Here is a 48167-nt window from a genome sequence, read left to right as displayed (position 1 = left end):
TGCGAAGGCGGCCGAGTACGGCGCGGCGAAGGTCTACGTGGCCGACGGCGCCGAGTTCACCGACCAGCTGGTCGTCCCGAAGGTGGACGCGCTGACCCAGATCGCGAAGGCGAGCGAGGCCGCCGCGGTGCTGGTCACCTCCTCCGGCGAGGGCAAGGAGGTCGCCGCCCGCGTTGCCCTGCGCCTCGGCTCCGGCATCATCACCGACGCCGTCGACCTGGAGGCCGGCGCCGACGGTCCGGTCGCCACCCAGTCGGTGTTCGCCGCGTCGTTCCAGGTGAAGTCCAGGGTGTCGCAGGGCGCCCCGGTCATCACCGTCAAGCCGAACGCCGTAGCGCCGGAGGCCGCCGCGGCCGCGGGCACCGTCGAGGACGTCACCGTCGCGTTCACCGGCAACGCCGCCAAGGTCGTCTCGCGCACCCCGCGCGTCTCCACCGGCCGCCCCGAGCTGACCGAGGCCGCCATCGTCGTCTCCGGCGGCCGCGGCGTCGGTGCCGCCGAGGGCTTCGGCGTCGTCGAGGAGCTGGCGGACGCGCTGGGCGCGGCCGTCGGTGCCTCGCGCGCCGCCGTCGACGCCGGCTGGTACCCGCACAGCAACCAGGTCGGCCAGACCGGCAAGCAGGTCTCGCCCCAGCTGTACATCGCGGCGGGCATCTCCGGCGCCATCCAGCACCGGGCCGGCATGCAGACCTCGAAGACCATCGTGGCCGTCAACAAGGACCCCGAGGCCCCGATCTTCGAGCTGGTCGACTACGGCGTGGTCGGCGACCTCTTCGCGGTGCTGCCGCAGCTCACCGCCGAGGTGCAGTCCCGCAAGGGCTGAGCCGTCGCCGCAGGGGCGCGTCCGGGACCTCCCGGACGCGCCCCTGCGCGTTGTCCGGGACTTCCCGCACGGCACGTGGTCCCCGGACCGGGGGAGCGGCGACGGGCCCGTAGAGTCGGCGGCACGAGCGCCGGCGACCGCCGGCGGCGGGGCGGCCGATCGCGAACAGGGGCGAAGGCGGACACATGACACTCTTGACGGCACTTCAGGGCGGCTTCGGGGACTCGGGCGACGCGCTGCGGATCGACGGGCGGACACTCTCCCGGGAACAGCTGCTCGGCGCGGCCACCGCCGTCGCCGACCGGGTGGCCGGCGCCCCCGCGCTCGCGGTCCTCGCCCGGCCCACCGCCGAGACCGTGGCCGCCGTGGTCGGCGGGCTGCTCGCCGGCGTGCCGGTCGTCCCGCTGCCGCCCGACTCCGGGCCCAAGGAACGCGCCCACATCCTGCGCGACTCCGGCGCGGTCCTGCTCGCGCACGCCGCCGGGGACGATCCCCGGGAGGACGGCCCGGCCGCCGGACCGCCGGTCACGGCGCTGCCCGTCGACCTGGCCGAGCGCTCGGCCACCACGTACGCCGAGCCCGGCCCGGGGGCGACCGCCTTCGTGCTCTACACCTCCGGCACCACGGGTGCGCCCAAGGGCGCGGTGATCCACCGGTCCGCCGTCGCCGCCGACCTCGACGCCCTCGGCGGGGCCTGGCAGTGGACCGCCGAGGACACCCTGGTGCACGGTCTGCCGCTCTTCCACGTGCACGGCCTGGTGCTCGGCGTGCTCGGCGCACTGCGCAGCGGCAGCCGGCTGGTGCACACCGGGCGGCCCACCCCCGCCGCCTACGCGGCCGCCGGGGGGAGCCTCTACTTCGGTGTGCCGACGGTCTGGTCCCGGCTGGCCGCCGACGAGGAGGCGGCCGGGCAGCTGGCCCGGGCCCGCCTACTGGTCTCCGGCAGCGCCCCGCTGCCCGTCCCGGTGTTCGAACGCCTGGCGGCGCTGACCGGCCACGCCCCGATCGAGCGGTACGGGATGACCGAGTCGCTCATCACCGTCTCGACGAGGGCCGACGGCGAGCGCCGCCCCGGCAGCGTCGGCCTGCCGCTGGCGGGTGTGCGGACCAGGCTGGTCGGCGAGGACGGCGGCCCGGTCGCGCACGACGGCGAGAGCGTCGGCGAGCTGCAGGTCGCCGGGCCGACCCTGTTCGGCGGGTACCTCAACCGGCCGGACGCCGACGCCGAGGCCTGGACGGCGGACGGCTGGTTCCGCACCGGGGACGTCGCGGTGATCGGCCCGGACGGCTTCCACCGGATCGTCGGCCGCGCCTCCGTCGACCTGATCAAGAGCGGCGGGTACCGGATCGGCGCGGGCGAGGTCGAGGCGGCCCTGCGCGACCACCCGGCGGTGGCGGACGCGGCCGTGGTCGGCGCTCCGGACGAGGACCTCGGCCAGGCGGTCGTCGCGTACGTCATCCCGGCCGGTCCCGTGACGGGGGAACAGCTGACGGCCTTTGTGGCGGAGCGGCTCTCGGTGCACAAGCGGCCCCGACGGGTGGTCCTGGTGCCCGAACTGCCCAGGAACGCCATGGGAAAGGTGCTGAAGAAGCAGTTGCTCGCGGACTCGGCACACGGGTGACGGGCGGTCACCCGGCGGGTGCCGGGTGACGCCCGCTCACCTTCCGTGAGCCCTTCCTTTGGCGCACTCCACTGCGCGCTGTGAGCGGACGCGTGCCTAACGTGACACGCAGGCAGAACTGAATCCCCGGGCTCCACGCCGCAGCTTCCGGCCGCACGGCCGGAAGCCGCGGCATGTCGGCCGCGGATCCGTTCCGGCCTTCGTCCAGCGTTCCGCGATCCGCGTTCCGCGTTCAGTGCTCAGCAAAGGAAGACAGCAGGATGACGACCGTCAACACCGGCGCACCGGGTGCCGCCGACGAGCCGACCGGGCAGCACGCCGCCGCCACCGCCTCCCAGCCGGCGGAGGGTGCCCGTACCTTCCGTCCCTCCCGTGCGGCGCGGGTCCGCCGGGGGATAGGCATGGTGGCCGTGATCGTGGCGGGTACGGGCGTGCTCGGCCTCGGTACCGGGGTGGGCAGCGCCGCCGCCGAGCCGGCGCCCGCCCCCGCGGGGTGGGACGGGTCGCGGTACTGGTTCAAGAACAGCCAGGGCCAGTGGCGCTGGACGACCCACTACGACGTGTACCTGGCGCGGACCGGGGCGTCGGCCGGAACCGCCACCGCCACCGCCTCCCCGTCCGCGACGACGGCGACCACGTCCGGGGGGATCACCCAGGGGTGGGACGGGTCGCGGTACTGGTTCAAGAACAGCCAGGGCCAGTGGCGCTGGACGACCCACTACGACGTCTACCTGGCGCGGACCGGAGGGTCGTCGGACGCGGCGCCCTCGGCCTCCGGCGCGTCGTCCTCGCCCCAGTCCTCCGCCGATTCCGCGGTGCCGGCGGCCGACGGTGACGTCGAGACGGCCGTGTCGTTCGCGCTCGCCCAGCTCGGCAAGCCGTTCAAGACGGCGGGGAACGGGCCGGACGGCTACGACTGCTCGGGCCTCGTCCAGCAGTCCTTCCGGCGCGGGGGCATCGAACTGCCGCGCGTCGCCAACGACCAGTACGCGGCCACCACCCCGGTGAAGGCGAGCCAGCTGCTGCGCGGCGACCTGCTCTTCTGGTCGGACGACGGCACCGCGCGGGGCATCCACCACGTGGCGATCTACCTGGGCAACAACCAGTACGTGGAGGCTGCGCGACCCGGCACCCTGATCCGTGTCTCCCGGATCAGCAGCGGCTACTACCCGACCCACATGGGCCGGCCCTGAGCCGGTCCTGCGGACGGACGACGCCCGGGCCGGACGGTCCGGGCGTCGTCGTGGGCGGCGGTGCGGGCGGTGCCGCCGAGGGGGGCTGCGGGGGTGCCGGGGTGGTGCCCGGCGGCGGTGTCCGGGCAGGTCAGGGGCGACCGGTGCCGGGGGCGAGACCGAGATCGGCCGGCCGGGGGAGGGCTCCGCGCGCGCCCGGGGCGGTAACGGCGAAGGCACCGGCCGCGGCGGCGGTGGCGGCTGCCGCCGGGAGGGACGCGCCGTCGGCGAGTCGCGCCGCCAGGGCGCCGCAGAAGACGTCGCCGGCGCCGGTGGTGTCGACGACGGTGGCCTCGGGGGCGGGGACGTGGTGGACCGCGCCGTCGGTGGCGACCAGTGCGCCGGCCGCGCCGAGGGTGATCACGGCGCCCTCGCCGAGGGCGGCCAGGGCGGTGGCGGCCGGGGCCGCGTCGGCGGCCTTTCCACGGGTCTCGCCGTGGGTCTCGTCGTGGACCTCGTCGTGGGGCCGGCCCGGGGCGCGGGCGCCCGCGAGCTGAGCGGCCTCGACGGCGTTGGCGACGATCAGCGGTCCCCGACCGGCAGGGCCCGGCCGGTCGGGGAGCCCGCCGGCCGGGGCGGCGTTGTGGATCCAGCGGGGGCCGCTGTCGCGAAGGACGGCCGCGGTGGCCAGGATGCACTCCTCGGGGACCTCGCCGCTGGTGAGGACGACGTCGGCCGGGGTGAGGGCGAGCGAGGCGAGCGCCTCGGTCACCTCGGCGCCGGTGAGCCGGGCGTTGGCACCGGGGACCACCAGGATGCTGTTCTCGCCGGACGGGTCGACCATGACGACGGCCTGTCCGGTGGGGGCGTCCGTGTCGACGAGCACGGCGCCGATGTCGACGCCCGCCCCGCGCAGGTCGGCCAGGGCGGCGCGGCCGTCGGCGTCCGCACCGACCTTGGCGACCAGATGGGTGGGTGCGCCCATGGCGGCGGCGGCCACGGCCTGGTTGGCGCCCTTGCCCCCGAAGCCCGGGGCCGAGTCGGTCACCAGGACGGTCTCGCCGGGCGCGGGCAGGGCGGGGCAGCGGAGGATCCGGTCGACGTTGACGGAACCGACGGCCACGACGCGGCCGGGTCCGGTGGGTGCGGTCACCGTTCATCTCTATGCGGTCGGGCCGCGGGAGGCAACCGACGGGCGGGGAACCGGTGCGGCTTTCCCGTGCGTCTGTGGCAGGGCGCGCGGGGTGCGGAGGGGGCGCGTGGAAGGATGTCGGACGCCGGTGGTCCGGGGTGCGCACTCCGGCGTGTCGCGGGTTGTACGGGCGTCGCGGCCAGGCCGCTGGCCTGGGCACATGCCTCTGTCATCCGGTGCGGCCGGCGGCCGCGAGCAGGGCGGTCGGGGAGGCATGGGGACCGGCGCGGCGGGGGTACCACCTCGGGTGGCGCTGGTTCGGCTGACGGGGGCGCCGCCCGGTGCGAACGGCGCCGGGGGAGGTCGAGGGGCAGGGGACGTTTGTGATCGTCTGGGTCAATGGCACGTTCGGGGCGGGCAAGTCGAGTGCCTGCCGCGAGTTGGTGGAACTGCTGCCCGGCAGCACGCTGTTCGATCCCGAGCTGATCGGGTTCGGGCTGCGCGCGATGCTGCCGGCCGACCGGATGGCGGCGGTGTCCGACTTCCAGGACCTGCCGGCCTGGCGCCGGCTGGTGCCCGAGACGGCCGCCGCACTGCTCGGCGAGGTGGCCGGGCCGCTGGTGGTCCCGATGACGTTGCTCCGGGAGGACTACCGGGACGAGATCTTCGGTTCGCTGGCCTCGAACGGCATCACGGTGCACCATCTCGTTCTCGATCCTGAAGAAACGATCCTGCGCGAACGCATAGCGCAGCGTGAGGAGTGCCCGGACGATCCGGAGCGCAGCGCGCGGATCCGGCAGTGGTGCCTGGACCATCTGCCCCGCTACCGCGCCGCCCGCCGCTGGCTCGGCCGGGACGCGCGGCTCGTGGACACCGCGGGCCTCACCCCGCGCGAGACCGCCGTCCGGCTCGCCCAGCTGGTCCGGGACGGGTCCGCCCGCTGCCCGATCGTCCAGAGTCCCGACCCCACCGGGGACACCGTCGCGGCCGCGGTCCTGCTCTTCGACGAACAGGACCGGGTACTGCTGGTCGATCCGGTGTACAAGCCGGACTGGGAGTTTCCCGGCGGAGTGGTCGAACGCGGCGAGGCGCCGACCGACGCCGCCCTCCGGGAGACGGCCGAGGAGCTCGGCCTGCGGCTCGACCCGTCGGTGCTGCGGCTGCTGGCCGTCGACTGGGAGCCGCGGACCGGGCCGCGCCGGGGCGGGCTGCGCCTGGTCTACGACGGCGGGCTGCTGGACGCCGCCGGCCGGCAGGGGCTGCTGCTCCCGCAGGAGGAACTGCGCGGCTGGCGGTTCGTCAGCCTGGAGGAGGCCGCCGGGCTGCTGCCGCCGGGGCGCTACCGGCGGCTGGCCGCCGCGCTGGACGCCAGGCGGTGCGGGGAACTGCGGTACCTGGAGGCCGGGCGCCGGGCCGGGGTGGGGCTGGCCAGGACGGCCGACGCGGCGTAGGCCGTCCGTCGTCGGTCGGTCGTCCACCGCAGGCGGCTGAGCGGTTGGGCCGCGGCGTGCCGGCGGGCGGTTTCTGCGCGTGGGGCGGGCGAGGCCGGTGCGGCGTGTGCCGATGACGGCACGACGGCGGTCGGGCGGCGGCAGGATGAGGGCATGCCCTTCACACTGAGTCACCCGGCCGCCGTGCTGCCCCTGCTGCGGGCGGCGGGGGAGCGCGGGCCGCTGGTCGCGTCGGCCCTGGTCGCCGGGTCGCTGGCGCCGGACGTGCCGTTCTTCGCCGAGTCGCTGCTGCCGGGGGTGTACCGGCACGGCCGGCTGACCCACCGCTGGTGGGCGGTACCGACCGTGGACGTCGCGGTCGCGGCCGTGCTGGTGGCCGGCTGGCACGGGCTGCTGCGCGGGCCGCTCGTCGGGCTGCTCCCGGAGCGGTGGGCGGGCCCGGCCGAGGCGCTGACGGTCCGCCGGAGTCGGCGGGCGGACCGGGCACCCCGGGTCGTGAGCGGGGCGGACGCCGCCTGGTTCGCGGCCTCGGCGGCGCTCGGCGCGGCCAGTCACGTGGGGTGGGACGCCTTCACCCACGGGGGCCGGCTCGGTGCCCGGCTGGTACCGGCGCTGGAGCGGCCGGTCGCCGGTGGGCCGCCTCTGTACACGGTGCTGCAGTACGGCACGTCGGTCCCGGCGCTGGCAGCGGTGGCGGGGTACGCGGTGCGTGCGGCCCGGGCGGTGGAGCCGGTCGCGCCGGCGGTCGTGCTGACGGACCGGGTGCGGCGCTCCGCCGTCGTGGGGCTCGGCGCGGCGACGGCGGCCGGGGTGGTGCACCGGCTCGTGCCGCTGCGGCGTCGGGTGATCCCGGAGGTGTGCTTCGGGGCGGGCGCCGGGCTGGCGGTCGGTGCGGTGGGGTACGCGCTGGTCCGGGCCGCGGTGGCCGGGGTCCGGACGGCGCGCGGGTAGTGCCGGGGCGGCGTGTGAGCCGGGGCGGGGGAGCGTGGGCCCGGCGTGCACGGCGGCACCCGAGGTGTTCGTCCGGCGTGGGACGGACGGGCCGCGCCGTCGTGGTGGACGGCGCGGCCCGGTAGTGCACCGGTGGTGACCCGGGCGCTGCCCGGCGGTGGCTCCTCGTCAGACGGATCGCAGCTCGGCGTAGCGGCGCAGGAAGAGCGCCTCGGTGAGCGCCATCCGCTCCAGCTCCAGCGGGTCGACGCTCTCGTTGACCGCGTGGATCTGGGTGGTGGGCTCCTCGACGCCGATCAGCACGATCTCCGCCTGCGGGTAGAGCGTGCGCAGGGTGTTGCAGAGCGGGATCGAGCCGCCCTCGCCGGAGGTGACCATCGGGGTCCCGAAGGCCTCGGCCATCGCCTCGCCCATCGCCTCGTACGCCGGGCCGGAGGTGTCGGCGCTGAACGGCGCGCCGTTGCCCTGGCGCTCGACGGTGACCCGGGCGCCGAACGGCACCTGGGCCTCCAGGTGGGCGACCAGCGCCTCCTGGGCGGCGGCCGTGTCGGTGCCCGGCGGGACGCGCAGGCTGACGGACGCCTTGGCGGAGGCCTGGACGGAGGAGGTGGCGCCGATCACCGGCGGGGCGTCGATGCCGAGGACGGTGACCGCCGGGCGGGCCCAGAGCCGGTCGGCGACGGTGCCGGTACCGGTGAGCGCGACGCCGTCCAGCACCTTGGCGTCCGCGCGGAACTGCTCGTCCGGGTACTGCACGCCGCTCCAGGTCTGGCCGCCGGTCAGGCCGGCGACCGCCACGTCGCCGTGCTCGTCGTGCAGCGAGGCGAGCACCTTGACCAGGGCCTGCAGCGCGTCCGGGGCGGCGCCGCCGAACGCGCCGGAGTGCAGGTTGCCGGCCAGGGTGCGGACGGAGACGTCCACCACGGTCATGCCGCGCAGCGAGGCGGTGACGGTGGGCAGTCCGGCGGCGAAGTTGCCGGTGTCGCCGATGACGACGACATCGGCGGCGAGCAGTTCGGGGTGCGCCTCGGCGTAGCGCTCCAGACCGCCGGTGCCCTGCTCCTCCGAGCCCTCGACGATGATCTTCAGCCCGACGGGGTACCCGCCGTCCACCTGGCGCAGCGCCCGAAGGGCCGTCAGGTGCATCAGGATGTTGCCCTTGCAGTCGGCCGCGCCGCGTCCGTACCAGCGGCCGTCACGCTCGGTCAGCTCGAACGCCGGGCTGATCCAGGCGTCCTCGTCGAGCGGCGGCTGGACGTCGTAGTGCGAGTAGAGCAGGACGGTCGGCGCGCCGGCCGGGCCGGGAAGCTCGGCGTAGACGGACCGGGTCCCGTCGGGGGTGTCCAGCAGCCGGACGCCGGTCAGGCCCTCGGCCGCGAACGCCTCGGCGACCCAGCGGGCGGCCTTGTCGCACTCCTCGACCGGGAACTGACGGGGGTCGGCGACGGACGGGAAGGCGACCAGGTCGGCGAGGTCGGTCCGGGCGCGGTCCATCAGGGACCGGACGGCGTCGGCCAGGCGCTGCTGCTGCGGCATCGTGATGCTCCGGGTAGGGCTGGTCCGTCCGAGGGATGGTGCGGGCGAACGTCGTTGACGGGGGGTAGCGCCGATCATAGGCGGACACGAACGGTCGACCGGCCGGAGGCGGCCGGCGGCGGCACCGGGCATGGCACCGGCCGGGGACGGGGTCCGGCGGGCACGGGGCGGCACGGGCGGCGTCGAGCGGTGCGGCGGGGGGATTCGGCCGCGCGTTCGGGGCGGTGCGGCCGACACCGGGGAGGTCGGCCGCACTAGGATTGCTGTCCGTGACTGACTCCGGAAGCCCTGATTCTCGTAGCCCGCACAATGCCAGTAGCCCGCACGACACCAGTGGCCCGCAGGCCGAGCGAGGCCCGCTCGACGCCGAGGCGCCGGCCGAGGCCGCGATCGAGGCCGTGATCGAGGCCGAGGCCGACGCCGTGGTCGGCGCCGAGGCCGACGGGCCCGGCCGGCTGGACGGCGTCTGGGACGTCGTCGTCGTCGGTGCCGGGCCGGCCGGTTCCTCGGCCGCGTACGCCGCCGCGGCCCAGGGCCGGCGGGTGCTGCTGCTCGACAAGGCCGAGCACCCCCGGTACAAGACCTGCGGCGGTGGCATCATCGGCCCCTCCCGGGACAGCCTCCCGCCGGACTTCGAGCTCCCGCTCCAGGACCGGGTGCACGCCGTCACCTTCGCGTACCGCGGCCGGTTCGCCCGCACCCGGCGTTCGAAGCGGATGCTGTTCGGGCTCGTCAACCGGGACGAGTTCGACCTGCGCCTGGTCCAGGCGGCCAAGCAGGCGGGCGCCGTGCTGGTCACCGGAGTGACCGTCACCGGGGTGGAGCAGCGCGGCGGCGAGCACCGGACGGCGCTGGTCACCGCCGCCGACGGGCGCACCTTCGAGGCCCGCGCCGTGGTCGGGGCGGACGGCAGCGCGAGCCGGATCGGCCGGCACGTGGGCGTCTCCTTCGACCAGATCGACCTCGGGCTGGAGGCGGAGATCCCCGTCCCGCCGGAGGTCGCGGCCGACTGGGCGGGCCGGATCCACCTCGACTGGGGCCCGCTGCCGGGAAGCTACGGCTGGGTGTTCCCGAAGACCGAGTCGGGCAGCCTGACCGTCGGGGTGATCTCGGCACGCGGTGACGGCGAGCGGACCAAGCAGTACCTCGCCGCCTACATCCGCCGGCTGGGGCTGGCGGGCTTCCCGCCGAGCGTGGAGTCCGGCCACCTGACCCGCTGCCGGGCCGAGGACTCGCCGCTCTCGCGCGGCCGGGTCCTGGTGGCCGGTGACGCGGCCGGGCTGCTGGAGCCGTGGACCCGCGAGGGCATCTCGTACGCGCTGCGTTCGGGCCGGCTGGCCGGGGAGTGGGCGGTGAAGGTGGCCGAGGCGGGCAACGCGGGCGAGGTACGGCGCGAGGCGCTGAACTACGCGTTCGCGATCAAGGCGGGCCTGGGCGTGGAGATGCGGGCGGGGAAGCAGATGCTGAACGCATTCGAGCACCGGCCGTACCTGTTCCACGCGGCGGTCTGCCTGGTCGACCCGGCCTGGCGGGCCTTCGCCCGGACCACGCAGGGGCACACCACGTTCGCCCAGGTGCTCCGGGACTACCGGGCGGCCCGGCGACTGGCGGCACTGGCCTCGCGCTGAGGACCGGCGGTGACGCTCCGCCGGGGAGGGGTTCCCCGGCGGAGCGTCGGCCGTGCCGTGGTGCTACTTGAGCCCGTTGTCGATCGCCGTGATGAGGGTGCCGCCCGGAGTGTCACCGGTCATTTCCCAGATCATCGCGCCGAGCAGGCCCTTCGATTTCAGGTAGGCCGTCTTCTTGGCGATCGACCAGGTGTCGTCGAAGGTCCACCACTGCCCGCCCGCACCCGTGTACCCGTAGGTCGAGACGGACTGTTCGTCGTGGTAGACGGACAGGTTGGGGAAGGTGGTGATGAGGTTGTTGTACCCGCGGGTCCCGGCCTCCTCGGCGAACTGGCCGGGGGCTGCGCCGGTCGCGCTCTGCCATTCGCCCTTGACGCCCCCGTCGGCGACGCCCTGCCAGCCGCGGCCGTAGAAGGCGAGGCCGATGGTGAGCTTGCGCGGGTTGACGCCGGCGTCCAGGTAGGGCTTCAGCGCCGCGTCCACGCTGAAGTGGTTCGGGTACGGGTCCTGGGCGTCCGGGTAGAGGTTGCCCTGGTGGCCGGTCCGGTTGGGCTCCCACGAGTTGTCGCTGCCGGCGCCGTGGAAGTCGTAGCCCTGGACGTTGGCGATGTCCAGGTAGTTGAAGATCTTCGAGAGGTCCCAGCCCTGGTCGATCTTGACCGGGTCCGCCGGGGTGAAGGCGGTCAGCAGCTTGTGCGAGCCGCCGAGCGCGTCGAGCTGCTTGCGGAACTCGGCGAGCAGCAGGGTCAGGTTGCCCTTGTCGTTGGCGTTGTAGTGGTTGCCGGCGTGGCCGTCGGGCGAGCCGGGCCATTCCCAGTCGAGGTCGATGCCGTCGAAGATGCCCGCCGCGACGCCGTCACCGCCGGCGCCGTTGTAGAGCGGCAGGTTGCCCTTGATCCACACGTCGACGCAGGACTTGACGAACTTCTGCCGCGAGGCGTCGGTCGCCGCCGCGTCCGAGAAGTACTTGGAGTAGGTCCAGCCGCCCAGCGAGACGACGATCTTCAGGTGGGGGTACTTGGCCTTCAGCTTCTTCAGCTGGTTGAAGTTGCCGCGCAGCTTGCCCCAGCCGTCGTCGGCCACGCCGTCCACCGACTGGGCGGCGCTCATCGGGCGGCCGTAGTCGGCGTCGGCGTCGCCCGCGCCGGTGCCCTGGTCGGGGTCCTGCGGGTTGGCGGTGGTGCCCCTGGTGACACCGGCCATGCAGGTCAGGTTGACCGGATCGATGTTCTCGAAGGCGTAGTTGATGACGTCGAGCTTGGCCGCGCTGCCCGAGGTGTCGAGGTTCTTGACGAAGTACTGGCGGCCGTAGATGCCCCACTGGGTGAAGTAGCCGACGCGGGCGTACTTGCCGGCGCCCACCAGGTCGGAGGTGGTGACGGAGAGCGGGGCCGAGGCCGGCGAGGCGTTGTCCGCGCCGTCCCGGGCCTTCACCGTGAAGGTGTAGTTCGTCGACGGCGAGAGGCTGCTGACGGTGGCGGTCAGCGTGGAGCCGGTCACCGTGCGGACCAGGGTGGCGCCCTGGTAGACGTCGTACGCGGCGACCCGGAGGTTGTCGGTGGCGGCGTTCCAGGCGAGCGTCACCTCGCTCGAACCCACCGCGGTGGTGCGGAGGTTGGTCGGAGCGGTGGGCGGGGTCGGGTCGGTGGCCGGGTCGAAGGTGGTGGCGGTGACGGGCGCGCTGAGCGGGCCGGTGTTGCCACGGGTGTCCTTGGCCCGGACGGTCAGGGTGTAACTGGTGGCCGGGGTCAATCCGGTGACCAGTGCGTCGGCGGTGGCGCTGGTGGCGAGCACGGTCGCCCCGCTCAGCACCTCGTAGGAGGCGACCTGGAAGTCCCCGCCGGTGGCGGCCGGCCACTTCAGGGCGAGGCTGCGCGCGGTCGAGTCGGTGACCACCGGGGTGCCGGGCGCGGACGGCAGGACGTCCGAACTGCCGTCGCACTTGTCGCCGTTGATCCGGCAGCCGGTCGGTGTGCCGACCGGCCCGTTGGCGACGAACCAGAAGCTGTACGGCTCGGTGGTGCCGCGGGCGGGCACGTTGGCGTTGTAGAACGCGTTGGTGGCGGTGATGTGGCGGCCGTTGGCCGTCGCGGTGCCGTTGTAGCTGTTCTGGATGGTCACGCCGGCCGGCAGGTCGAACTCCAGGGTCCAGCCGGAGACGGCGGCGGCGTTGTCGTTGCGGACGATGTAGGTGCCCTTCCACCAGGACCCGTTGTTCTCGGTGGTGAAGGTGGCGGTGAGCTTCCCGGCGGCGTTGGCCGGTGTGGCCAGCGCGGTGATCGCGGCCAGCGGGAGGAGCAGGACGGACAGCAGCGCCAGCAGTCTGTGGCGCACGCGCGGGCGGTGTGCCCGGGGTCGAGCGGACATGGTTCTCCCTGTGACTGTGGGGGTTGGACAGGGTGACGTAGAACCGTACGGATGGTGCGGGTGGTGCCTGGTGGGGCGGGGTGGTGCCGGATCGGACCGTGGCGCTGGGGTGGTGCGTGGCCGATCGGTGCCCGCGTTTGTGGGGAGACGGGGCATGGGAACTGTAGGAGGACTGGACCAATGCGTCAACAGGTCTGTACCAGTGGGGAGTTGACGGGCCAGGTCGGGGCGGGGCCGGCGCACGGTTCGAACGCGCCCCGGGCGGGGTCCGCCCGCGCCTCGCGCAGGACTAGGGCCGGCGGCGCGGGTCGCCGGCCAGCTCGTCGCCGAGCGGGCTGCGGGCGTACAGCACCGATCGGCCGTGCCGGGCCCGGGTCACCAGGCCGGTCGCGTGCAGCACGGCCAGGTGCTGGCTGACCGCGCCCGCGGTCACGCCGAGCCGGTAGGCGAGATCGGTGGTGGTGGCCGGCTCCGCGAGCAGCGTCAGAAGGCGCGACTTCGGCGCGCCGAGCAGCTGTTCCAGCGCGCGCGGAGTGGCCGGCGGTCGGGGGTCGGCCATGCCGGCCTGGCCGCGTGCCGGGTAACTGATCTGCGGTGCACGGTCGTTGCTGATCATCGTGATCGCGCCCCGGGCGAAGAACGTCGGCACCAGGACCAGGCCGCGCCCGTCCACGGTGATCTCGCCGTCCCCGTCCGACCAGTGCCGGTTGATCGACAGCAGGCCGTCCGCCCAGTGCAGCCGCCGGTCCAGGTCGGCGAACAGCGCCGCGGCCCCCTGCTGGGCCAGCACCCGTGCCCGGTAGACCAGGTCGGCCTCCAGCACGGCGCGGGCCTGTGGCCACCAGCCCGGCGCCAGGCAGCACTCCCAGTACTCCTCCAGCGCGTCGGTGATCCGGGCCAGCAGCCGGGCCGGATCGGCCAGTCCGTCCGCCAGGACGGCGGGCATCGGCCGGCGGTCCAGCTGGAAGGTCAGTTCCAGCTCCGGGCGCAGTTGCTCGGGCGGCAGTGCCCGGACGGTGGCCAGCTCGGTGCGGAAGTCGGGCGAGGGGGTGACCGGGCGCGGGGTCAGGAAGTCCGGGACCCAGCGGTTGGGCGAGACCAGGGAGAGCAGCAGCGTGGAGTCCAGCCGCTCGAAGGCGGGCCGGAGGCGCTCGAAGGCGGGCGACTGGAAGGCGTAGACGCCGGGATGGGTCCACATCCGCAGGCTGAGCGACGCCTCCTGGATCGGCGAGCAGGCGAACCAGGTGGTGGCCAGGTCGGCCAGGCCGAGCTTGAACCGGTGCACGCGGCCCCCTCGCCGGCTGCTTTTAGGCCCAGCCTAAATCAGTACTGCGGACGGGCCGTCTCGGGGTGTGATCGTGGGCATGACCACCTCACCGGCGGCGACCGCCGCACCCACCTCCGGCCTGCCCGGAAACGGCCAGGACGGCGAAAGCGACGGAATCGGCGCGATCGGCGCGACCGGCGGGACCGGGGGGATCGGCCGAAGCGGTACGACCGGCGCGACCGGCGGACCGCCGGGGCCGCCCGCGAAGCCCGGGCCCCGGCCGTCCCGGGCCGCCCGGCTGCTGCACCCCGACCCGATGGTCCGGCGGCTCGCCGGGATCACCCTGCTCAACACCGTCGGCAGCGGGCTCTCGCTCTCCGTCGGCGTGCTGTTCTTCACCGGTGTCCTCGGCCTGAGCGCCGCCCAGCTCGGTCTCGCGCTCACCGCCGCCGGGCTCTGCGGGGTCGTCGCGAGCGTCCCCGCCGGGCGGGCCGCCGACCGCTGGGGGGCGAAGCGGATCCTGGTGGTGCTGGTCGCGCTCACCGGTCTGGGCACCGCCGGCTACACGCTGGTGGACGGCTATCCGGCGTTCGTCGCCCTGGCCTGCCTGGTGGCCGCCGCCGACCGGGGCGGATCGGCCGTCCGCAATGCCCTGTACGCCCAGGTGCTGCCCGCCGACAAGCGGGTCGCGGGCCGCGCCTACCTGCGGGTGGTGACCAACGTCGGCATCTGCCTCGGCACCGGCGTGGGCGCCGTCGCCCTCCACCTGGACTCGCGGCCCGCCTATCTGACGGCGATCCTGGCCGACGCCGCCACCTACCTGGTGGTGTCGGTGCTGTTCCTGCGGCTGGCCGTGCCCGGGCAGGGCGGTGCTGGGTGGGGCGGCGCGGGGCGCGAGCGGCCGGCGGAGGAGGGGCTCCGGACGCCGGAGGGGGCGCGGACGCGCAGCCGGAACCCGGCACTGCGGGACGGACCGTTCCTGGTGGTGACCGCACTCAGCTCGGTGCTCGGCCTGCAGTTCGCGATGCTGGAGGTGGGCGTGCCGCTCTGGATCGTCCAGCAGACCGACGCGCCGCGGATCACCGTGGCCGGCACCCTGATCGTCAACACCGTGCTGGTGATCGCCTTCCAGGTGCGGGCCACCAGGGGCACCGAGGACCCGGCTGCCGCCGCCCGGGTCTGCGGCCGGGCCGGGCTGATCCTGGCCGCCTCGTGCCTGGTGCTCGCACTCGCCCACGGCGCGCCGGCCCCGATCGCCGCCGTGGTGCTGCTGGTGGGCGTGGCGCTCCAGGCGATCGGCGAGGTGCTGAGCCAGGCCGGCAGTTGGGCGCTCAGCTACGACCTGGCCAGCGAGCGGGCGCACGGTGCCTACCAGGGTGTCTACAACGCGGGGAACTCTGCCGCGCTGATGATCGGACCGGCGGTGGTCTCGACCGTCGTCATCGGGTACGGCCTGGCAGGCTGGGCCGCCCTCGGCGCACTGCTCGCCGCCGCGGGCCTGGCCATGGGGCCCGCCGTCCGGTGGGCCTCGGGCGGCGGCCGGGCGCGGTGACCCGAGCCGGCGCGTGCGGCGCGTGCGCCCCCGCGCCGTACCGCCCGCGCAGCGCCGCCGTGTCCGGTGCCGGAGGTCTCTCCGGCGCCGGACACGGCGGCCGTGCCGGGAACTACTCCGGCACCACCGCGAGTGCCTCGATCTCGATCAGCACCTCGGGCATGAACAGCGCCGAGACCTGCATCGCCGAGCTGGTGGGGAGCGGGATGTCACCGAAGAACTCGTCCCGGGCCTCGCGGACGGCGGGCAGGTGCCCGATGTCGGTGAGGAAGTAGGTGAGCTTGACGAGGTCGGAGAAGTCCGCCCCGGCGGCGGCCAGGCAGCGGCGGATGTTCTCGAAGATCTGCCGCGCCTGCGCCTTCGGGTCGCCGGTGCCGACCAGCCGCCGCTCCTCGTCGAAGGCGACCTGGCCGGAGACGGCCACCAGCCGGCCGGTACCGGTGACGACCTGGGTGTAGCCGGTGCCCGGGGCCACGCCGGGAGGCTCGGCGATGTGCGTGAGGTGGGCGGTCTTCCGCCCGGGTTCGGTGGTCATGGGCTCATCGTGGCCGACGGGTGATCACCGCACCAGTGCCTTTCCGGATCGGGCCCGGGCGCCCGGGCGCGACTCCACCGCGGAGGGCGGGCGGACCGCCACCGGATTTCCCGCGCCGGGCACGGGTGGCTCTGGTCGAGCGGAGGGTGGGCGTGCCAGAGTCGTCCGGGCGCCGCCCCACCGGACGGCGGGCGCCCCTCCGACCCACCCTCAGCCGGAAAGCAGGACCGCACCGATGACCCGCGAAGTGCCTCTCGTCCACGTCACCACCGAGGACGCCGTCACCACCCTCACCCTCGACTCGCCCCACAACCGCAACGCGCTCTCCACGCGGCTGATGGCCGAGCTCACCGCCGGCCTCGCCGCCGCGGCGGCCGACCCGCAGGTGCGCGCGGTCGTGCTGACCCACGTCGGCAAGGTGTTCTGCGCCGGTGCGGACCTCTCCGAGGCGACGGGGGCCGACCCGACCGTCGGGCCACGCGGTCTGGTCGACCTCCAGCGGGCGATCGTGGACTGCGCCAAGCCGGTCATCGCCGTCATCGACGGTCACGTCCGGGCCGGCGGCCTCGGGCTGGTCGGCTCGGCCGACCTGGCGGTGGCCGGTCCGGCCGCCACCTTCGCGTTCACGGAGGTCCGGCTCGGCCTGGCCCCCGCCGTCATCTCGCTGCCGCTGCGCCCCAAGCTGGACCCGCGCGCGGCCTCCCGCTACTACCTGACCGGCGAGGTCTTCGACGCCGCCGAGGCGGCCCGGATCGGGCTGATCACGCAGGCGGCCGACTCGGGAGAGGCCGTCGCCCTCGCGCTGAAGGGGCTGCTGGACGCCCTGCGGCTCGGTTCGCCGCAGGGGCTCGCCCAGTCCAAGCGGCTGGCCAACGCCGAGGTGGTGCGGTCCTTCGAGCGGGACGCCGACGAACTGGTCGAGCTGTCGGCGCGGTTGTTCGGCTCGGACGAGGCACAGCAGGGGATGCGCGCGTTCCTGGAGAAGCGACCGGCACCCTGGGCCCGTTGACGTTGACGTTGACGTTGACGTGCGGCGTGCGGCGTGCGGCGTCGTGTGGCGGGCCCGGGACCGGCGACCGGTCCCGGGCCCGCCGGCCTCAGCCGATGACGGCGGTCTCGCGCCAGAGGTCGAGCAGCGACCGGTCCCCGGAACGGGCCACGCGCCCGGAAGCTCGCCGACGAGGCCCCGGCCGCCGACCTGACGCTCACCGGCCCGGCCCGTGACCTCTACCTGCTGCTCTGGAACCGGCTGCCCGCCTCGCAGTCCTGGCGGCTTTCGGACCCGGCCGCCGGGACGGTCGGCCGGATAGGGCGGTCCGCCGGCGGCTTCCGGTGGGTGCCGGGGGCCGCGACCGGGCCGCACGGGTGCACCCTCGCGGCCGTCCTGCGGTGGCCGTGTGACCTTGGCCGCCTCGACGCCGGGGGCGTCGTACGGACCGGTAACGTGAGCGCATGCCGATCACGCGTTCCCTGTACACCGCGGCCCGGGCCGTCGGCCGGCGAGCCGCGGGCCGCGCCGTCCACCGGGGCTGGCAGTGGGTCCAGCGGGCCGGCGCGGTGTCCACCGAGAGCCCCGGGCCGTACCGGTTCGGCGAGCTGGGCGCCGGGACCAAGCTGACGTTCCCGCTCGGAGCCGTGTTCAACGAGCAGTGGATCACCATCGGCCCGTTCTCGATCATCGGTGAGCGGGTCACGATCAGCGCCGGCTTCCTGCCGGGGCTCGACCTCGGACCCGAGCCGATCGTCCGGATCGGCGGCGGCTGCGTGATCGGCCGGGACAGCCACATCGTCGGCCACGAGTCGATCGTGCTCGGCGACGACGTCTGGACCGGTCCGGGCGTCTACATATCCGACCAGGCGCACGAGTACCGGTCCACCGACCTGCCGATCGGCAAGCAGTGGCCGCGCAACGAGCCGGTCGAGATCGGCTCGGGCAGCTGGATCGGCACCGGCGCGGTGATCCTCCCCGGTGCCCGGTTGGGCCGCAACGTCGTCGTCGCGGCCGGCTCGGTGGTGCGGGGCGAGGTGCCGGACCACACGGTGGTGGCGGGTGCCCCGGCGAAGGTCGTCCGCCGCTGGACGGAGGCGGAGGGGTGGGAGCCGCCGTTCCGCAGCGAGCCTCCCCGACCGCTGCCCGACGACGTGACCGCCGCGCAGCTGCGGGCGCTGGCGGGGTGGGACCTGCGGCTGCCCGGTGAGTCGGAGGGCTGAGACCCGGGGGTGGGGGAAGGCGGCGGCGGCCGGGAGCCGTGTCAGGTCGGTTCCTGGGCGGGCTCCGAGCGGCCTGAGTGATCCGAGCGACGAAGGAGGCCCGGAGGGCCCTGGCGGCCCTGGCGGCCCTGGTCGTCCTTGGGGTCCTTGGGGTCCTTGGGGTCCGGGACGCTCGGGGGGTCGCCGCGGCCCGGTAGGCCGGCCGGAACGGCGCGGTGGCCGGTGTCGCGTTCCGCGTCGCGGGCGGCGATGGCGGCGGTGATGCGCGGCAGGTGGGCGGGCCGGGCCGGGTCCAGGCCGGTGAGGACGGCGATCCTGCGCAGCCGGTAGTCGACGGTGTTCGGGTGCAGATGGAGCACCTGTGCGGTGTGACGGCGGTTCAGGCCGCCGGACAGGTGGACGCGCAGGGTGGCGAGCAGTTCCCCGCCGTCCTCCAGCGGTGCGAGCAGCGCGGCGAGTCGGCCGCGGGCGTGGCTGGGCCGGCAGAGCTGGTACTCCAGCAGGAGGTCGTCCAGCCGGTGCAGCCCGGGCGGTCGGCCGACGGCCCGGGCCACCTGGAGCACCTCGTCGGCGAGTGCCGCCGCCGCCGGCACCCCGTCAGGCCCGGCGGCCGACCCGCCGGCCCGGACGGTGACGCCCGCCGCGCGCGCGGTGCGGTCCACCGTGTCGGCGAGCCGCTGCCAGACGGCCTCCGGTACGGCGTTCGGCGCTTGCTCCAACGGGACCAGGACCACCCCGCCGGTGACGGAGAGCGCCGACAGTGCCGACTGCCGGGTGGCGTGGTCGAGTTCGGTGCGCAGCCGGCGCAGTTTGCGGTGGCCGGCCACGGCCCGGTCGACGTCGGGAGACCGCTCGTCCGGATGGTCGGCGACGGCGAGGCAGAGCACGGCGTACGCGGACGGGAGGCGGAGGCCGGCGCGTCTCGCGGCCTCCACGGCGGGCGCGCCGTCCAGCAGCGCGGTGAGCAGGGCGTGCCGGGCGGTCTGCCGTTCGTCGGGGCCGGTGCGCCGCTCGTCCAGGTAACCCGCGCCGGCCGCGGCGGTGGCCCGGCGGAGCTGGTCGAGCAGCAGCCGGTTGAGGACCAGCAGGTCGGCCGCGTCGCCGTCGCGGGCGTGCCGGGCGACCAGTTCCCAGCAGACCTCCAGGCCGAGGTGGTGGGCGAGCAGGACGGCGTCGAGCGGTACCCCCTCCTCGGCCCGCCGCGCCGCGGCCTCCCGGACGGCAGCGAACTCCGTTGCGGGGGCGGGAAGTCCGGTCCGGACGGCCTGGGCGAGTGCGCGGATCCGGCGCTCGGTGACCTGGACCAGTTCGCCGGTGACCTGCTCGCGGGGCAGCCGGCGGTAGGCCGGCACCCGGTCGAGCAGCGCGGCGACGACGGTCTCGACCAACTCCGGAACGGCGCCGAGCAGGCGCTGGTCGGCGGGGACGCCGCCGATCACGGGAATCCGCCAATCGGTGGTGCGGGCGGGTGAATTGTGACCGGTCACAGGGATCACCGTCCAGGTCTGGGGGACACCCAAGGGCCAGGTCGGAGGGGCGACCGCATGATGGAGCCACTCGGGTTACCTGTTGGTAACAAACTTCCGCCGTGGAGGCAACAGTTGAGAACCCCACTTCTCCGCTTCGCCGCAAGACCGGTACACCGCAGGATCCTCGGTCCACTCGGCTCGGCCCTGCTGGCGGGCGTGCTGCTCGCCGGCGGGACGGCCGGGGCGGCTCGGGCGGCGGACGCGACCCCCACCGCGCCCGCCGCCGTCGCCTCCGCCGACCTCACCCCGGCCGGTGAACTCCCGCCGGACGGCGACCCGGTGGCCTCGCCGCCCGGTGCCAACGACTGGAACTGCCGGCCGGGCGCGGCGCACCCGAACCCGGTCGTCCTGGTACACGGCACCTTCGCGAACCGGTACGAGAACTGGCTCGCACTCTCGCCCCTGCTGAAGAGCAAGGGGTACTGCGTCTTCGCCCTCGACTACGGGACGATCCCCGGCGTCACCTCGTCCGGCAGCGGGCTGCTGCTGCCGATCGGCGGACTCGGCCCGGTCACGGAGTCGGCGGCCCAGCTCGGTCGCTTCGTCGACCTGGTGCGCGGTGCCACCGGCGCGGCGAAGGTCGACGTCGTGGGCCACTCGCAGGGCGGCATGCTGCCGAACTACTACCTGAAGTTCCTCGGGGGCGCGGCGAAGGTCGACAAGGTGATCGGGCTGGCGCCCTCCAACCACGGGACGACGCTCTCCGGGATCGCCAACCTGGCCCCGTACCTCCCCCGGGTCGCCGAGCTGATCTACACCGTCTGCGCCGCCTGCCGGGACCAGGTGGTGGGCTCGGACTTCAACCGGACCATGGCCTCGAAGCCGGACACCGTGCCGGGTGTCCGCTACACCGTGATCGCGACCGTGTACGACGAGGTCGTCACGCCGTACCGGACCCAGTTCCTGACCGGGCCGAACGTGAACAACGTGGTTCTGCAAGACCGTTGCCCGGTCTCCCTGGCCGAGCACGTGGCGATCGCCTTCTCGCCGACGGCGCTGCACCTGGTGACCAACGCCCTCGATCCGGGGCGCGCCACACCGGTGATCTGCGGCTGAGGCCCACGGAGGAGCGGTGGCCGGCGCGGTGGCCACCGACGCTGCGCAGGACGTCGGACCGGCCGACGTCCTGCGCAGCGGTGTGTCCGGGCTAGGCGGCGGACGTCCCGGCGGTGCGGAAGGTGACCACGGCGGTCACGCCCTCGGGTCGCAGGTCGTACGGACCGGCGGATCCGAGGAGCGCGGCGTCGTAGCGGGTGAGGAGGGTGGAGCCGGAGGTCGCGGTGCCGGACAGGCAGACCAGCAGGACGGCGGCGCCGGCCGGGACGTCCACCGTGCGGGGCGCGTCCGCGAGCAGCAGGTCGGCGGTGACCCGGCCGCGCCGGGTCATCACGTTGAAGTCGACCAGCGGGCCGCCGAGCAGCCGGCAGTCGGTGGCCGCGTCGCCGGAGAAGGCGAACGGACGGAACGGGGCGTCGACGACGTGCTCGGCGCCGTCGACGGTCAGTGCCATGCCCTCGCCCTCGACGAGGGTGATCACCCGGTCGATGCCCGGGAAGGCGGAGAACGGACCGGCCGACGCGACGTCGGCGAGGCTGACCCGCCACCCGAACTCGTCCAGCCCGGAGCCTGCGGGGTACCCGGCGACCTCCCTGGTCACCCCGCCGCCGTTCCGCCACGCCGTGGCGGGGCGCTCGGCGGCGCGCAGGAGCTGGACCGGTCCGTTGCTGCTCGTCATGGCGCGATCCTCGCACGGTGGGGGAGGGGCGGGACCCCGGGGGCGGTCCGCCGGGAGGCGGGCCCGGGCGCCGTCGGCCGCGGTGTCCACGCCGTCGTCGGCTCCGGGCCGGGCCGGGTGCGGGCGGGGGCGGGGCGAGCGGGCGGGGGTGACGGGGCGGGCGGGTCAGCGGCGGCGGGCGGTGAGGGGGAGGACGGCCGCGACGGTGGCGGCGACCGCGACGCTGGTCAGAGCGACCGGGAGGCTGGTCGCGTCGGCCAGGAACCCGATGACGGGCGGGCCGACGAGCATGCCGCCGTAGCCGAGGGTGGAGGCGAACGCCACCCCCTTCGGGCCGCCCTCGGCGCCGGCCCGGGCGATGGCGAGCGGGAATATGTTGGCGAGGCCGAGCCCGACCAGGACGAAGCCGGCCAGGGCGAGCGGCGCCGCCGGGGCGAGTGCGGCCAGCAGCATCCCGGCCGCCGCCGTGAGCCCGCCGAGGAGCATCAGCCGGGTCTGGCCGAGCCGGACGGAGAGCCAGGTGCCGCCGACCCGGCCGGTCGTCATGGCGAGTGCGTAGGCCGCGTAGCCGGCTGCGGCCAGTCCCGCGCTCGCGTGGACGTCGTCGGTGAGGTGGAGGGTGGTCCAGTCGGCGACGGCGCCCTCGCCGTACGCGGTGCAGAGCGCGGTGAGGCCGAGCAGGAGGATGAGCAGCCGGGCGTGCGTCGGGTTGCCGTCGCTCCCGTTCCCGGTGCCGGCCCCGCTCCCGGTGCCGGTGGGAACGGTGAGGGGAGCTGCGGCGACGGGCGGCGCCGCGTGTGCGGCCGGGCTGCGGAGCAGCGCGGCACCCGCGACCGCGGTGACGACCAGGCCCAGCAGACCACCGAGCGCGAGCGACCAGCCGGCGGTGATCGAACCGGCGAGCAGGCCGCCGGCGCCCGCGCCGAGCAGGCCGCCGAGGCTGTACCCGGCGTGGAAGCTGGGCATGACGGGGCGGCGGAGTTCGGCGACGATCTCGACGGCGGCGCTGTTCATGGCCACGTTGGCACCGCCGTAGCCGGCACCGAAGAGCAGCAGGACGCCACCGAGCGTGGCCACCGAGTGGGTGTGGGCGGGCAGTGGGACGGCCAGGGCGAGCAGGGCGAGCGAGGCGACGGTGACCGGGCGCGAGCCGTAGCGCAGGCAGAGCCGCCCGACGATCGGCATGGTGGCGACGGCCCCGGCGGACACGCAGAGCAGGGCGAGTCCGAGGGTGCTGTGGGAGGCGTTGACCTGGCTGCGGACGTCCGGAATGCGGACGACCCAGGCGGCGAAGAGGAACCCGTCGACGGCGAAGAAGGCGGTGAGCGCGATCCGGGCGGTGCTCCAGAGGGCGCGGGCGGAGGGGTCGGCGGCGGCGGGGTTGTGGCCGGAGCTGTGGGGTTCGGACGCTTTGCTGCGAGACTGGACGGACGGCCGGTCGGTGGGGGCGGGGGGACGGATTTTGTTTCGGAGCGGCACAAAGTAACAATAGGCGCGTGCAGCTCACACCTTCAAGTCCCAGGCCCGGCTCCGGGGCCGACTCCGACGCGCAGCGCGACGCCCACCGCCGCGCGGCCCCCGACCGTGGACGGACGCTGCTCGGCCCGGCGCTCTCGCTCATCCACACCGGTCAGACCCCGACCCGCTCGGCGCTCACCCGCGCGCTGGACGTCACCCGGGCCACGGCCGGAGCGGTCACCGCCGAACTGGAGTCGCTCGGCCTGATCACGGTCGACTCCCGCCCGGCCGGCGGAGGACGGGGGCGCCCCTCGCACCGGCTCGCCATCGACCCCGCGGGCCCGGTGGTGGTCGCCGGACAGATCCACGCGGACGGGCTGAGCGTCACGCTGGCCGGACTCGGCGGGCTGCTCGACCCGCCGGTCCACCTCCCGCTGCCCGCCGCCACCGACCCGGTCCGGCTGCTGCGCGCGGTCGCCCAGGCGGGCGCCGAACTCGCCCGCGAGACCGACCGGCGCTGCCTCGGTGCCGCGCTCGCGCTGCCCAACCCGGTCACCGAACCGGATGGCACCGCGCTCGCCGCGCTGCACTTCGCCTGGCCCAGCGGCACCCCGGTCGCCGACCTGTACGACGTCGAGGTGGGCCGTGCCGACCACGGCCCGCGCGCGCTCGATCCGCTGCCCACCGCGATCGCCAACGACGCGAACCTCGCCGCCCTCGCCGAGTACCGGCACGGCGCCGGGCGGGGGGCCCGGCACCTGCTGCTGGTCACCTCCGGCCACCGGGGCGTCGGTGGCGCACTGGTCATCGACGGCCGGCTGCACACCGGCAGCGCCGGCCTCGCCCTGGAGGTCGGCCACCTCACCGTCGACCCGCAGGGGCGCCCCTGCCAGTGCGGCAACCGGGGCTGCCTCAACTCGGAGACCGACCCGGACGCGCTCTTCGCCGCCGCCGGGCTCACCCCCGACCGCGACCGCCCGCCGCTCGACCAGGCGCGCGAACTCTGCCGGCGCGCCGCCGACGACGAGCGCGCGCGGGCGGCCGTCGAGCACGTCATCGACCGGCTCGGTCTCGGGCTGGCCGGCGTCGCCAACATCCTCAACCCCGACCGGGTGGTGCTCAGCGGGCTCCACCGCGACCTCCTGGAGGCCGCGCCCGAGCGGCTGCGCGCGGTCGTCGCCGAGCGCAGCCTCTGGGGACGCAGCGGGCGGGTGCCGATCGTCGGCGCCGAGCTCGCGCACAGCGCGCTGGCGGGGGCGGCCGAGCTGGGGTGGCTGCCGTACCTGGCGGACCCGCAGTCGGTGGTCCCGGGCTGAACGGGCAGGGCCGGGTGGTCCGGACGGGTCGGAACGGGTGGGCGGGACAGGCCGGGTCGGCCGGGCCGAACGGGCCTGGCCCGTTCGGCGTGGGGCGGGTGGGGCGCCCGGGGCGATAAGCGGAAGCTGGGGCTTCACATACGGTCACTTATCGTGACTCTCGTACACTCGTAGTGAGCACTCGAAGGGGACTTCGAAGGACTCGATCCACCCGCACGAGGAGAGTGGCCATGGGTACCCAGCCGATCGTCGAACCGGATCGCGCACCGAAGGCCGAGCCGGTCGTCGGGCCGGTCGTCGAGCCGACCGTCGACGTCGACCGTTCCGACGCGGAGTACCGGTCGTGGCTCAAGGAGGCGGTGCGCAAGGTCCAGGCGGACGCCAACCGCTCCGCCGACACCCACCTCCTCCGCTTCCCGCTCCCCGCCGAGTGGGGCATCGACCTCTACCTCAAGGACGAGTCCACCCACCCCACCGGCTCGCTCAAGCACCGGCTGGCCCGCTCGCTCTTCCTCTACGGGCTCTGCAACGGGTGGATCCGGCCCGGCAAGCCGGTGATCGAGGCCTCCAGCGGTTCCACCGCCGTCTCCGAGGCGTACTTCGCGCAGCTCGTCGGGGTGCCCTTCGTCGCGGTGATGGCCAAGTCCACCAGCCAGGCCAAGATCGACCTGATCGAGTTCCACGGCGGGGAGTGTCACCTGGTCGACCGCTCGGACGAGGTCTACGAGGCCTCCGCGCGGCTCGCCGAGGAGACCGGCGGCCACTACATGGACCAGTTCACCTACGCCGAGCGGGCCACCGACTGGCGCGGCAACAACAACATCGCCGAGTCGATCTTCGCCCAGCTGCGGCTGGAACCGCACCCCGAACCGGCCTGGATCGTCGCCACCGCCGGTACCGGCGGCACGTCGGCGACCATCGCCCGGTACGTCCACTACATGCAGTTCGACACCAGGATCTGCGTGGCCGACCCGGAGAACTCCTGCTTCTTCGACGGCTGGGTCCGACACGATCCGGACGCGGTCTGCGGAAGCGGCTCGCGGATCGAGGGGATAGGGCGCCCCCGGATGGAGCCGAGCTTCGTGCCCGGGGCGATCGACCGGATGATGAAGGTCCCGGACGCCGCCTCGATCGCCGCCGTGCGGGTGCTGGACGGCGTGCTCGGCCGGAAGGCGGGCGCGTCCACCGGGACCGGGCTGTGGAGCGCGCTGAGGATCGTCGCCGAGATGCGGGCGGCGGGGGAGTGCGGCAGTGTGGTCACCCTGATCTGCGACCCGGGCGACCGCTATCTCGACAAGTACTACGCGGACGAGTGGCTGGCCGGCGAGCGCATCGACATCGCCCCGCACCGGGCCGCGTTGGAGTCGTTCCTGGCCGGCGGCGCCTGGACGGGCTGAGGGCCGCGCCCCGGACCGGGCCGCGCGCCCTGGATCGGACGGTGCGCCGGTGATCAGGCGGTGCGCCGGCGCTCGGTGAGGCACAGCGCGCCGGTCAGCGCGAACGTGCCGAGCGGCACCGGCTGACCATCCGGACCGCACGTGCCCTCGTCGAGGCCGAGGGCTGGGAGGCGGTGACGGTCCGCCGGCCCCGCTCAGGGAGGCCGTCGCGGCCCTGGCCGGCCCGGTCACGGAGGTCGCCGGCGCCCGGGACCCGGAGACCTTCACCGAAGTGGTCCGGACCGTCCTGACCGCCCGTCCGTCACCGCCCGTCCGTCACCGCCCGTCCGTCACCGCCTGGCCGTGGGCAGGTCGTCGGGGACGAGAAGCTGGAGTTCCTCCGTCGACGGGTCGGCGAGCTGGGCGACGCGCATGGCGTGGCGCTCGACCATGGTCTCGAAGACCTGGCGGGCGGTGCGGCCGTTGCCGAAGTTGGGGCCGCGTTCGATGGCCGCGAAGTGGTCGAGGAGGGCGCTCGCGGTGTCCTCCGTGAGGGCGTACTCGTGCTCGGCGCACTGCGCGCGGGCGATCTGGAGCAGCTCGTCCGCCGAGTAGTCGGGGAAGCTGACGGTCCGTGAGAAGCGGGAGGAGACGCCGGGGTTGGCGGAGAGGAAGCGTTCCATCTCGCTCGTGTAGCCGGCCACGATGACCACCACTTCGTCCCGGTGGTCCTCCATCAGCTTCACCAGGGTGTCGATCGCCTCCCGGCCGAAGTCGCGGGCGCCGTCCTCGGGGGCCAGCGCGTAGGCCTCGTCGATGAAGAGGACTCCGCCGCGGGCCCGGTCGAAGGCGGCGGCGGTGCGGATCGCGGTGGAGCCGATGTGCTCGCCGACCAGGTCGACCCGGGCCACCTCGACCAGGTGACCGCGCTGCAGCACGCCGAGCGAGGCCAGGATCTCGCCGTAGAGCCGGGCCACCGTGGTCTTGCCGGTGCCGGGGGCTCCGGTGAAGGCGAGGTGGCGGCGGAGCGAGGGCGCCTTCAGCCCGGCCTGCTGCCGTCTCCGGCCGACCGAGATCAGGTCGATCAGCGTCCGTACCTCCTGCTTGACCGTCGCCAGGCCCACCAGGCCGTCGAGTTCGGCGAGCGCCTCGTCGGCGGGGCGGCAGTCGGGGATCGGGCCGATGGCCGAGGAGGCCGGCAGGGCGGACGCCAACGGTGCTGCGGTGGCCGTCAGTTGGGCGCTCCGCGGGGCCGGTACGTCGAGGGCCGTCGTGGGCGCCGCGACCACGTCGTCCGAGGTGCAGCCGTCCACCACCGGTCCCGGTTCGGAGAATTCGAAGCCGGCGCGTTCGTTCTGCTCGGCCCGGCACCTGGTCAGCACGGTGCGGCAGCCGTCGATGATGTGGAAGCCGAACCCCTTGCCGTGCGACACCCGGCAGTCCTCGAAGGTGCCCCGGCCCTGGGCCGAGACGTAGACACCGGCGTCCGAGCCGGCCCGGACGGTGCAGTCGCGCAGCACCGGGTCGGCGCCCTTGGTGACGATCACGCCGGTCGCCACGTCGGAGATCTCGCAGCCGGTCATCAGACCCCCGCTGCCGTGGTCGCGGAACCAGAGCCCGGTGCCCGCCTCCTGGACCCGGCAGCCGGTGAGGTTGACCGTCGCACCGCCGCTGACCGAGACCGCCGAGCTGCGGATCCGGCTGAAGGAGCAGCCCTCGGCGACGGCGGCGGAGTCGCGGTCCAGCACGAAGAGCGCGTCCGGCAGGTCGTGCAGCGCGCAGTCGGTGAGCGTGAGCCGGGCACCGTCGCTCACCCAGAGGGCCGGGTACTCGCCGGTCGAACCGTGGATCTTGCACGACTCTGCGGTCGCCTCGGTGCCCTGGTCCCAGACCGAGAGCGCCCCGCGCCCGAAGTCGCGCACGGTGGAGTGCACGAGGCTCAGCCGGGCCCGGCCGCGCAGGTCGGCGCCGTTCTCGGGCAGGGTGTGCACCCGGCAGCCGGTCAGCACCAGCTCGGCCTCGCCGTCCAGGGTGAGCCCGTTGCCGGTGACCCGGTGGATGTCGCAGTCGACCAGCCGCCCGCCCGCCTGCGCCTCGGCCTGGACGCCGCTGCCCCGGATCTCGTAGATCTCGCAGCCGGTCAGCTCGGCCGCGCTCCCCGGGTCGGAGAGCAGGACGCCGGCGCCGGAGGCGTGGTGCACCCGGCACCGCTCCAGGGCGGCGGTGGCGCCGCCGAGCACGGCCAGCCCGGCCTGGCCCGCGGCGGACACCTCGCAGTCCTCGAAGGCGGCCGCGGTCCCCTCGCCGCGCAGCCGGAGGCCGAGCCCGGCCGGGTTGGCCACCACACAGCTCTTCAGGGTCGGTCGGGCGTCCCCGGTGACCTCCACCCCGGCCGCCGACCGGGTCTCCACCCGGCAGCCGGTGAACGAGGGCGTGGCCGCCGGCCCGGTCACCAGCACCGCCGGGACGGAGCTGTCGCTGCCCTCGATCACCAGGTCGCGGACGGTCGCCGCAGCGGTGACGGTCAGCGGCACCCCGCCCGGCGGGTCGATCCGGACGGTGCCGGCGCCCTGGGCGGGGACGATCGTGACCGGCTTGTCCAGCACCACGTTCTCCCGGAACGTGCCCGGTCGCACGGTCACGGTGTCGCCCGGCTCGGCGGCGGCCAGGGCCTCCGCGAGTGTGTCGTACTCGCCGGCGCGGCGCCGCCAGCGGGATGCGCTGTCCTGAGTGACCCGGACCCTGTGCTCAGCCATGACGGTCTGTCGTCCCACCTTCATCGAGCCGGCGATCTACGGACCGGACGCGCGCGGATGCGACTCACCTTCGTGCGACGCAGACGGGAGCGGTGCACGCGGGTGTGCGGCCGTCCGCCCACCGTAGCGCGCCCGGGCGGATGCTCCCGCCCGCCCGCCGCCGCACGACCCGGGGACCGTCGCGGGTTCACCACATGCTTCAACGAGCGCGCACACTCGCGGTTCCGGGACGCGGGTACGGGCGTCGGCCCGCCCGGCCGGGCGGGCGGCGCGGGTGCCGTGCGCCGCGAAGGGGAGTCGGCGCCGACGCCCGCGACGGAGGGGTGCGGGGGTCAGACCCGCTGGTCGGCCGGCCAGTGCGCGCCGTCCTCCAGCACCTCGACCTCGTCGCCGAGCCGGAGCGTACCGAGTACGTCGCCCGCCGCGCCGGCCGGCCGCTCGGGGATCAGGTTCTGCCCGAACGCGGCCTTCTTCAGCAGCCGGTGGTGCCGGGCCAGGGTGCGCAGCGGCTCGGGGCCGCGCCGGTCGCCGCTCTCCTGGTCGGTGGTGGTGATCACGCACCGCCCGCACGGCTTGACCACCCGGAAGGTCAGCGCGCCGATCCGGATCCGGCGCCAGCCGTCCTCGGCCCACGGCTCGCCGCCGGAGACGATCACGTTGGGACGGAACCGCTCCATCGGCAGTTCCTCGTGGCCCTCCGGGTGCTCGGCGCCGATCAGCGCGTTGAGCTCGGCCAGCGAGGCGGTGGTGGTGAGCAGCAGCGGGAAACCGTCGGCCATCGAGACGGTGTCGCCGGGCGCGGAGAACGCCGGGTCGACCGGCCGGACCCGGGGGTCGTCCAGGTGCACCAGCCGGTAGTCGCCCACGTGCTCGGCGATCCACAGCTGGGCCTCCTTGGCGGCCTCGGCGGCGCGGAACCGGGTGCCCCAGACCTCCACGTCGGCGAGCGGGTCCCCGTCCGCGACGGCGGGGGCGGGGATCTCGGCGCGGCTGCCGCCGGCGACGGTCAGGACGAGCGTGCCGTCGGCGAGGAGCCCGGTGCGGACCTGGCCGAGAGTGGCGTCCTCGCGCTGGCTGACGAACCGGCCGGTGGCGTCGGTGAGCATCCAGCGCCGGTCGCCGGACAGGCCCCACGGTTCGACCCGGGCGCTGTCCGGGCTCAGTCGGTACATCGACTTGACGGGGTAGACGTGGAGTCCGGTGAGCTGCATTCCCCCATCCTGCCAGCACGGCCCGGGGCGGCGGCGGCCCCGTCGGGGGCTCGCCCGCGGCACTCCGAGCGGCTCCTCGGCCGGGCGGCCCCCGCACCGCCGGGCGACCTCTGCCCGGCGCCTCGCCGACGCCCGGCCCGGTCCGGCCCGGTCCGGCCCGCGCCCGGTCTGCACCCGATCGGCGGGGGACCCGGCGCGCGGACTCCAGGGCGCGCGGGTCCGCGAACGCGCACGGACCGCCCGGTACGCCGGTGGGGCGGCGTTCCGGGCGGTCCGTGGATGACCCGTTTCTCCGTACGCCCGACGCCTTGGCCACGCCGGGTGGTGCTCAGGTGGTGCGGGTGCGGGCCGGGTGGGGTCCGGCCCGGGTGAGCTCAGCGGCTCCGGATGGGTTCAGTAGCCCTGCCCCTGCTGCTGGTAGCCGCCCTGCTGGAACTGGGCGGGCTCCCCGTAGGGGGCCGGGCGCTGCGGCTGCATCGGACGGACCGGTGCGACCGGGGTGACGGCCGGGCGGAGCTGCGCGCCGCCGAAGGACTGGTCGCCGTTGCCGTTGAAACCGGATCCGTTGAAGCCCTGGCCGGTGTAGCCCTGGCCGCCCGGAGTCGGTCCGCCGCCGAAGCCCTGCGGGCCGCCGAAGCCCTGCGGGCCGCCGAAGGACGGCGCCCCGCCCTGCGGCTGGCCGGCCTGGTGCTGCGGGCCGCCGGGGCCGCCGGCCGGCTGCGCACCGAAGGTCTGCTGGCCGTGGCCGCCGACGAAGGTGTTCTGGCCGCCGAAGCTCTGGCCGCCGGACGGCTGGTACCCACCGGTGGTCGCCTGGGAGAAGCCGGGTGCGGGAGCCTGCGGCCGCTGGCCGGGCAGGTACGGCTGGGGGCCGCCGTAACCGGGGACGGGCGGCTGGGGCGCGGCGGCGTACGCGGGCGCCGACTGCGCCGGGATGTACGTGGTCGCGGGGCCGCTGGAGGGTGCGCTGCTCGGGCCGGGGCCCAGGGCGAGGCGGGCCGGCGGCAGCGCGGGGAGGTTGCTGCCGGGGCTGTCGTACCCGGTGCCGTACCGGTTCTCGTAGGAAGGGGCGGTGAGGCCGGATCCGTAACCGGACGAGAGGGCCGGCGGCAGGGCGGCCGGCACGTTGATGGGCGCGATCTGCGGGACACCGCGCTCTGCGACGAGGCTGTCGTAGATGGGCGTGCCGGAGGAGAAGGACGGAGGGGGGTAGCCGACTCCGTCGTAGGAGCGGGGCGAGGTCATGGGGCATACGGTAAGCCCACAATGAGCCTGCTGAGGAGAGCGGGAGGCCGAGCAGTTCGAGTGTTTACACAAGCTTCGCCCGAACAAAAGTTTCGAAAGTGTGAAGAACGGACATTCTGGCGGCCGGTTTCGGCCACTCCCGGGAAAGCGTGCGGGGTCGAACGGTGGCCGGACGGTGTCGCCGAAGGGCCGTGCGGTGACCGGCCGGTAGCCGGGTCGGGACCGGTCGAAGAAAGTTCTGCGGGCAGGTTGTGCGCCGGCGCTTTCGAGCCCCCGCCGACGGCGCGACGGGGGCTCGTGAATGTTTCGGGGATAAAGTCCAGGTGAGCCCTCCCGGGAGCCCGGCCAAGCCTCCCGGGGCGGACCCGGCACCGGACCCGTCACCGGCCCGGACACCGACCCCGATGCCGGCCCCGACATCGGGGTCGGTGCTGGTCAGCGAGGTTGCGCCGGCCCACGGGACCGGCTACGGCGCCGCCTGGGGGGCGGGCTGGTGCGCGGGCTGGTGGACCGCCTGGGCGGGGAAACCCGGCCGGCCGGCCACCTCGGAGGTGCAGAAGGAACAGCGCACCGCCGCCACCGGGATCCTGCTCAGGCACTCGGGGCAGTCCGCCTTGGGTGCCGGCGCCGTCTTGTCCCCGTCGAGCCGCGCCTGCAGGCGGCCGACCGGCACCACCACGACGAAGTAGATCACCGCCGCGACCAGCACGAAACCGATCGCCGCGTTGACGAAGACGCCGTACGGGAACCGGGTGCCGGCCACGTCGAAGGTCTTCTGGGTGAAGTCGCCGACGGCGCCGGTCGCGACCCCGATCAACGGGGTGAGGAACGCCGTGACGAACCCGGTGACCACGGCCGTGAAGGCCGCGCCGATCACGATGCCGACCGCGAGGTCGACGACGTTTCCGCGCAGCAGGAAGCTGCGGAATCCCTTGAGCACCGGGTACTCCAAATCCGTACGGGAGAGGGTGAGATGGGACTGCGGGCCCCGGCCGGACATCCTGCCGACCGGGTGGCCCCGCGGTCCAGCCGCGTTCACCCGATGTGCGTAACCGGCCGCGGCCGGGTCAGGCTGCGCGCAGGCGCTCCGCGTACGGCTGGATCCGGGCCACGGCCTCGGCGACCCGGCGGACGGTGGGCGCGTCCATCTGGGACCACAGCGGTACGGTCAGCACCGAGTCGGCGAGCCGGTCGGTGAGCGGCAGCGCGTCGGCCTGGCCGAGGTGGGCGTAGGCGCGCTGCCGCTGGACCGGCGGGTGGAAGTAGCGGCGCGAGTCGATGCCCTCGGCCCGCAGCACGTCGGCGAGCCGGCGGGCGGTGAGGCCGAACTCGGCGGCGTTCAGGATGAGCGTGAGGTCCTTGAAGGTGGAGATGTCGCCGTCCTCCGGCAGGGCCAGCCGCAGCCCGGGCAGGCCGGCTGTCACAGCGGCGAACTCGCCCACCAGTGTGCCCCGGTGGGCCACCCGATCGGGCAGTCCGGCCAGCCAGTTGAGGCCGACGGCGGCGTGCAGCTCGCTCATCCGGGCGTTGAGGCCGGGGAACAGGGTGTCGTAGTCGCCCGGGTTGCCGTAGTCGCGGGCGGTGCGCAGCCGCCGGGCGAGGTCGGCGTCGTGGGTGGCGACCAGGCCGCCCTCGCCGGCCACCGCGACCTTGGTCGGGCTCATCGAGAACACCTCGGCGTAGCCGAAGTTGCCGATCGGCACGCCCTTGCGGCGGCTGCCGAAGCCGTGCGCCGAGTCGTACACCAGCGGGACCCCGGCGGTGTCGGCGACCTCCTGGAGCCGTTCGACCTGGCAGGGAGTGCCGTAGACGTGGGTCGCCATCAGCGCGGCCGGGCGGTCGGCGGCGGCCAGCCGGGCGGCGGCGTCCTCCGGGTCGAGGGTGATGTCCGACTCGCGGGCCTCGGCGAACACCGGGGTGCCGCCGGCCCAGTGGGCGGCGTGCGCGGTGGCGGAGAAGGTGAAGCCGGGCATGACCACGGGTCGGCCGCCGTCGACCCCGGCGGCCTGCAGCACCAGCATCAGGCCGGCGGTGCAGTTGGAGACCGCCACCACGTGCGGGACCTCCAGCAATCCGGCGGCGGTCTCCTCCAGTTCGGCGACGGTCCGGCCGTTGGTGAGCTGCCCGCTGTCCAGCACGGTGCCGAGCCGTTCCAGCAGCGCGGCGCGGTCGGGGACCTGGACCCGGGTGAGCGGCAGCCCGGCCGGGAAGGCGGGGGTGCCGCCGAGGGCGGCGGGCAGGGCAAGGGTGTCAGTGGTCATGGTGCGGGTGATCCCCCCTGGGACGGTGACTGCCCGGCGACGGCGGCTGCTGAGCGAGGCCGGTCCGGTGAGTGAGGCGGGCGGCGGCGTCGGTGGAGCGGATGTCCGCCGGGTGCCCCACTGGCCCGGCGCGACCCGCCACACCGGTGGCGGCCGGCGCTTCCTTACGGCCCCGCGCGTCGGCGCGGCGGCCGGGACGACCAGCAGGACCAGCGCCATCGGCAGCACCTGGACGCGCTCCCGGGACAGGATGCCCATGTTGTTGATGGTCGAGAAGGCCCAGCAGAACAGCAGCGTGTACACGACGGCGAACGCCACGTACGAGCGCTGCACGAACTGCCGCGGGATCCGGCTCAGCCGCGGCCAGGCCCGGACGAACATGACCAGCAGGGCGAAGCACTCGACCGACTGGACCAGGTTCTGGATGTTGGACGCCTCGAACGGGAAGGGCCGGAACAGCACGCTGACCACGGCGACCGGCAGCCCCGCGGGGTTGAGACCGAACTCGGGCGAAGCGTCCTCGGGCGCGCTCGCGTTGATCATCGAGTTGCCCTGGCTGGTGCGCCGGGACGTCTCCGAGAGCACCTGGTTGACGGCGTCGCCGCCGGTGCCGTCGGTACCGAAGAAGGTGGAGACCTGCTGCAGCATCAGGACCGCCATCGCGCCCAGCACCACGGCGGTCAGGATGGTCCGCAACGGCCCCAGCGCGGTCACCTGGCGCGGTCGCCGGCGCAGCACGTACGCGACCATCAGCCCGGCTCCGGCGAGGGCCGTGACGTGTGGGCGGACCATCGCGGTGCCCAGCGAGCCGAGCACGATGCAGGCGAAGGCGCCGAACCGGCGGTCCAGCAGGCGCGCGGTGCCGTACGTGGTGAGGCCCAGGCAGAACATCATCCAGGCGTCCTTGCCGATGCTTGACGGCCAGAACAGCAGGGAGGGCAGGAAGAACACGAGCTTCGCGTACCTGCGGGTGTCCGCCTCGGGGAAGGCGATCTGCAGGGCCCGCCAGAACAGCAGCAGGCCCCAGAACCCGATCCAGGAGAAGACCAGGAAGCCGCCGATCAGCGACGGCCCGGTGATCGCGTAGACCACGCCGGTGACGATGATGACGAAGCCGGTGCCGGCCACCTTCATGCCCAGGTCGTAGTGGACGCCGGTGAGCAGGTCGGCCCGGTCGAGGTAGGCGGCGAGCTCGATGCCCTCCTGGTGGTACATCTTGGCGTCGGCGGCGCCGCCGTACAGCACGAAGGCCATCAGATAGCGGGGGAAGGCGCAGAGCAGCTTGGCGGTCATGGCCAGGAGCAGCAGCCGGAAGATGTTCCGTTCGGGATTGGCGGAGGCGACCCGGGCCAGGAGCGGCGTGCCGACGGCCATCAGCGCCGGCAGGACCAGCAGCGCGCCCCAGGTGTCGTACGAGGTGTGCGCCGAGGCCAGGACGAAGACCGTGACGTAGCCGGTGACCAGGGCTGCCGCGAGGGCGGACGGCCAGGGGACGCGGGTCAGGGCCGCCCGCGGGAGCCCGGGCCGGGGCCGGCCGCCCCGGGCGGGTGGTCGGGCGGCGCCGTGCGGGGAGGCCCTGGGCGGCGCGGACGTCCCTGACGCCCCCGGCGGACCGGGCATCAGAACACCTCCAGGTCACCGAGACCGAACCGCCAGTCCGCCAGGGTGAGCGGGGTGGGTCCGGTCGGGGTGCGGGCGGCCAGGGTCATACCGGTCCGGGGGGCGTGCAGGTAGCCGGCCCGCAGTGCGGCGCCGGCGGCTTCGGTGCCGGGGGAGAGGTGGGTGGCGACGTGGTCGCAGCCGGACTCGCGGGCGGCGGCGCGCAGCAGCCGGGCGGCGCTGTCCCGGTCACCGGGGCGGACCAGCACGTCGGAGAGGGTGAACTCGGCCAGCGGGCCGCGCCGTCGGGGGCGGCCGACGGCCAGCCCGGTGAGCTCGGCGCCGCGGTGGCAGGTGAGGACCCGGTAGTCCAGCCCGGGGGCCTCGCCGTAGCGCCAGCGCAGGAACTCCGGGGTGCGTCGGACGGCCAGGCGATGGTCGGCGGCGTCGGCGGCGGCCCGTTCGCGGAGCAGTTCCCCCACGGGACCCGCCGCCCCGCCGCCCGCGGGGTCGGCGAACCAGTCGGCCGCGGTGGGCAGTGGGCAGGTCGGGCCGACGGGTCGGTCCGCCGCCCGACCGGCCGGGCGGCGGGCCAGCGCCGCGCGTGCGCCGCGGGCGAAGGCGGCCGGCCGGACGGCCCGAACCGCGATCGGCACCCGGCCCAGCTCCTGCCAGCCCATCGTGCGGTAGCCGGGGAGGCTGTTGCCGTTGGGTGTGTTGAAGACCAGCTCGGTCTCGTCGGCGACCTGGTCGAGCAGGTCCGTGGTGAGCCGGCGGAAGATGCCCCGGCCCTGGAAGTCCGGGTGGGTGGCGGTGTCCACCGGGCGGACCGCGGCCACGGTGCGGCCGTCCCCCCGGTGCCACTGCCAGCGCAGGAACAGCCGGACGCCGACGATCCGCCCGTCGGCGGTCTCGGCGAGCAGCCCGGGGCTCGCGCCGAACGGGTTGCGCCGGTGCTTCCAGGTGAAGAACTCCGCGGTGCGGGTGCCGGTCGGACCGCCCGCGAGGGACGCGGTCAGCAGGTCGAGCACGGCGGGAAGGTCGGACTCGGCGAGCGGGCGGAAGGCCGGCTCGGCGCGGGCGGGCAGGGCGCTCACGTCCGGACTCGCTCTCCCATCGGTGGTCGGGGGCACGGGCAGATTCGGTACTCCGGCGGGGGACGGGGGAGGTCAGCGCAGCAGGACCCGCGCGTACACCGCCTCCACGGCCCGCTGCGCGCCGGCCACGTCGAACCGCTTCGACCGTTCGCGCGCGGCCGCGCCGAGCCGGGTGCGCAGCTCGGGGTCGTCGGCGAGCCGGGCGAAGGCGTCGGCCAGGGCGGAGGGGTCGCCGGGCGGCACGAGGAACCCCTGGTCGCCGTCGTCCAGCACCTCGGGCATGCCGCCGACCCGGGTGACCACGGCCGGCAGACCGCTCGTCATGGCCTCCATCAGGGCGACCGGCAAACCCTCCTGACGCGAACTCAGGGTGAACGCGTCGAAGGCGGGGAGCAGTTCGGGCACGTCGGCGCGCGATCCGGTGAAGAGGACGGCGTCCGTCAGGCCGAGTTCGGCGGCGAGGGCGCGGAGCCGGACCTCCAGCGGCCCGGCGCCGATCAGCACCAGCCGGGCGTCCGGGCGGCGGCGGCGCAGCGCGGCGTGCGCGGCGAGCAGGGTGGCCTGGTCCTTCTTCGGGGTCAGGTTGCCGACCGTGCCGACCACGAACGCGTCGTCCGGGAGCCCGAGTCCGGCGCGGGCGGCGGCGCGGGCGGCCGGCCCCTCGGGGGCGCCGGCCAGGTCCGGTCCGTGGTGCACCACGGTCACCCAGTCGCCGGGGCGGCGCCGGTCCGCCGGGATGGTCCGCTCGACGGCGTGCGAGACGGCGATCACCGCGTCGTTGCGCCGGTAGGTGAGGGCATTGGCCCAGCGGGTGGCCGTGCGGTAGCGGTCCCAGATGTTGTGCTCGGTGTGCACCAGGCGTGGCGCCGGCGCGACCGTGGGGGAGAGCAGCCGGGCGGCGGCGGCCGGGACGGGCATGTGGGTGTGGACCAGGCCGTATCGGCGGTCGGCGATCAGCCGGCGCAGCCGCAGCGGCCAGCGCGGGTCGGCCCGGCCGGGCGTGCCCGGGGCGCCGCCGAGGCAGTGCACCGGGACGCCGGCCTCGGTGAGCGCCGGGGCGAGCGCGTCCTTCCACGGCAGGACGTAGGCGACCTCGATCCGGTAGCGCGAACGGTCGGCGTGGCGGGCGCAGTTGAGCAGCAGTTGTTCGGCGCCGCCGCGTCCGAGGCCCTTGGCCAGCCAGAGCACCCGGGTGGGCTCGTCCGTCGTGCCGTGCGCCGGCGCGCTCACCGCTCCTCCGCCTCGTGCAGCAGGGCCGGCTCGCCGTGGTCGCCGCCGCGGCCGAGGCCGCCGTGGTCGCTTCCCGGGGCGCCGCTCCGTGGGTCGCGCCCGTTGACGCCGCGCCCGTTGACGCCGCGGCCGAGGCCGGGGCGGCCGGTGTGACCGTTGCCGTCGGGGCCGTCGGGGCCGTCGGGGCCGTCCGTGCCGCGGGCGCCGGTCCCCGGGCCGCGCTCCGGCGCGTGACCCGGCGTGTGACCCGGCCCGTGACCCGGCGCGTTGCCGGGTCCGTGCGGGGAGTCGGGCGTCGACTCGTGCTCCGGTCCGGGTCCGCCGCCCGGGCCGGGCGCGCGCCGGGCCCAGCTCGGTGCGGCCCGCCCGTCCCCGCGCCCGTCCCCGCGCCCGTCCCCGCGTCCGTCCCCGCGTCCGCGCTCTCCCGACCGTTCACCGGGCCGCGCGCCGTGCCGCTCGGCCACCGGCCCGGCCGCCCGCGGCACCGCGGTCGGCTGCCCGCCCCGCCCGGCCGGCACGCCGGCACCGCCCCCGGTGCCGCGCCGCCGCCGTCCGGACGGCCGCCCGGACGTGCCGAGCAGCGCCACCCCGGCCACGGGGACACCGGTTCGGGAGAGCAACTCGGCCACCCGGTCGGCCTGTTCGGGCGTGACGTTGCCGCTCCGCACGGTGACCAGCACCGCGTCCGCGTGCTGCACCAGGTCGTACGCGTCGTTGGCGTGCAGCAGCGGGGAGGTGTCGACGAGGATGACGTCCGCGTGCCGGCGGGCCCGGCGCAGCACCTCGGCGGCGCGCAGCACCAGCGCGGCCGGGTACGCCGTGGTGTTCCCGCCGGTGATCAGCGAGACCCCTTCGACGTTGGTCGGCCGGATCAGGTCGTCCAGTTCGCCCAGCCGTTCACCGCTGAGCAGCTCGGCCATGCCCGGTCCGTCGCCGACCCCGAGGTGGGCGTGCAGCTGGGGGTTGCGGAAGTCGCAGTCCAGGACCAGGACTCCGCGGCCGGTCTCGGCGAGGGCGGCGGCCAGGTTGGCGGTCGTGATGGTCCGGCCGTCGAGGCTGCTGCCGGAGGTGACCAGCACCACCGGCGCGGGCTCGGCGAGCCGCCGCGAGACGGTCTCCGCAGGATCCCGGTCGTCGCCGCCCGTCGGGCGGGCGAGGGAGTCGGGGCCGGTGAGCAGCAGGGTGGAGCGCAGGGAGCGGTAGGCCTCGGCGGCCGGGTCGGAGGGCCGGGCGCGGACCAGCGGTTCGCGCAGCCTCCGCAGGCGGCGGGAGAGTTGCGGCACCTCGCCGATCACCGGAAGGTTGAACGCCTCCTCGACGCCGTTGCGGGTGCGGAGCCTGGTGTCCATCCGGCTGAGCATCAGTGCGGCGACCACGCCGAGCGCGAGCCCGAGCGCCACCGCGAGGCCGAGCCGCACGCCCCGGCTGGGGGAGGAGAGCAGGTTGCTCGCCCCCTGCCGGGCGTCGATGCTGCCCCACTGCTGGATGGCGTCGGTCTGGGCGGCGTTCTGCAGTTTGCTGATCGAGGTGAGGGTGGTGGTCAGCGAGGTGTTGGCGGCGGTCAGCTTGGGCTGGAGCTTGGGCTGGTCGGCGGCCGAGGACCGGGTGTACTGCTGCTGGATCTCGTTCAGCTGCCGCTGCTGCTCGTCCGCCTGCGCCTGGAGCTTCTTGATGGTCTCGGAGGAGCTGCGGGCCGACTCGTCGCTGTAGCCCTTGATGATCGCGGCCGAGTAGGCGGTGGCCAGGTCGGAGCAGGACTGCCGGGTCGGCCCGGTGGTGGCGATGGTCAGCATCTGGGCGCTGTCCGCGGTGACCGTCCGGCGGGCGATCACTGCGGCGGCGTCCGTGATGCCGAGCTGTCTGGCGGTGGCCGTGGCGACGTCGGCCCCCTGGGCGTAGGAGAGCACCTGGTCGGCCCGCACGGTGTCGCCGGCCCCCGCGACCGGCGTGATGGCGACCTTGCACTTCCATCTGGCGTTGTCCACCGCGTCGCCGGCGGGGGCCAGCAGCCAGCCGACGACGAGCGCGGCGAGCGTACAACCGGCGAGCAGTCGCCAGTACCGCCGCAGGACGGTGAAGTGGTTTGCCGGTTCCACCGGTGGGATCCCCTCGCGTTCATGGTGCGGTGGTGCTGTTCAGCGCCCGTCCGGCTCCCGCAGGGGAGTACGGAGGGTGGGGGTACTGCCGACAGAGCCCGGGCCGCCGGAACGGACGGCTCCCGGCACGGTGGAATCCCTCGGACGATGTCGCAACCCGCCCCCCCCTGACGACTCGCGGACGACGTCCCGACGACGCGCTCCCCGCAGACGCGGCCCGGCCCGGCGGTGTACCGACACACACTGACCGCCGCCCCCGCCGGTCCCCCCGGCGATGCTTCCCGAGCCGCGACGTGCGGCGCAACCGCTTTGGCGATACTGGTCCGGGAGACCTCGTACAACGGGCCGCGACCGCCCGGATCCGGACAGACCGTACTCGGCCGGTCCGCCCGTCCCGAGCCTCCGGGCCCGCCCGTCCGTCACCCGCAGGGCGGTCGGAGCGGTCCGGGCGGCCCGGCCCCCGTGCCAGGCCGGACCGCCTTCAGACCGTGCGCAGCCGCAGCGAGCGCTCGTAGAACCCGACCATCTGGGCCGACACCTGCTGCAGCGTGAACGAGGTCAGGAACCGCGCCCGCGCAGCCTTCGTTCGCACCCGCGCCGCGGCCCGGTCCTCCAGCGTGTCGATCAGCGCCTCCGCCAGCGCGGCGGGCCGCTCCGGCGCCACCAACCGCGCGTAATCCTCCGAGCCGACGGTCTCGCGCAGCGCCGGGACGTCGGAGGCGACCAGCGGCACCCCGACACCCATCGCCTCCATCGCCGCGCTGCCCAGGCCCTCCCAGCGCGACGGCACCGCCAACGCGTCGGCCGCCGCCATCAGGTCGAACACGTCGTCCCGCGGCCCCAGGAACCGCACGCCGCGCGTCGCCCCGGCCAGTGCCAGCAGCCGGTCCGTCTCGCCGCCCTCGCTGCCGGCCAGCAGCAGCACCGCCTCCGGCTCCGAGCGCAGCACCGCGGGCCACGCCTCCAGCAGCACGTCCAGGCCCTTCTGGTACTGCTGGCGGGCCGCGGCCAGCACCACCGGCACGTCCTGCGGCAGCTCCAGCGACGAACGCACCGCGGCCCGCCGGTCCGGCGTCACGATGCCCAGCCGCTCCGGGTCGCGCCCGCGCGGCACCACATCGATCCGCTGCGACGACACCCGCAGCCGGCGTGCCATCGCCCCGGCCACGTACCGGGTCAGCGCGTGGAACCGCCGGGTGCCCTGGGCGGTCGCCGCGTCCACTGCCTGGGCGGCCCGCACCTTCCACGGGCTCAGCCCGCGCGCGGTGCGGTGCTCGGGCCCGTACGCCGCGTTGACCAGGCTGGTCACCACCGGCGTGCGGGCGGTCAGCGCGGCGGCCCGGCCGAGCACGTCCGACTCGTACAGGGTGGTGTGCAGCAGATCGGGGCGGCGCTCGCGGACCAGCCGGTGCAGCGCGGCGACGGTCTGGCCCCGGGAGGGCCGCCCGACCCCGAAGACGTCGGCCCCGGCCGCGGTCAGCTCCGGCTGGAAGCCGCCGGTCGAGTCCTTGAGGTACGCGATGTCGAGGCGGACACCGGCCCGCACCAACTGGGGTGCCATTGCCACCAGGCCCTGCTCGGCCCCACCGACCCGGCTCACGCTGTCGATCACATAGAGCACATGCACAGGCCAACCCCCGCCCTCCTGGGCGCGCCCGGTCTCCCGTGCCGGGACAGCGCCCTGACTGCCGCTCAGCATCGCAGGTCGCGACCGGTACCCGCCAGCGATTCGGTCAGGACGGCCGCCCGCGGTCGGCCGCGGCCACCCGGGGGAGAGTGCGGCGCCACCGGCAGGGGGCGGCCGAAGGCGCCGGGCGGGGCGCGCGGATCCCCCACCGGGCGCACCACGGCGCCCGACCGGCGCCCGCCGGGAGTATCCGCGCCGAACAGCGGACCACCGCCGGGTTGCGCGAAGGGGTCGTCCCGCGCGGGGCCCTGTGCCAAGGTCTTTCCCATGCCCGAAGCGACACCGGTCAGGACGGCCGGAACCCGCCCCCGCATCCTGCACCTCATCACCGACCCTCGCCGCCGCGGTGCGCAGAACCTCGCCCGCGACCTCCACCGCGAACTCCGCCGCCGTGGCCAGGCCTCCGCGCTGCGCGCCCTCGCCCCGCACCCCGACGCCCACCCCGACGCCGCCGACACGCGGGCCACCGCCGTGCTCGGCCCCGGCCGGCTGCACCCCCGCACCCTCACCGCCCTGCGCGCCGCCGCCCGCACCGCGGACCTCGTCGTCGCACACGGATCCTCCACCCTCCCCGCCTGCGCCCTCGCCCTGGCCGGTACCCGTACCCCCTTCGTCTACGTCTCCATCGGCGACCCCCGGCACTGGACGGCCGGTCCGGTGCGCCGGCTGCGCACCGGCGCCCTGCTGCACCGGGCCGCGGCCGTCACCGCGCTCGCCGACGAGGCCCGGGAGGTGCTGGTGGATCGGTTCGGGCTGTCCGCCGCGAGCGTGCGCACCATCCCCAACGCCCGGGCGGCCGACCGCTACCCGCCCGCCGACGGCGAGGCCGACCGGCGTGCGGCCCGGCAGTCCCTCGGCCTGCCGCCGGACGGCCTGCTGGTCGCCTGGCTCGGCGCGATCTCCCGGGAGAAGCGGCTGGACGTCGCCCTCGACGCCCTCGACCGGCTCCCCGACGTCCGCCTCGCCGTGGCCGGGGACGGCCCGCAGCGCGCCGCCCTGGAACGGCACCCGGCCGCCGCCCGGGCCCACTTCCTGGGGACCCTCCCGGATCCCGCTCCGCTCTATCGGGCCGCCGACGCCGTCCTGCTGTCGAGCGACAGCGAGGGCGTGCCCGGGGTGCTGATCGAGGCCGCGCTGGCCGGGCTGCCCGCCGTCGCCACCGACGTCGGCTGGGTCCGCTCGATCGTCCGGGACGGTGCCACCGGCTCGCTGGTCGCCCCGGGCGACCCGGTCGCCCTGGCCGAGGCGCTGGCCAAGGTGCTGGCGGGCGACCGCGCCGGGCTCGGCGCCGCCGCCCGCGTCCACGCGCTGGCCCACTGCGAGCTGGACGTGGTCGCGGACGCCTGGCAGGAGCTCTTCACCGACGTGTGCGGACACGAAGGGCGCGGCTGACGCGTCCCGGTGCGCCGGGCCGGGTGCGCCGATCGGGCGAATCCCGGCCCGACGCACCGGGGCGACTGGCCGATGACGTTCCGTCACCGTCACACTGCCCCGTGTGAAGTCGATCCTGAGAACCACTCTGCTGCTCGCCGTCGCCACCGGGATCGCCGCGTGCCCCGTGCAGGCCGGCGCCGTCTCCCACCAGCCGCCCCGCGAGGGCGCCCAGTTCGTCCGTCTCGACCAGCCGCAGCCGGTGCGCGAGAGCGCCCGCACCGAGGCGGTCGAGTTCTTCTGGTACGACTGCGGTCACTCCCAGCAGCTCGAACAGCCTCTCCAGACCTGGGTCGAGAAGCACCGGTCCGACGTCGACCTGCGCCGGGTGCCGGCCATCTGGCAGGGCAGTCGTGAGGAGGGTGCGCAGCGCGGTCACGCGCGCCTGTACTACACGCTGGAGCGGCTCGGCCTGGTCGAGCGGCTGCAGTCCTCCGCGTTCCGCGCGATCCACTCCGACGAGCAGGACCTCACCACCGAGGACCTCACCACCGACTGGGCCGCGCGCCAGGGCGTCGACGCGCAGCGGTTCCGCGAGGTGTACCGCTCGGAGGACGTCCAGCGGGCCGTGGACGAGGCCGTCGCGCTGTTCGTCCGGTACGGCATCAACGAGCTGCCCACCGTCGTGGTGCAGGGCGAGTACCGGACCTCCCCGACCAACGCCGGCGGCGTCGAGGCGATGCCGGGCATCCTCGACCACCTCGTCGCGCAGGACCAGCAGCGCCACCCCCGCACGATCCGGTTCTGACCCCGGCGTTGCCTCCCGAACCCCCGGGCGGGTCGGCCGATTTCGGCCGACCCGCCCTTTTCGGCCGCCCCCCGGGCCGCGATCCGATCACGTTCACCGAACCGACCCCCGTCGACCACACTCTGTGCCACAGTGGGGGCCGGGCCGCACCGGAGCGGTGTCAAGCACCGCCCTGACGAGCCCACTTCTCGATACCGCCGGTACCGGAGAGGGCAGATGTCCGTGGGGGGACAACGCACACAGCTCGTCGACGGGCCGGCCGGCCGGGCCGCGGACACCGAGGCGCACCCGCAGGCCGCCGAGGGGCCGCCGTCCGAACTGGTCTTCAAGCGCCGGCTCCGCCCGGCCCGGGTGGCCCGCGAGCTGTGGGGGGCCCGTGAGCTGGTCCGCGCGCTGGCCGAACGCGACCTGCGGGCCCGGTACAAGCAGGCGGTGCTCGGCTTCGCCTGGGCGGTGCTCACCCCGCTCGCGCTCTGCGCCATCTTCACGCTGGTCTTCCGCCGGGCCGTCGACGTCGACACCGAGGGCGCCGCGTACCCGCTGTTCGCCTACGTCGGCCTGATCGTCTGGCAGTTCTTCAGCAACACGATGAACCAGGGTGCGCTGAGCCTGGCCAACAACCTCAGCCTGCTGAACAAGGTGTACTGCCCGCGCGAGGTCTTCCCGCTCGCCACCATGCTGGTGGCCGGCGTCGACATGCTGATCGGCACCGCCGTCCTGGGGCTGCTCTTCCTGGTGTTCTGGACCGCGCCCGCGGCGACCCTCTTCTGGGTCCTGCCGCTGCTGCTCGTCCAGTTCGCCTTCACCTACGGCGTGGCGCTGGTCCTCTCGGTGGCCGTGGTCTACCTGCGCGACGTCCGGCACCTGCTGCCGATCATCACGCAGATGGGAGTGTTCGCCACCCCGGTCGCCTACCCGCTGGCGCAGATCCCGGAGCGACTCCAGGAGATCTACGTCGGCCTCAACCCGCTCGGTGCCGTGATCGAGGGCTACCGCAACGCCCTGCTGTACGGCCGGGCGCCGGACGCCACGCTGACCTCGATCGCCTCGGTCTCCTCGGTGGTGTTCCTGGTCGGCGGCTACCTGCTGTTCAAGAAGCTGGAGACGGGGATCGCCGATGTCGCCTAGCCCGACCGCCGCCGCCCGTGACCTCCCGCCGGGCACCATCCGCACCGACCAGGTGTGGAAGCGCTTCAAGGCGGACCAGCAGCGGATGCTGCTGCGGGACAAGGTCGACTCCATGGCCCGCCGGCTGCGCGGGGAGAAGGGCGAGGACTGGCGCTGGGCGCTGCGCGACATCTCGATGCACATCGAGCCGGGCGACTCGGTCGGGCTGATCGGCTCCAACGGCTCGGGCAAGTCCACCCTGCTCAAGATGCTGACCCGGGTGATGTACCCGTACGGCGGGGTGATCGACGTGCGCGGGCGGATCGGCGCCCTGATCGAGATCCGGGCCGGCATCCACCCCGACCTGACGGGTCGGGAGAACATCTACCTGTTCGGCGCGCTGCTCGGCCTGCGGCGGCGGGAGGTGGCCACCCGGTTCGACGACATCGTCGAGTTCGCCCGGCTCGGCGGCGCCATAGACCGGCAGGTGAAGTTCTACTCCTCCGGCATGCAGATGCGCCTCGGCTTCGCCGTCGCCGCCTACCTGGAACCCCATGTCCTGCTGGTGGACGAGGTGCTGGCGGTCGGTGACGCGGTGTTCCAGCAGCGCTGCCTGGACCGCATGCGCGAGGTCGCCGAGCAGGGCACCACCATCGTCTTCGTCTCGCACGACCTGCCCGCGGTGGAGTCGATCTGCCGGCGGGGCATCTGGCTGGAGCAGGGCTCGATCCGGGTGGACGCCGGGATCAAGGAGGCGATGGCGGGATACCGCGACTCGATCGAGGCGCAGTCCGAGGCCGGCGGCCGGACCGGGGAGCCGCTCCGACTGCTCAGGCACGGGGTGCGCGGCGAGGGCCGCGAGAGCCTCACCACCGACGAGCCGATGACCGTCGAGCTCACGCTGGGCGGCGACTACCGCGGCGACGCGACCCTGCACCTGGGCGTCAGCGAGGGCACCTCCAGCCCGATCTTCCAGATCAGCCACGAGATCCGGCTCACCGGCGGCGACCACCCGGTCTCCTGCGTGATACCCCGGCTGCCGCTGCCGCGCGGCCGGTACACGCTCTGGGCCGGCGTCTACAGCATCGGCAGGACCGACGGCGGGACGCTGATGAGCTGGCACTCGGTCGGCCAGTTCGACGTCTTCGGGCCGATGCTGGACTCGCCCCCGCGCGCCGTGGTCCTGGCCGCGCCGGTGTTCGTCCCGCACCGCTGGGAGGACTGACGCGTGCGACCGGTCCGGGTGCTCGTCCACCTCAACAACCTGACCCTGGGCGGTGCCCAGCTCAACGCGGTCGACATCGCCCGCACCCTGCGTGAACGGGGCCACGAGCCGGTGCTCTTCGCCCAGGGAGTGGCCGGCCCGGCGCCGCTGGTCGACATCGCCGCCGGGCACGGCCTGGACGTGGTCGTCGCCGGCGGGCCCGACACCCCGCACGCCGAGGTCCGCCGACGGCTCGGCCGGCTCGCCGCCGAGCACGGCAGCCAGCTGCTGCACGCCTGGGAGGTCCGGGCGGCCCGCAACGCGTACTTCGGGCCCGGCCGTTACGGCCGGCTGCCGGTGGTCACCACCTTCTACGGCATCCGGATGCTGCGGGGCCTGCCCCGGCACCAGCCGCTGGTGCTCGGCCTGGGCGCGCTGATGGGCGACGGCCGGGCCTTCGGCCACCGGGACGTCAGCCTGATCGAGCCGCCGGTCGACACCGTGACCGATGCGCCCGGTGCGGCGGACGGCGCCGCCTTCCGGCGTGAACACGGCATCCGGGAGGGCGAGTTGCTGCTGGTCGTGGTCACCCGCCTGGTGCCCGCGCTGGAGAAGGACGCCGGCGCCGAACTCACCGTCGACGCCGTCCGGCTGCTGGACGACCCCCGGGTCCGGCTGGCCGTGGTGGGGGCCGGGCCGAGCCTGGAGCGGCTGCGCGCCCGCGCGGCCGAGGCCAACGAGGCGCTCGGCCGTGAAGCCGTCCTGGTCCCGGGCCAGTTGGCCGATCCCCGGCCGGCCTACCAGGCCGGGGACGTCGTCCTCGGGATGGGCGGTTCGGCGCTGCGCGGCCTGGCCTTCGGCAAGCCGGTGGTGGTGCACGGCGCGGCCGGCTACACCGCCGTGCACGAGCCGGGGCCGCTGGTCGAACCGCACGCCTCCCGCTGCATGTACGGCTTCGGTGACGGCTCGCGCGAGCCCGCCGCGCTGGCCGGGCAGCTGCGCGGGCTGCTCGACGACCCGGTCCGCCGGGCCGAACTCGGCGACTGGGGGCGGGAGTGGGTGGTCGGCCGGTTCTCGCTGGAGAGCGTCACCACCGCCTTCGAGGAGCTCTACGGGCGGGTGCTGGCGCGTCCGGGCGGTGCGGTCGGCTGGCTGAAGGACCTTGAGCAGATGGCCCGGTTCGAGTTCGCCAAGCCGGCCGGGCTCAGGCTGCTGCGCCGGTGACGGGGGCGCGGTGCGGCGGGGCGGCGGTGACGGGGCGGGGGCGCGGTGCGGCGGGGCGGCGGTGACGGGGCGGGGGCGCGGTGCGGCGGGGCGGCGGTGACGGGGCGGGGGCGCGGTGCGGCGGGGCGGCGGTGACGGGGCGGGGGCGGGGGCGGTAGCGGAGGTGGAGGTGGAGGTGGGGCGGGGGTAGCCGTCCGGAGTGCGGGCAGGCATTTACCTAACTGGTTCGGCGGTGTTTAATGGTTAGCATGAGCGAGCTGACGATCCCGCACATCCACCACCGCCACGTCGACGTCGACGGTCTGCGCGTCTTCTACCGGGAGACCGGACCGGCCGACGCCCCCGTCCTCCTGCTGCTGCACGGCTTCCCGTCCGCCTCGCACCAGTTCCGCCGGCTGTTCGACGCGCTCGGCACCCGCTACCGGCTGATCGCCCCCGACTACCCGGGCTTCGGTCACAGCGAAAGCCCCGCCCCCGGCGCGTTCGACTACCGCTTCGACACCCTGGCCGACGTGGTCGAGGGCTTCTGCCGGACCCTCGGCCTCGACCGGTTCGCGCTCTACGTCTTCGACTTCGGCGCCCCGGTCGGCCTCCGGCTCGCCACCCGGCACCCCGAGTGGGTCACCGGCCTGGTCGTCCAGAACGGCAACGCCTACGAAGAAGGACTCTCCGACCAGGCGCGGGAGTTCATCGCCAACCGGCCCGGTGTCGAAGGGGCCGCCGAACGCGCCCGCGCCATCCTCACCCTGGAGATCACCCGCGCCCAGTACGAGGGCGGCACCGGCGACCCGGAGCTGGTCGCCCCCGACGGCTGGACGCTCGACCAGCACGCCCTCGACCTGCCCGGCCGCAAGGACATTCAGGTCGAACTCGCCCTCGACTACCACTCCAACGTCGCGCTCTACCCCGTCTGGCAGGAGTGGCTGCGCACGCACCGCCCGCCCACGCTGATCGTCTGGGGCCGCAACGACCTGTTCTTCACCGAGCCCGGCGCCCGCGCCTACCTGCGCGACCTGCCCGACGCCGAACTGCACGTCCTGGACACCGGGCACTTCGCGCTGGAGGAGAAGCTTCCGGAGATCGCCCCGCTGATCGACGACTTCCTCGCCCGTACCCAGAAGTAGCCGGAGGGGGCGGGCGGCCCGGGAGCCGCGCGTCGGGAGCCGGCCACCGGGATCCGGCCGCACCGCCCCGCCCGCCGCACCACCCCTGCCGCCGCACCCCGGACCCGGACCCGTGGCAGCCCGCCCGGGCGTCCGCGGGGACCGTTCAGCCCCGGCGCAGCAGCAGCGTCACGAAGCCGAGCGTCCCCCGGTAGCCGTGCAGCCACTCGGCGCGGTGCAGGTCGGCCGCGGCCCGGGCGGCCTCCGCGTCCGGATGGTCCGCATGGTCCAGCGCCCACTCGGCCAGCGCGCCCGTCCAGGAGAACTCGTAGTCGTCCCACTCCTGGCGGCTGCTCACGTACCCGAACACCGGTGTCCAGCCGTCCGCCGTCACCCGGTCGACGGTGGTCCCCAGGTCCGCGTAGTCGTCCCGGTCCGCACCCAGCCCGTCCAGCGCGGGCCGGTCCGGCTCACGCTCCCAGAACCCCTCGCCGACCAGCACCCGGC

The 48167-nt window shown here is 75.0% G+C and carries 36 protein-coding genes (1 of these 36 running past the window's edge); 18 read left to right on the top strand and 18 right to left on the bottom strand.

Annotated elements, in window-relative coordinates; all coding sequences use genetic code 11:
* The 3 genes from PUR61_RS42270 to PUR61_RS42260 all read left to right on the top strand — a co-directional run.
* Positions 1-823 (top strand): electron transfer flavoprotein subunit alpha/FixB family protein (locus tag PUR61_RS42270; protein ID WP_329885280.1); only part of this gene is annotated, 823 nt, incomplete at its 5' end.
* 185 nt (positions 824-1008) lie between these two features.
* The gene (locus tag PUR61_RS42265) at positions 1009-2445 is read left to right on the top strand and encodes an acyl-CoA synthetase (RefSeq protein WP_329885279.1); all 1437 of its coding nucleotides are present in this window, start codon (positions 1009-1011) and stop codon (positions 2443-2445) included.
* Between the two features lie 260 nt (positions 2446-2705).
* Entirely contained in the window at positions 2706-3638 is a 933-nt protein-coding gene (locus PUR61_RS42260) for a C40 family peptidase (protein ID WP_329885278.1), read from the top strand.
* Positions 3639-3768: 130 nt separating this feature from the next.
* On the opposite strand, the gene PUR61_RS42255 is transcribed toward PUR61_RS42260, so the two are convergent.
* Complete coding sequence (locus PUR61_RS42255) at positions 3769-4770, bottom strand: PfkB family carbohydrate kinase (protein WP_329885277.1); 1002 nt, start codon at positions 4768-4770, stop codon at positions 3769-3771.
* Between the two features lie 362 nt (positions 4771-5132).
* On the opposite strand from PUR61_RS42255, the gene PUR61_RS42250 reads away from it, so the two are divergent.
* The gene (locus PUR61_RS42250) at positions 5133-6200 is read left to right on the top strand and encodes an NUDIX hydrolase (protein WP_329885276.1); all 1068 of its coding nucleotides are present in this window, start codon (positions 5133-5135) and stop codon (positions 6198-6200) included.
* A 153-nt stretch (positions 6201-6353) separates the two neighbouring features.
* Positions 6354-7151 (top strand): DUF4184 family protein, encoded by a 798-nt coding sequence (locus PUR61_RS42245; protein ID WP_329885275.1) that lies wholly within the window; start codon positions 6354-6356, stop codon positions 7149-7151.
* Between the two features lie 168 nt (positions 7152-7319).
* On the opposite strand, the gene PUR61_RS42240 is transcribed toward PUR61_RS42245, so the two are convergent.
* Positions 7320-8687 (bottom strand): dipeptidase, encoded by a 1368-nt coding sequence (locus tag PUR61_RS42240; protein ID WP_329885274.1) that lies wholly within the window; start codon positions 8685-8687, stop codon positions 7320-7322.
* 422 nt (positions 8688-9109) lie between these two features.
* Between PUR61_RS42240 and PUR61_RS42235 the strand changes: the two genes are divergently transcribed.
* Positions 9110-10315 carry a geranylgeranyl reductase family protein gene (locus PUR61_RS42235; protein WP_329885288.1) on the top strand — a complete coding sequence of 402 codons (1206 nt, stop codon included), beginning with the start codon at positions 9110-9112 and terminating at the stop codon, positions 10313-10315.
* 63 nt (positions 10316-10378) lie between these two features.
* Here the strand turns inward: PUR61_RS42235 and PUR61_RS42230 are convergent, their stop codons facing one another.
* Positions 10379-12682, bottom strand: coding sequence for a glycosyl hydrolase family 18 protein (locus PUR61_RS42230; protein ID WP_329885273.1), 2304 nt, complete (start codon positions 12680-12682; stop codon positions 10379-10381).
* Between the two features lie 289 nt (positions 12683-12971).
* Entirely contained in the window at positions 12972-13967 is a 996-nt protein-coding gene (locus PUR61_RS42225) for an ArsR/SmtB family transcription factor (protein ID WP_329885272.1), read from the bottom strand.
* Between the two features lie 79 nt (positions 13968-14046).
* Between PUR61_RS42225 and PUR61_RS42220 the strand changes: the two genes are divergently transcribed.
* Positions 14047-15501 (top strand): MFS transporter, encoded by a 1455-nt coding sequence (locus PUR61_RS42220; protein ID WP_329885271.1) that lies wholly within the window; start codon positions 14047-14049, stop codon positions 15499-15501.
* Positions 15502-15613: 112 nt separating this feature from the next.
* Here the strand turns inward: PUR61_RS42220 and PUR61_RS42215 are convergent, their stop codons facing one another.
* The gene (locus tag PUR61_RS42215) at positions 15614-16036 is read right to left on the bottom strand and encodes a RidA family protein (RefSeq protein WP_329885270.1); all 423 of its coding nucleotides are present in this window, start codon (positions 16034-16036) and stop codon (positions 15614-15616) included.
* Positions 16037-16271: 235 nt separating this feature from the next.
* Between PUR61_RS42215 and PUR61_RS42210 the strand changes: the two genes are divergently transcribed.
* Together PUR61_RS42210 and PUR61_RS42205 are read left to right on the top strand one after the other, a co-directional pair.
* Positions 16272-17045, top strand: coding sequence for an enoyl-CoA hydratase family protein (locus PUR61_RS42210; protein ID WP_329885269.1), 774 nt, complete (start codon positions 16272-16274; stop codon positions 17043-17045).
* A 443-nt stretch (positions 17046-17488) separates the two neighbouring features.
* Positions 17489-18247 (top strand): acyltransferase, encoded by a 759-nt coding sequence (locus tag PUR61_RS42205; protein WP_329885268.1) that lies wholly within the window; start codon positions 17489-17491, stop codon positions 18245-18247.
* A 41-nt stretch (positions 18248-18288) separates the two neighbouring features.
* On the opposite strand, the gene PUR61_RS42200 is transcribed toward PUR61_RS42205, so the two are convergent.
* Positions 18289-19734, bottom strand: a complete 1446-nt coding sequence (locus tag PUR61_RS42200; protein WP_329885267.1) for a PucR family transcriptional regulator — start codon at positions 19732-19734, stop codon at positions 18289-18291.
* Between the two features lie 114 nt (positions 19735-19848).
* Here PUR61_RS42200 and PUR61_RS42195 point away from each other — a divergent pair, with 114 nt between their 5' ends.
* Positions 19849-20832, top strand: coding sequence for an esterase/lipase family protein (locus tag PUR61_RS42195; protein ID WP_443035337.1), 984 nt, complete (start codon positions 19849-19851; stop codon positions 20830-20832).
* A 91-nt stretch (positions 20833-20923) separates the two neighbouring features.
* Here PUR61_RS42195 and PUR61_RS42190 read toward each other — a convergent pair whose 3' ends face one another.
* Both PUR61_RS42190 and PUR61_RS42185 read right to left on the bottom strand, forming a co-directional pair.
* Positions 20924-21511: a HutD/Ves family protein gene (locus PUR61_RS42190; RefSeq protein ID WP_329885266.1), complete on the bottom strand. Its 588-nt coding sequence runs from the start codon at positions 21509-21511 to the stop codon at positions 20924-20926.
* Between the two features lie 165 nt (positions 21512-21676).
* Entirely contained in the window at positions 21677-22990 is a 1314-nt protein-coding gene (locus tag PUR61_RS42185) for an MFS transporter (protein WP_443035336.1), read from the bottom strand.
* A 17-nt stretch (positions 22991-23007) separates the two neighbouring features.
* Here PUR61_RS42185 and PUR61_RS42180 point away from each other — a divergent pair, with 17 nt between their 5' ends.
* Together PUR61_RS42180 and PUR61_RS42175 are read left to right on the top strand one after the other, a co-directional pair.
* Positions 23008-24285 (top strand): ROK family protein, encoded by a 1278-nt coding sequence (locus tag PUR61_RS42180; RefSeq protein ID WP_443035335.1) that lies wholly within the window; start codon positions 23008-23010, stop codon positions 24283-24285.
* Between the two features lie 230 nt (positions 24286-24515).
* Positions 24516-25682, top strand: a complete 1167-nt coding sequence (locus PUR61_RS42175; RefSeq protein WP_329885265.1) for a PLP-dependent cysteine synthase family protein — start codon at positions 24516-24518, stop codon at positions 25680-25682.
* A gap of 329 nt (positions 25683-26011) precedes the next feature.
* Here the strand turns inward: PUR61_RS42175 and PUR61_RS42165 are convergent, their stop codons facing one another.
* From PUR61_RS42165 to PUR61_RS42125, 9 genes are all read right to left on the bottom strand, one after another.
* On the bottom strand, positions 26012-28417 hold the full coding sequence (locus tag PUR61_RS42165; RefSeq protein ID WP_329885264.1) for a right-handed parallel beta-helix repeat-containing protein: 2406 nt from the start codon (positions 28415-28417) through the stop codon (positions 26012-26014).
* Between the two features lie 332 nt (positions 28418-28749).
* Complete coding sequence (locus PUR61_RS42160; RefSeq protein WP_329885263.1) at positions 28750-29628, bottom strand: MOSC domain-containing protein; 879 nt, start codon at positions 29626-29628, stop codon at positions 28750-28752.
* A gap of 393 nt (positions 29629-30021) precedes the next feature.
* Complete coding sequence (locus PUR61_RS45675; RefSeq protein ID WP_443035334.1) at positions 30022-30873, bottom strand: DUF6643 family protein; 852 nt, start codon at positions 30871-30873, stop codon at positions 30022-30024.
* 466 nt (positions 30874-31339) lie between these two features.
* Positions 31340-31813 (bottom strand): large conductance mechanosensitive channel protein MscL, encoded by a 474-nt coding sequence (mscL, locus tag PUR61_RS42150; protein WP_329885262.1) that lies wholly within the window; start codon positions 31811-31813, stop codon positions 31340-31342.
* Between the two features lie 127 nt (positions 31814-31940).
* A complete protein-coding gene (locus PUR61_RS42145) occupies positions 31941-34754 on the bottom strand; it encodes a DegT/DnrJ/EryC1/StrS family aminotransferase (RefSeq protein ID WP_329885261.1) in 2814 nt (937 codons plus the stop codon).
* Positions 34754-35830 (bottom strand): GNAT family N-acetyltransferase, encoded by a 1077-nt coding sequence (locus PUR61_RS42140; protein ID WP_329885260.1) that lies wholly within the window; start codon positions 35828-35830, stop codon positions 34754-34756. The genes PUR61_RS42145 and PUR61_RS42140 overlap by 1 nt, the downstream gene beginning before the upstream one ends.
* Positions 35831-35902: 72 nt before the next feature.
* Positions 35903-37060 (bottom strand): glycosyltransferase, encoded by a 1158-nt coding sequence (locus tag PUR61_RS42135; RefSeq protein ID WP_329885259.1) that lies wholly within the window; start codon positions 37058-37060, stop codon positions 35903-35905.
* On the bottom strand, positions 37057-39156 hold the full coding sequence (locus PUR61_RS42130) for a polysaccharide biosynthesis tyrosine autokinase (protein WP_329885258.1): 2100 nt from the start codon (positions 39154-39156) through the stop codon (positions 37057-37059). Before PUR61_RS42130 ends, PUR61_RS42135 begins: the two co-directional genes overlap by 4 nt.
* 481 nt (positions 39157-39637) lie before the next feature.
* Positions 39638-40768: a glycosyltransferase family 4 protein gene (locus PUR61_RS42125; RefSeq protein ID WP_329885257.1), complete on the bottom strand. Its 1131-nt coding sequence runs from the start codon at positions 40766-40768 to the stop codon at positions 39638-39640.
* A gap of 342 nt (positions 40769-41110) precedes the next feature.
* Here PUR61_RS42125 and PUR61_RS42120 point away from each other — a divergent pair, with 342 nt between their 5' ends.
* From PUR61_RS42120 to PUR61_RS42095, 6 genes are all read left to right on the top strand, one after another.
* Complete coding sequence (locus tag PUR61_RS42120) at positions 41111-42235, top strand: glycosyltransferase family 4 protein (RefSeq protein ID WP_329885256.1); 1125 nt, start codon at positions 41111-41113, stop codon at positions 42233-42235.
* A gap of 103 nt (positions 42236-42338) precedes the next feature.
* A complete protein-coding gene (locus PUR61_RS42115; RefSeq protein ID WP_329885254.1) occupies positions 42339-43022 on the top strand; it encodes a thiol:disulfide interchange protein DsbA/DsbL in 684 nt (227 codons plus the stop codon).
* Between the two features lie 216 nt (positions 43023-43238).
* Entirely contained in the window at positions 43239-44150 is a 912-nt protein-coding gene (locus tag PUR61_RS42110) for an ABC transporter permease (protein WP_329885253.1), read from the top strand.
* Positions 44140-45354 carry an ABC transporter ATP-binding protein gene (locus PUR61_RS42105; RefSeq protein ID WP_329885252.1) on the top strand — a complete coding sequence of 405 codons (1215 nt, stop codon included), beginning with the start codon at positions 44140-44142 and terminating at the stop codon, positions 45352-45354. The genes PUR61_RS42110 and PUR61_RS42105 overlap by 11 nt, the downstream gene beginning before the upstream one ends.
* 3 nt (positions 45355-45357) lie before the next feature.
* Complete coding sequence (locus PUR61_RS42100; RefSeq protein ID WP_329885251.1) at positions 45358-46557, top strand: glycosyltransferase; 1200 nt, start codon at positions 45358-45360, stop codon at positions 46555-46557.
* A gap of 248 nt (positions 46558-46805) precedes the next feature.
* Positions 46806-47681 (top strand): alpha/beta fold hydrolase, encoded by an 876-nt coding sequence (locus PUR61_RS42095; protein WP_329885250.1) that lies wholly within the window; start codon positions 46806-46808, stop codon positions 47679-47681.
* A gap of 145 nt (positions 47682-47826) precedes the next feature.
* Here the strand turns inward: PUR61_RS42095 and PUR61_RS42090 are convergent, their stop codons facing one another.
* Positions 47827-48167, bottom strand: partial view of an SAM-dependent methyltransferase gene (locus tag PUR61_RS42090; protein ID WP_329885249.1) — the final stretch only. The gene runs 406 nt beyond the window's last position; the window shows 341 of its 747 coding nt (coding positions 407-747); its start codon lies off the right edge, out of view; the stop codon is at positions 47827-47829.

Origin of the sequence: Streptomyces sp. BE20, from assembly GCF_036322525.1 — a bacterium.
Classification (GTDB): domain Bacteria; phylum Actinomycetota; class Actinomycetes; order Streptomycetales; family Streptomycetaceae; genus Kitasatospora.
This window is presented reverse-complemented; position numbering and strand designations above follow the sequence as displayed.

Excerpts from the sequence above, each read along its gene's own strand:
- PUR61_RS42190 (WP_329885266.1), bottom strand. The coding sequence starts at position 21,511 with ATGACGAGCAGCAACGGACCGGTCCAGCTCCTGCGCGCCGCCGAGCGC.
- PUR61_RS42095 (WP_329885250.1), top strand. The coding sequence starts at position 46,806 with ATGAGCGAGCTGACGATCCCGCACATCCACCACCGCCACGTCGACGTC.
- PUR61_RS42105 (WP_329885252.1), top strand. The coding sequence starts at position 44,140 with ATGTCGCCTAGCCCGACCGCCGCCGCCCGTGACCTCCCGCCGGGCACC.
- PUR61_RS42110 (WP_329885253.1), top strand. The coding sequence starts at position 43,239 with ATGTCCGTGGGGGGACAACGCACACAGCTCGTCGACGGGCCGGCCGGC.
- PUR61_RS42165 (WP_329885264.1), bottom strand. The coding sequence starts at position 28,417 with ATGGCTGAGCACAGGGTCCGGGTCACTCAGGACAGCGCATCCCGCTGG.
- PUR61_RS42265 (WP_329885279.1), top strand. The coding sequence starts at position 1,009 with ATGACACTCTTGACGGCACTTCAGGGCGGCTTCGGGGACTCGGGCGAC.
- PUR61_RS42215 (WP_329885270.1), bottom strand. The coding sequence starts at position 16,036 with ATGACCACCGAACCCGGGCGGAAGACCGCCCACCTCACGCACATCGCC.
- PUR61_RS45675 (WP_443035334.1), bottom strand. The coding sequence starts at position 30,873 with ATGACCTCGCCCCGCTCCTACGACGGAGTCGGCTACCCCCCTCCGTCC.
- PUR61_RS42245 (WP_329885275.1), top strand. The coding sequence starts at position 6,354 with ATGCCCTTCACACTGAGTCACCCGGCCGCCGTGCTGCCCCTGCTGCGG.
- PUR61_RS42210 (WP_329885269.1), top strand. The coding sequence starts at position 16,272 with ATGACCCGCGAAGTGCCTCTCGTCCACGTCACCACCGAGGACGCCGTC.
- PUR61_RS42175 (WP_329885265.1), top strand. The coding sequence starts at position 24,516 with ATGGGTACCCAGCCGATCGTCGAACCGGATCGCGCACCGAAGGCCGAG.
- PUR61_RS42205 (WP_329885268.1), top strand. The coding sequence starts at position 17,489 with ATGCCGATCACGCGTTCCCTGTACACCGCGGCCCGGGCCGTCGGCCGG.
- PUR61_RS42220 (WP_329885271.1), top strand. The coding sequence starts at position 14,047 with ATGACCACCTCACCGGCGGCGACCGCCGCACCCACCTCCGGCCTGCCC.
- PUR61_RS42120 (WP_329885256.1), top strand. The coding sequence starts at position 41,111 with ATGCCCGAAGCGACACCGGTCAGGACGGCCGGAACCCGCCCCCGCATC.
- PUR61_RS42230 (WP_329885273.1), bottom strand. The coding sequence starts at position 12,682 with ATGTCCGCTCGACCCCGGGCACACCGCCCGCGCGTGCGCCACAGACTG.
- PUR61_RS42240 (WP_329885274.1), bottom strand. The coding sequence starts at position 8,687 with ATGCCGCAGCAGCAGCGCCTGGCCGACGCCGTCCGGTCCCTGATGGAC.
- PUR61_RS42160 (WP_329885263.1), bottom strand. The coding sequence starts at position 29,628 with ATGCAGCTCACCGGACTCCACGTCTACCCCGTCAAGTCGATGTACCGA.
- PUR61_RS42145 (WP_329885261.1), bottom strand. The coding sequence starts at position 34,754 with ATGCCCGGTCCGCCGGGGGCGTCAGGGACGTCCGCGCCGCCCAGGGCC.
- PUR61_RS42260 (WP_329885278.1), top strand. The coding sequence starts at position 2,706 with ATGACGACCGTCAACACCGGCGCACCGGGTGCCGCCGACGAGCCGACC.